Source organism: Bacillus stercoris (genome assembly GCF_029772985.1).
Taxonomy (GTDB): Bacteria; Bacillota; Bacilli; order Bacillales; family Bacillaceae; genus Bacillus; species Bacillus stercoris.
Genome location: NZ_CP121861.1, coordinates 2,122,160 through 2,178,422, shown reverse-complemented (window position 1 = coordinate 2,178,422; position 56,263 = coordinate 2,122,160). Strand labels below are relative to the sequence as shown.

Here is a 56,263-nt window from a genome sequence, read left to right as displayed (position 1 = left end):
CATCATGAATTGACACAAGCTCAGTATCATGTTGTCCACGTTTTTTGTAGGGAACCTTTTCTTTAGAAAGTAAGAATGCTCTCATCATTTGATCTTTTTCTTCACTGCTTCCAACCCTAATGGCAGCGTTAATTAAGGGGTTAATAAAGAATTGTGTATTCTGTATGTTCTTGTCACCCTTGGTTGAAAACTCTTGCTTCTTAAATAGCTTCTTTAATAATGGATTCTTAATTTTCTTCAAGCCTTCATTCATAAAATACCTGGTTTCAAGGTTTCTTGAATCAGCCGAATCTGCAATGTTACCAATAGATACAAGGTCTAAGAATTGTTCAGCTTCACTTTTATTTAGCTTTTCATCTACTTCTTGGCAAAATTTATAGGCCATTCCTGCACCTGTCAGAGTTTTATTCGAATAATTAGGCGAAAGTTGATTATTTACTACGATCGCATGTTCAGACACTCGTTCACATTCATGGTGATCAATAACAATTATTTCTGTGCCTCTCTTATTAAGAGCCTCATGTTCCTCAAATTGACTTGAACCTGCATCCGGGATTATGACTAAGTCAACATCATCAGGAATTGTATCAATAAAAATCCCATGCTCTTTCCCATCTTGAATTCTGTAATGTATATTAGCTTTCGGACAAATCTTCTTTATGTAATTTATAATGATTGAGCTGGATGTGTATCCATCAACATCACTGTCTACCTGAACAAACAATTTATTTTTATTATTTAAATGCTTGATAAGACAATCTGCAGCTTTATCAATATTATTAAGCTTTGAATAATGAATAACTGAACTGTGATCAACATTAACAAATAACTTTGGATCTTCTATGCCTCTATTTTTTAAGATAGTAGCTAAAGGATCGAAATTATAATCATTGTCGCCAATTAGCCTATACTCCATTAATTTCCCCCTTCATCTGTGCCAATCTCAATTTTCCTTCTCATTAGCTCCTCTAGAGTTTCCTTTCCCTTGTCCGCTGGGCAGTCCTTATAATCCAGTAAGCCTTCATAATCCCACAAAACATATACACGAACATAAGGAGTAAATTTTGCTGCGAGCTTTAGAATTTTCTTCTGATATTCAACCAGTTTTTCTTGATATTTCTCCTCTGTTTCATGTTCTTTTGGTGGTCGATATTTATCAAGAGCAATAAAAACTTCTTCAACACCAAGAGACAATAAAATGTCCCGGTGAAAATTAGATATATTACTTGAACAAACAGCACAGGTAAAGTTTGATTCACCGTAAAAATCTTGGCATTTTAATACTGATTTTTCTGATTCGAAAATCAATACTTTCTTGAACCTTTCTATCGAATTTTTTGTTTTATGTAATCCATATAGATTCATCATTGTTTGATGGTTATATAAGATATTGCCAACTTTTAAAGGCATATATTTATAGCCTGCATCAACTTCTTCTTTAATCATTGAGCGCCTACGTATACCAATCAACCTATTATTTAAATCTCGATGGGGAATGGTAATCCCTTCTGTATGTGGTCTAAAATAGTACCCAATCTCAAACTCTTTTAATGTCTTATGACTTATTCCCTCACCTAGCCACAATTGGTGAGGATAAGGCACAAACACATCTAGAACAGTTTCATTAAAGCTGGGGAGCTCAATATGTATTTTTTTCTTCTTTTTGAACTTCCCCATCCATTCCCAGTCATCAATCAAATCATTGTTTATGTATGTCTCTTTATTCCCAAATCCAAATGTTCTTCCTGATATTTTGGCAACATATTCGATAGCCTGATTAAAAGAGATATTAATTCCTTTTTGGCTTTTTGCTCTTATAACAAGTTCGAATACATCAAAATTATCCCCACACTCTGTATAACAGTGAAACTGTTTTGCTTCATGATAGTAATACAGCTTATAGCTTCCACCAGAAGCATTGTGACAAACGGTTCTGTAAATTGGATTTCCTTGTTGATCCCACAGATTGTTCTCACTACCTAAATCTTTTAAAATCTTATGTATATCCTCAATGGTTAGGCTTTCTTTTACTCTGTCTTTATCATACTTCAAAGGGCGCTACACCCCTCATCCTGCTTTTATATTCAATTTCTCAACTGTGATTAGTTCATTGTCAAGATTTGTTGTGAAACAGTCCTTTATCCGCATGTTGCCCATATTGATATAAGAGAAGACTTTAACTTTGTCATACTCATTTCCCCTATTTTTAAATACATGTGTAACAAAATTTGGCTCTGGATAAAATCCTTCTTTTAAAATTGGATCAATTGCATCCTTCTCTTTTTTACTTAAAGGAAGAATAATCATTGCAGCATCTGTTTTATCTGCGATAGCCTTACTTCCTCTCAAATAAGAAGCATCTATTACTTGTCCTTTTAACCATGCTTCTTTCCAATCACCATTCAACTGAGTTGCGCTCATCATATAGACATCATATTTATTACATAAGCCCTTTAACTTATCCGACATAAGCAAAAGAATTTGGTCTTCCCTTAAATTGACCCCACTTTTTTTGCTCATCTCTGAAAAAATGGTTACTGATGAGTGTATATAATCGAAATAAACGTACTCTACATTGTTTTTAATGACGTTCTTTTCAATGGTTCTTTCAATCTCCTGAACATTAAAATCAGGCAGATGTTCAAACCATATGTTAGACTCCTGAAGAACTTTAGCAGCCTTACGCACAAGTTGTTTTTCTTGTTCATTGATTGTGTTTCTAAGGATTTTTTTCTCTTCTACACCACTAATGTAGGCAAGTGCTAAGCTTTGCAATTCTTCGGCCATCATTTCTGTTGAAATAACCGTAGAACTTTCACTCCATGGGTTTGATACCCATTCCTTCTTTTTAGGATCATAAAGTTCGGTTGCACTTAAGCGACAAGCGTCAGCGACCATGTTTCTTGTTTTACCGCCACCTGTAATACTTGAGCGCAGATAGAACTTTTTCTTCCGTGATCCACGAAATATTGAGGTGAGCATTTCGCTATTTAATGGAACTCCAATATCCGGGGACTCTTCGAATGAATCCAATAATTCATTAATACCTTCTCCGCCCTGGATTCCCACACTTTCAGATGAAGTTCTGAATTTTTCTTTTATGTCTACAATCTTCATTTCATAAGCTGCTAAAATCTCATCAATCGACTTCTTATCAAACTGTTCTTGCATCTTTTCTTGTTCTTTTGGGTCAATCAGAGATTCATCATATATTTCCTTAATATCGAATCCCAAGCCATCCATTTCTCTAAGCAGACTAAACTTTTTTAATCTTTTATAGTGGTAATCAAAGTTTTCGACAACTGCCAACTCTTGAATTCTTTCTATATATTCAAGACCGTTATTATCATGGAAAATTTTATATTGAATATCGTAATCCTTTAGATATCCATCTATTTCAACCTCATTCAATACTTCAGTTCCTTGATGAAATAGGTTGCTCATGGCAAAAAACAATATTGAATGAAACCTTGAAGGAAAATCATCCGAAGTTATCTTATATTTATTGCTCTCTGACAAGATTGTGGGATCTTTTAGAATGCTCCCTAAAACTTGAATTATTGCCTGTTTGTCTTGTAGCAAATGGACTCTCCTTCCTATAGCGTTGAGATATCAACTAGCCCTCTTTTCTTTCTCATTCCTTTTTTTACGACTAACGTAATTTCTTCTCTTTTATGATTCTTTGGGTCTTCAGCTGATTTTCGGATGGCCTTTTGTCTAATGTAATGCCGCTTTGCTTCATCATAAACAAATGGAACGATTCCAATGCCATCTCCTTCTCTGGGTTGATTATCCAGAGTTTCATAAAAGTATTTAAGTGCTAGCTCAATGCCTTTAAGCTTATATCCGTATTCCTCTTGATACTCTTTAATTTGTTTTAACATCATGCCAGTTGGAGATATAAGACCATATAAATTGCATATGTATTGAATTAACTCTTTTCTGTGATCTGATTCTTGCTTCCAGGTATTAAAACACTTTTCATGGTAATATCTTTTTTTATAAGGAATGGCTGAGTCTTTGTCTAACTTGGTCTCGCAATAAGGACATTTAACTTGTCTCCCCAAATAATCACTCCTAATAAGGAGGAGAGAATTATCCCTCCTCTTTTATTCTGCTAGAAGGTCTTTTAGATCATCTAGAATTACAGACATGACACCTACTTGCTTACGGCTGCACTCAGTAACTTTTACACCCTTACCTAAATGTTTCTCTGTAATCTCATTAACTTCTTCTAAACGGCCTTCTTCATTAAGCTTCATGCCAATTTCTTTAATTTGATCCATTAATGAGTTAAAATCAAGTTCTTCTGAAGCGTTGTTTTGTTTTTGCTCTTCGTATGTAACAGCAACAATTCCTTCTGCTTGCTCCTGTCTCTCGACTGCTTCAATAATTGCTTTTTCTAAGTTTTCTGCAGTAAATTCAGGTAAGTATGTGTCAATGTAATCAAATCGGCTACGAGCAAAATGCTCTTCAGTTTCAGCTAACCAAGCACTTGATTTGATTACTTTTCTATCTTCATCAACACCATTAGAACTTAGATAGAGAACAATATCACTATTATCAATTACTGGAGCTAAAACTCGTTTATCCCCCTTAGGATATACTTTACCTTTTTTGTCTTCAGCAGCATGAGCAATAAAGATAACAGTAAATCCTACACCAATTAATTTATTGATTTCTTCCCATACTTCAGTTTCATACTCTTTCCAAAGGCCAAACCCATCATTACCATCTTTAATCCGTTCTACATCATATTGCTCACATACGTATCTAGTTGCATATTTAGCAAAAGCGTCTACTTCATCAACAATGATTGTCTGATACATTTCTTTGGCCTTTTCAGCATTTTTAGTTAACTGTTTGTTTACCTTTTTAAAATCAGCCCAACTATTGATAGGCATGAATTGTACGCCTGCGATTGCATTTAATCCTTTTTCGAATGGCAGATACAAAGGTTTCTTCATCCGAGTGCTTTGCTTAGTTTTACCTAAGTTGTTAGAACCGTAGATTGTGATAACTTTTCCTTCTAATCCTTTTGCTACTACAGAAACTTGAGGGTTGAAAATATCGATTGCCATTAGAACTCTCCTTTAATTTTGGAATTTGTTGGGTGAGTCGAAGCTCACCCCAGTTATGTATTAGAATAACGATTTATTTGTTTTTAAAAAGGTAGATCATCATCTGAAATTTCAACCGGCTTTGAAGGCTTGTTATTAGGAGCACTTCCACCAAAACCAGATTTTTTATTGTTTTCATTGCTGCTTTCGTTCTTAAGTCCTTCTAGATAAGTCTCCCTTTCAGTCAATGCTTTTTTAATTACTTCTGGATTAAAAGCATTTTTACTATCTTCATCATAAGGATCGTTACCCCCTGTAACTAGATACTCTCTTTTTGTAATTGAAGTGATTTCTTTTTTGTCTTCTCCAAATGCAGCAGTTTTGGTTGTTACTTTTTGTTCTTTATAATTAATGATCTTCCCAAAAACGTTAACCGTAGATCCTTTTTCATAATTGTTTTCAACATATTGAGAACCTTCCTTAGTCACTACAAATGTAAAAGGAATGACTTTCCCGCCATACAAAGGGATATAACCATTTAAATTAACTCTCCCTGTTTCTTCACCTTTAACTTTTTCTTCAGTCACATTTTTAACAAACAGTTCAACATCAAATTCAGCTTTAGGATTAAATTCTTCATTAGCATCTAGTCTGTTTACAAAGTTGGTGGTTAACTGTGGGTACGCCTTTAAAATCCCTTGAGAGTAATATTCGTTTAATCCAATCTTCCCTTGGGTGATTCTCACTTTATCAGCTTGTTCTCTCCCATGTTCTGCAATGGACTTATAATCACTTATGATAGTTTGATACCCTTTTGCAATAGCATTATCTGTGCCATCAGCTTTCTTATATTTCGAAAATCCTTTCACTGTATGTACTTCGTTTGGCGCAACTTCAATGTCTAATTCAATATTTAATCCATTTCCATTTTTCCATTCAGTGTGTCGTACTTCAGCTAAAGTTCCTTCAATTGTTACAATGTTATCTGCTTCGCGTAATACCGTTTTGTTTTCTGCCATGTAAATAATCAGCCTCTTTCATTTATTAATTTTATTTTTATTCTTATTATTTCTATAATTAGACTTGCTGCTAAACTTACAATCTCTAATACCAAGTAGTTTGTTTAGCTCTATGTATCTCTTTTTAGGAAAATTCCAAGGCTCTGGATCGCCTTTAATGTTTCTTACTTTAATGATCGTATTATGTCTTACAGTGATCTTTAGATTTCCATATGAATATGTCTTTGAAATAAAACCTTTCTTAATTCCTTCGGGCCTAAATTCCTTTACCAACATTACATTCCTTGTTAATTTTCTTCTAGCCTGGTCTTCTTCGATGTCATAATTCCTTTTAACATCATTTCTATAGGCTTCAATTGCAGCTGGTTTAATTTTTAATATCTTCAATTCCTTTTTCACTTTACGACCTCCTTTCTCTCTGTGGGATATTCTTATCTTACATCACCCTCACATTATCGTCAATAGTAATTTTATTTTTACTCTAAATAATTTTTAAGAGAAGTTCCGTTCAGAACGGAACACCTGGGCAAAGCTATTCATATTTCTTTTTAAGCTCTTTAAAGGTTACTTTCTTCAAATCGTAATCATCCATTGCAGATGAAGTAGCATTGTCGGTATCCAAAGCCTCTTGTTTATAAGTCTCAAGACTTCCCTTTGGTTCAATAGCCAAATCAGACAATTGCTTTACGTTTTTATATATCTCGAGCAGATAATCATAATTATCATCGAATTCAGAAGGATGATTCTTCATCAATTTAATCTGCTTTTCAATTGTCTCTTGAGTATCTTCTAAATCAGAAATCTTACCTTCATCTTCATAACCTGCGTAAAGCTGAACTAATGCATCATTAAAATCGCTAACATATGTTCCATTTACTTTATGTAGGTCATTAAAAATAACATCATGCCAAGTTGTCTCAACTTCGTTAATTATTTCTTCTGAACTTGCACCTAAAGAAGTCATATCAGTGACAAGACTTTCTTCTTTCTTAGAATACGCTTCTAGCTGCTCAAGTTTTTTGTTCTTTTTGTAAACTTGATAGCCATAGATTCCTCCAATTATAAGTGCAACCACCGCACAAACTGAAACAATCCAAATAACTTTTTTAGTCTTCTTTGGCTTTTCTAAAGGTAACTCCCCTGTAGCCTCATGATCCATGTTGTTTATCCCCCTATAGTAAAAAAGAATCATTAATTCAATAACATATTACCATGAGGGGAAAAACTTAACAATTCCTTTTGAAATTAAAATAAAATGATAATTTTATCAACTTGTCTTTGACATAAAACCAATTAACATAAAATACCATATTTACAAAAGTGACCAAAGAGGTGGATTTATGTATAACAATTTTTATGGCTATACTAGTCCCTATTACTTTAATGCTCCCAATTATGGTTATCTAAACACCCACTGTAGTAAACAAATAAATAGGCTGAAAATGCCTCACCGAGATTTCGTTTGGAGTTTAGATTACATTAATGCATATTATAATTGTTTAAAAAATAACAGCAAAGATGTTTGTTATTATGCATTAGATATTCCTATAGGCACACCAGCCCCTTCCCCTCCAATTGTTCAGAACCCACAACTTAATATTGAAGATGTGGAAACATTTGAAGGGAATGGTAAACGCTATGTATGTAAATGGGTATACTGTTGTTCGCCAATCGAATCAGCTAGTCCTTTTCCTAGATGTCAAAGTCCAACAGAAAATGATTCTGTACAGGATGTTGTTTTCTTTGAAGAGAAGTCAATGCCAGAATTTAAAGCTGAAGGTTGTGATAGTCCTTTTGGTTTCTGCCTTTATTCGCGAAAATCTATCTTTAGAATAATAGCAAGAGTCATTTATCCAAAAAACTTAGAAGATCTCGTTAGAAATGAAGTTGAAAAGTGTTTTCAGCAAGCTACTCAACAAGCTGTTATATCAGTTACGCCTTTAATTGCAGCTATGGTGGCCGCTCCTGAAACAATTCCTGCAGCATTGCCTATAGCAATTCAAACTGCTTTTGAAAATGGCATTGCAAGTTTTAAAAATTGCATTTACCGTAATGATTTGTTGACTAATCTTTATAACAGTGGCAGATTAAAATACTGTATATTTCACTCTCAAGAGAGAGGCAATGGTGATTGGAGACCTCTTTCTGCAAATGACATTTTAAACATCCTAGAACGTTTGTCGTTTTATCAGATTGCAGGGCCACTAGCCTTTATACCAGGTATAGGTTCGTTTGAAGACCTTTCTAGAGCAATAGGTATTGATTCAAATACGTTTTCAAACAATATCAAAAACGGTTTGTCCTCTTTCGGATCGAAAGGACAGCAAATATTAAATCAATTAACTTCAGCTGGTACTATTAATATTTCCAATGCTACACAAGGTCTTTCAACAATCGGACAACAGGTCACTGAAGGAATTGGTAATATTGTCAAAGACCCTGTTAAAGCTCTTAGAAAGGGACTGCCAAAACTATAATATTTAAACAATCTCACTCCATAACCACGTATCCATTGTTTGTAATGTAAAGCCGTCTGGCAGCTGCTTCATTTTCACATTTACATTGTATCTTCTCGGTTGTTTTATGTACAATAGCTAGCTCTTCTCCATTAAAGAAACGTACAATGGCCTCGTCAAATTCAATTGGTTGATTAACCACGTAACCCTCTTTTAATGCTCTGATAAACAAATAAGGGTCATTTTTATAAAGCTCATAAAGGACGTTCGCATATTGTTCGTTCTTGTCTCTAAGTAATTCAAAATTAATCAACGGTATGTATAAGTCTCTGTCTGATAAATTTAATTTGTTTCTAAAGTATTTAATTGCTTCATCTTGTTCTTTAGAAATAATGTTTGGCATGCATTTTCCCCTTTTCTGGTGAAAATAACTGGGCTAATCTTTAACTAGCCCAGCCTTTTCTTTTTAGCTTTATAGACTACAGTCTTTAGCTCTTTCAGTAATTAACATATATTCTGTAAAAAGACGCTCTTTAATTTCTCTTCTGTTTAAACATCAAAGTTAATTCAAACACCATCCCATTATTAAAATTCTTAGAATCCGGCTAGAAAAGTAACTGTCCCTCATCTCCAAAAAACGTCTTTATTATATTCTTCTAAATATCGGATTGTCCCTTCTCTTCCTGACTGTATTAATTCATTTTGTTTTTCTTTCGTAATTTCAAAATCAATGGTCGATACGTCTAATGTATCGATATACACAGTTCTTTTACTGTCATTACTCGTTAAATAAACATTATTTTGTGTTTCCATTAGAGTTGCGACAAGGCTCCAGGTGAAATCAAACAACGATTCAATTTTATGCTCTTTAGGTAAAGCTTGTCCTGAATAAATACTGATATTGCTTTTGGGATCAAGTCTAAATCCTAAAGTCTCCAAATTAAATATGTAATCATCATGTCGATAATTTTCTGATTCATTAAACTGATTGTATAATTGTATCTCACTTGAATATTGCTCAACGTACTTTTTGCGATCAAATAGCCTTACTGGATAATTAGACAGTAACCCTCCATCAACATAAAAACAGTTATTCATTTTCACTGCAGCAAATAGCAATGGAATTGACATAGAAATTCGGACTGCATCTTTTATTTTCATTTCTCTACATTCAGGATGTTGCGGAGAAAAAGTTTCAACTCTATATGTTGACAAATTAGTTCCCTGAAAAAATAAATCTTTTATAGAATATTCTTTAATTTCACCAAATGTAATGTCTTTATCAAAACCTTTTTCTTCAATACGGTCTTCAATCCAATTTAATATTTTTTCCCCCTTGCACCATCCATGCCCATCAGACACGATTCTATAATAGTCCCTAAAAACTCCTTTATCTGAATCCAAAAATGATTTTAGGTCTACTTCCTTTAGTCTTTGTTCAATCTCTCCGGAAGTGTAACCTAGCCCCACTAACAAGGCAACAATTGCCCCTGCTGAAGTACCCCCAACTCTTGTTATGCTTTTTAAGATTTTTTTCTCTTCTAGAACTTCAAGAGCACCTACATATGCTATACCTTTGACACCGCCTCCTTCAAAAACAAGGTTTCTAAAAGGATATTCCATAACAAAAGACCTCCATATTAAAAATTTATATAGATATCCTTTCCTTTTTGTTTTTCTTCTATGTCTTTCTTATTTATTAAAGTCATCACAGTTAAAATAAAAAATTACTTTTAACTGATTTGTCTTAATTGTTCACTCATATAATCAACCCATTCAATAAAAGCGTCTATTAAAGGCTGTGTATTGCCCGAATCTGCCCACCCCGCAAAACCAATGAAACCATCTGGATTAAAGCTAATTGCTTCTCTTTGTGTAAAATAGTGACTGTTTATGTGTAGATAGCAACTTTTTAAAGTACCATTTGTTTTGTATTTGCTTTTTATTTTCTGACTCATTCTTATTGTATCAACAGACATTGTATGTGCTTTAACTGCCTGTTTAACATGCTTATTCAACAGCATAACTAAAACACAAACATCTCCCTCCGTAATGTCTTCATAACTAAGTCCCTTTTGTATAAAATAATCTCTTGCTTCTTCTGAGTTCATTTAAACATCTCCCTGTCTGGATAAAATATCGTTTTTATCTAAATTTCTGCTTACTTGCTTCTTCTAATTTTATTTTTATCGAACAAATCAATAATGTAAGTCTCATACATGTCATCCCAATAAGGATCTGTTCTCGCTATGTATTTCTTTGTTTTTCCGTTCTCCTCAATCTTAAAGGTTTGACCTTTTTGAATATCAGTGAACTTTTTCTTTGTCCAGATTCCCCTGATCAACACTTCAACTTCTTTAACCTCTACTGTTTGCTGCATCACATTCCTCCTTTTTGATTTTCGTGTATCAAGCCTGTACAATATTCAAAAACCCTAAAGGATGATGAACATGTGTGGCAGGTTCACTTTATTTTCTGAGTTTGATGACATCATTGAGCAATTCAACATAGATCAATTCTTACCTGAAGGTGAGTATCACCCTAGCTATAATGTCGCTCCTTCACAAAACATCCTGACAATCATCAACGATGGATCCAATAACCGTCTGGGCAAACTTAAATGGGGTCCTTATCCCTTCATGGGCTAAAGATGAAAAGATCGGATACAAGATGATTAATGCTCGTGCCGAAACACTGGCCGAGAAACCAAGCTTTCGAAAGCCACTTGTCAGCAAACGTTGTATCATACCCGCTGACAGTTTTTATGAATGGAAACGCCTCGATCCAAAGACTAAGATTCCAATGCGGATTAAACTTAAATCATCCAATCTCTTTGCTTTTGCTGGTTTATATGAGAAGTGGAATACGCCTGAAGACAATCCTTTATACACTTGTACAATCATCACGACAAAGCCTAATGAACTTATGGAAGACATTCATGATCGGATCGGTTATCCTTACTGATGAGAACGAAAAGGAATGGCTTAACCCTAAAAATACTGATCCTGATTATCTGCAAAGCTTACTGCTGCCTTATGATGCTGATGATATGGAAGCATATCAGGTTTCATCATTAGTGAATTCACCTAAAAACAATTCACCTGAGCTGATTGAATCCCATTAAGTACCACTACCATATCGCTTTATATATCACCTTCGCTTAGCTAATATGTTATAAGTAGGAGGTGATATTTTGTTTGTATCGCCAATGCTATTGCATTCAATAAAAGAGCCTTTTGACGACGAGAACTATATCACTGAGCTCAAATTTGATGGAATTAGACTCATCCTATCTAAATTTGATAATCAGATTAAGCTATACACTCGTCACAACAACGAAGTAACAAGCAAGTTTCCAGAACTCTTGGACTTAGATATTCCAGATGGAACAGTACTCGATGGTGAAATCATTGTAGCTGCCCCAGGTGGTTCTCCTGACTTTGAGGCTGCTATGGAACGTTTTATGTCCAAAAAATCAGCCCATAAGATTGTGTACTGTGTCTTCGATGTTATTTACAAAGAAGGTCAGTCAATAGCAACTAAGCCGCTCACTGATCGTAAGATAACTCTAAACTCACTTGAACTGAACCATCCTAATGTCTTTGTAATCGAAGGAATTCAAGGTAACGGACTCGCTTACTTTAACCTGGCCAAAGAAAAGAATTTAGAGGGAATCGTACTCAAGAAAGCTGACTCCCCTTATGAGATCAATAAACGTTCACATAATTGGCTGAAAGTGATCAATTACGATTACACCGAAGTTCTTATTACCGGCTACACCAAAAAGGATATAAAATTTCTTCTGTCTTATCCCGATGGAACTGCAGCTGGATTTATGGAATTTATGCCCAATGCAGAACGTGGTAAATTTCATTCTATGAAACAAGTAAAGTCTGAATCTGATGAATATGTATTTATTGAACCTATATTATGTAAGGTTAAGCACAGATTTAAGACTAAGCACGGCAAACTCCGCATACCTTCCTTCGATTCCTGGAGAGTATAATCTCTCCGTTACATATCTCCTTAGAGCCTAGCTTTTAAAATCCCATTGAAAATTTAGTACATGGATCAATTAGTTATTACCGAATAAGAACTTTAGTGAATTAATTGCTCATGCCTTTTATAAATTCAAATTGCCCTTTTTTATCTAATTCTAAAAACAAATCAATCCGATTTTGTGAACTACTTCTTCCTCTAACTTCACTCATTTTTGCTTGAAACATTTCTTCTGCAGATACTTCATGAGCTTTAGCGATCCAATAAATATCTTTTAAAAGTTTTTGTGCATTATTATATGACCAGATTGTATATGGGAACCGAGTTGGAATTACTGCAGTTTCATCATCTTGAGTTGCTACCGTATATGGCAATGACCTGTCAAAGATCTCAGTGTGATAGTCATACCACAACCAGAGCATGTCAGCAGTATTATGTATGCAATATCCTAAGTACTCTCGTTGAAAGTTCATCTGTTCACTCACTCCTTTTTAATAAAGTAAATATTTTATTCTGATTTTTAATCACCAATAAGCAGCTTTGTTCACTTCAAATGCTTCTATTTATTTCTATTGCATGAGATAATTACTACAACCATGTACTAAGAAAGGAAGTTATGAATATGAAACTAAACCACGAAGTTGTCAGAAACGTCTTATTGACTGTTGAAGAGCATATTGGTGATAGACAAAAAGTAGATGTTAATGATCTAGCTAAATTCCCTTCACTTGAAAAATATGAAATCCAGGACATAAAGTACACTGTACGCAAGTTAAAAGAAGCCCGATTTTTAAATGTTCATATTACAGGAACTAAAGATATGGAATGGATTGAAATCGAAAGCCTTACATATCAAGGTCATGAATTCTTGGACAACATTAGAGAGTCAGGCATTTGGTCTGAAACTAAAAGCCTTGCATCAAAGGTTGGTAGTGCTTCATTAACAATCCTCTCTGAGGTTGCTGCTGGCGTTATTAAAGCGAAATTAGGTCTCAGCTAATCCAGTCAGTCCAATATCGAACCCTAACACACGATCGCTATTGCTTATCTATTTATGCAAAGGCGATCTTCTTCTTTGAATAAAAACTATCTTTTATTCAATCTCTATATTCAACCCAGTTGCTCCCACTTTAATTTCCTTCATCTCTCCAATCTGTGGCATATATAAATGTTTCTTTTCATTCACCGAAACAATTTCACCCTTCCAACAACCGTTTTGCACAAAGAATTTTGTCCCAATTGGTAAAGTTCGAAGATCTGCGTTCTCTATGTATTCTCCTTCCTCTCTATACACCTCTCCTTGTTCAGAAACCCTCCTTTTAGAAACTTTAATATCGATTTTGTATAGTGAATTTTCATCTACAAGCATTAATTTATGTAACCAATCAGTTACTTTTGATTGCCCATCAATAACGTTAACCGTATCGAAAATCTTCCTGTGCATGTCATTCCTCTTCTCTTGAAAAATACTTATCTACCACTTGTTTTTCTAAGTAAACGACACCGTCTATTAATATGCCTCTATGTACATCTACATCTTCAACAGTAACGGTTCCGCCTTTCCAGAAGTTATTTAGGCAATCTTCTTTAACAGTTAATGTTTGACCCTTATAATAATCATTCGAATCTTCTTTATTACTATTCAATTCAAGAATCTGGTCATTAAATTGAATTGTTACACCATCAGCAATTATCTTATCTCGCCCAACTTTACTTAGCGAATCCGCTAAAATAACAATCTCCTGATTATATTCTCCTCCATTAACATCTACTGAAATTGAGTATTGATTTCTTTTATTCATTGATTTCCCTTCCGACTCCATCAGCTTGTCTAATAGTATCTAACAACTCTTGCTTCTTGAAATATGTCTTTTCCAAACGATCTACTTCCTTTTGCAATTCAGTAGCAGCATCATACTTCAGAATCCATTCTCCTACTCCACATACTTCTCTTTGTTCTTTCTCAAACGTTTTTATGTGATGGCCTTCGAACCAAACTCTTACTCTTGTACCGTTTCCAAATTCATTATTAAAAGCAGCTGCTTTCTCAGTTCCCGCATAAATGCATTTATATTTACTGTTGTCGACTACGTATGTATTCATTTTGCCACTCCCTTGTAGATTCTATTGACTGTCTTTAATTGAATCCCAATCAAACGTTTCAAGTATGTTAAGCAGCCGCTCAACTTTAGGAGCTCTCCAAGCTGTCATTGCATACGTGTGAACCTTTTTCGTATAGTGGTAATGATTTTGTTTGATGTGCTGTTTTGCCTCCGCTTTAGTTAGAAACATTGTATTCTGACAAATGTAATGAACCTCTATTTCTGGAATCAGATTAGCGCCACTGTCTACATATTCATGTATCCAATCTAATGCAGAAACTTCACACTCTATATCTTTCATCGCTTCTAACGCTTCTGAAGACAATTCATCATTCTCCTTGATGTCCTTAAGATAACTTTCCAGTTCATAAGATTCGCCATCTTCAGGGATGTAAACAGAAAAGCGTTCCGCATTATCCTCTGAAGTCCGAATCCATTTATAATCCCCTACCGACCAAAATCGGGGTGCAGCTTGAGAGTCATGATCCTGTGTTTTCAATTCATTTTGAAGCTCTTTTAAAAACTGAATATCTTGATTCATACGTTTCCCCCTAATCACGGTTCATCATCACTATCTGATGATCTTAAGTTTCTTCTCTGTAGATAAGCAACGCTGTATTATGAGTTCGACCAGTATTAAAGGAATTGTATTTTATATCAACAACTTCAATTGACTCTGATCTTATGAAACCATTTATTAACCTATCAATTTCAACCCATTCTCCATTACAATACTCATCTTCGAATAGTCTTGTTTTAATCATTATTTAATCCCTTTCTTTCAACAATTTCATAACTTACTCTTATCGGCTTCATTTAGACTAATGTTTTTTCTTGCTGTCTTACGACCAACTTTCGTGATATTTTTTGAATTCTTATTCTGCGTTTCTCCTCAAGTATCTCTCTTTCGTTGGCTTCTAACATCTTCTTCAAGCACAAATTCTTTCTAATCAGCTCTTTCATTCTGTCCAATTTCTTATCCCCCTTTATGCAAGATATTTCTTTCTATGCGGTCTTTTATGTATGAAATCGAATGCTAAGTCAACTTTCTCCGGTTCCCTTTCCTCTGTTACTCGCTGCGTAACAACAATTAATTGACCATTTTCTTGGCGATCAATACTCTGAACTGAATATCCTTTAGCAGCGTAATATTCTCCGATAATCTCATCAACGTGGTTACTTAGCAGATTCCTCTTTATCACCAACACAACCTCCACTTATTTTATTTTTATTCTTTATCTGTTTATATGTATTCCATCCGCAGCTGTCAAATATGCTTATGTCCGCTCCAAGGTGGCATTTATACCAAACTAAGTTAAACCAAGCTGTTTCGATTATGTATCTGATGTATCCTATCCCTTTGTCCTCCATTCTGCATAAAGTAATCCTTTTATTGTGATTCTGTAGCCCTAATTAAAAATCTCATTCTTTCCTTCTTTGTTTTGGTCAAATCGTTACTTTCTTTCAAGATGTCCTGAAACCTGTGAAATGGGATAGGTTTTAAACCAAGGTTTCTCACTTGATTACAATAACCCCCATAGTATTCTTGCTCATATCCTCTCTGTTCGGATCTGTAGTTAAAAGGATTCAATGCTTTATTACCTCCCGCTGGGTTATTAAGGTGTATATGATATATCTAATTCAAAATCACATTTTGGATGCAGTCTCCAAATTTGATGTCCTAAATATGTTTTCCTAGCGTAATTCAGACAGTTCCTTGTACCACTTTTAGTTCCATCATAAACAGCTACTATTGCTTCACTGTGATCAATCATGTATTCATTTCGCTTTTGCATCTTAATCGGCGAAAACTCTCCTGGTTTATCTCCACTAACTTTATATTTATCTAATTCTTCAACATTAATAATCTCATCTGCTACATCAAGCATACGTTTGTACCACATTTTTTGGTCTGCAGACCAAACTTTATCTTGTTCCTTGAAAGGTGTTGCAATTATGTTTTTGATATGAGGGTATTTCTTCTTTAGAATATGTACACACCAGCAAGCAGCCTGGTCAGTTCCTAATGCTCCTCCAGTTATAAACCTAGACTTCTCTTCTTTTATGATTAACTCCTCAATCACTTCAAGCAGCTTATCTTTGAGTTTGAGCATTGTGGGATTTTTCATATCATACCCACCCAATTTATTTGGTCTATGACCGGTAAAGCAAACTGTCTTTTTTCTCTGTGTTTCTTGTTCTTCTAATTGCCGCTCACGTTCTTTTCTTTCATCAGCCCACTGCTTTTTCCATTCTGGATCATTTAGCTTTGCAAAATCAATAGCCATAGTTCAGCTCCTTTCTCTTTAAAACAGTCTTTTTATTCAACCATTATTAACAGACCTATTCATACTCAACAATGACTTCATGGTTATCTACAAATAGATCATTCCCATTTGATAAGTGTACCCAGAAAGCTTCTTCTGGTTCTTCTCTATAGTCATAAATAGCAATTACCTTTGTATTTGATTCATCATTTATCGGTTTTCCTACAGTTATTTTTGTGTTTTCTTCAGGTAAAATAATCGATTTAATCAATTACATCAATCCAATCCAGGTTTGTTTTACACTGTTGCCCCAAGACTTTCAATAACAAGATTCAATATTTTTCGTTAATACACTTGGTCCCAACTGTTGAGTTCTAGAATTAGAAAGACGTACTTGAACTTTAACATTCTTTATTTCGGCTGTAATTAAGTCAAATCTTCCCGCCCAACTAGGGCTCTCTTCCTCAGGAGTAGGATAAAGTTTAAACCGCCAACTAATCTCACCTGGTTTAGTAGCAAAGCCTTCGTAACTGTCGTAATTTCCAAAAGAAGATGGTGCAGGAAGATGGACAGCAAGAATGCTTATATTGGTTCTTGGAGCACTAGGCGGGTTTAATTGCACCTTATAAATTAATGCCACACCTTTTGCATTTCTAAGGCTTTGATCAACAGGTTCCATTATTACACTACAAGGCATTGCACTTGCATTTACTTGAGTTGGATAAGCAACAACAGCAACCAATAAGGATAAAACTAAAATAAATCGTTTCATCGAAAGTTCCTCACAATTTTTTAGTTAATTTCCCTTATTTCTGGATTGATTATTCATATGTATTTCATTTAAAACTTCAATTTTAATTAAATTCCGACTAATACGTCTTCCACGTCTCTCAACTTTGCAAAGAATTCAGTAGTAGCTTGCTCAAGTAACGCCTCCGCAAATATAGCCGGTAGCTCTGCTATATGCCCTCTCGAAGCATTTTTTACAGTGGTTAGCTCACCTGCAAGGTACACTGTTCTTACATCAAGCTTTTGCTTCAAGTACTGCTGAATATCAGAAACATGGTTATCCTTGAATCCAATCATTTTCCGAGTCGGACTTGTTTTACTGCCTTCATCATAAAGTGTTTGGATGGCATTAATAATAATTTCTACACCTTTGTCAACCTCTTTGTTAAATTCTTCTGCCTTTCTTTCAAGTAGCTTTTGTTCTAATTTTGTAATATTCATGATTTCTCTCCTGTTCTAATTAAAATTTTACTTTTAATCTAATTCCCTCATGTCCTCCCGCTGCTCAATATAACTTTTAAAATGCTCCCACTCTCTATCAATTTCCTTAACATTTCTAGCAATATAGGTTTCTGCAATTTCTGGATCAACCAACTTTTGAAGAGAAAGTTGGTACATAAGCTCAATCTTTGTTACTGTCTCTAAAAATGATCGAGCGCAACTTTTAGCACTATTTAAACGATATTGGCTCAATCCATGTTTTGATTCCATTATTATTCTCACTCCCTTTTAATCACGTTAAAATGCATCTTTTATCAATTCTTTGCAGCATAGCTCTCAAAGAATTCTTCAACTGATCTTAGATAACGGTATTTATTTGGATCTTCTGGGTTTCTGAATCTCTTCGATAACACCAATGACCAATTAAACATCAACGGGGAAAACCTCGCCCATTTGCTAAAGCTTATCTGTAGGCCTTTCCATTCTCTACCCGCTAGTTCTGCTAATTCTAGAATTTGGTCTTCTTTTATGTTCACTTCTTCTTCAAACATCACTTGAATTTCTTCGTATGGTTTATGCCCAAAACAACAGTAGCGTGTTTTTAATCCAATCTTGAAATTTAAAATATCAATTAAATTGATCAATTGTGTATCAAGCTCATCATATGGGATACCTTTTGCAAGGAACTTTTCTCTTTGATTTGATTTCACATTATCCTCCGATAGCAGATTAGAATTCTCACTCACTCCACGCCCTCCTTCTGACAGTCAGGACATAGAGTTTCAAAACCGTTCCCCTTTTCAGTGAATGTGTAATCGTGGTACAAAGCACCATTCATATGACCCTCCCACGTTAACGGCTCACCTGTGTTTAAAACCTTCTCCTTGCCGCACTTATCGCAAATAACAACCGTTTTATATATAGTCTCAATCACTTCTTTGTGAAATGCCATTATTCCGCGCCCTCCTTCTTTTCGTAAACATCACCAATGATTCTGATATTCTCTCCGTAGTCACCCCGTACATTGTGGATTCCTCCTGATGTTTCGATTGTTTTGGTCAATCTCACCATTTTAGAAGGGATGGAAAAACCCTCTACATAGAATTCGATCTCATTGCCGGGATAAATCATTTTTCCAGTTTCGTCCTTTAACCCTGTTCCCCACATGAGAGAAGTATTTTTTTGAGCACTAGACGCAATACAGATGGGATAAAGAGCTCCAACGATATTGCGACACAGCCTCCATTCTCCACCCGAGATAATAAGACTCAGCTCACCATCATCCCAATAATGCATCTTCTCGCCGTCCCAAACTCTGTATGCTGTGTTCATAATATCCGCTGCTCCTTTGGATTTTTATCACACATTTCCTTTAACACAACCACAAACTCTTTTTCACTCATATTCAGCGGCGTGTACCACTTTATAACTTCGTGAAACGGCTTGAGATAATTCGTCAGTGTGTCTTCAGCATCTTCCCTTCCTTTTGTTGTCCCAGTAAAATTATTCAAATAGTCTTCACGCGTCATATTTATGTGCGTCGGACAGTCTACCACTGAACTAAATCGGCAGTACCGTCCATTCGGCTGCTTAGCGATTAATGCACCCATGTTATTCCTCCTTATCTGAATCTCGATAAAACTTACATTTTATTTTGATTCTTAATGATTTCATTCTTTCTCTCTTCATTTGTAAAAACAATATCCTTTAAAATAAACTGTATTTCTTCGAGGTTGTCCTTAACAAAGTCCAAATCACCAATGGTCTTTCTTATTTCATCCTTATTCAAGTTATGTAAAGCTCTGTTGCATGAAGCAAAAACCTTTAAAAACTTTTTCATGACCATGTTTTTTATTTCTTTATTCTGCGGATCATTAATCAAATAAAAGCGACATCTCCTTTCTTTAGTATCTTTATGATTTGAATTATACAGTTCATGGGATCATATGTAAATAGTAATTTTATTTTTATTCTTAATTTGGTTAAAAACAAGCTTTACTTACATAGTAAAGCCACTGTTTAATACTGTTTTAGCATCGTCCAATTTCCACAGAGTTTCATTAATTTTATCTCTAAGATCCAACAGTGCAGCCCTGTCAATCCTCAACGTTAACTTATTGCCTTTATTCTGAAAGTCAATTTCTATGTAATATTCTCCACTTGATATGTTATCAGATCCAACGTTAAAGATGATTGCTGCTAAGTTATCTCTCATATCAATTTCAATGTCCAGTTTCATTTTTAAACTCCAGTCTGACTATAAAGCCATCAATTTTTTATCTCTCATGATGACTGACAAGATGTGTGAATTTCACTTTGCTGTAAACAATTCTGAGTTCTTGTATTCTTCGAGTGATTCATCAAACATTTCATCGATCTCTTCAACATAAGAAGCACTAATTTCAGCATCTTCCGTTGAATTTATATCAACATCAAATAAATGATTGTAATTTGTTTGTCCTCTCTCTAAAAACCCAATTTTCCCGCTTTTATTTCTCAGTTTTTTTGTTAATACAGCAATAACTAAATTCATAGCTTGTTCTTCATTCTCTGCTTTGATTCGTCCATGATAAGAAATACTAAAATCCCCTTGTACAATGAACTCCTTCATTAATTTCCCTCTCTCTGGTAGTAATTGACCAAACATACGTTCCCTTTTTGATTAAATTAATTATACCCTTTTGCCTATTAGTCTGCAATTCTTTTTTGATCATTTAAAAATCAGGTAAGAATTGATATAGTATGATAAGGAGCATACATAAAATCAGGAGGTTGTCCGATGCTAGAAGTAGAATTCGGACAATGTTTGATTCCAGATCTCCTTCAAAAAAGAGGGCTTTCATTAGGTCAGCTTTCGCGTATCACCGGCATCAGTACCCAAAGGCTAAGTGATTACGCTAATGGCGTTAGACCTTCTATGAACATTCGAACAGCCAAACTTATAGCTGTAGCACTAAATTGCACCCTCGAAGACCTCTATGAATGGAAAATCAAACATTGAAAATCGCTAGGAATTTCGCCCTAGCGAACCTCCCTGTACCCTTTTTAGGGTATAGTCTGATTTTACCACAAATTACCCCTATTGTCTTTGTCTACTTTTGTCGAATTCTGAAAATACGAACAAAATCCTACCATCTAATATTTAAATGTCACGATTTAGCTCATATTATTGTTAGTTATTTTATTTTTATTCTTTTTGTTATGTAAGATTAATCCCTATCAAGGGATTAATTAATCGACAATCTTTTCAGATTGAATGCAATACTTTTCTATGTTCTCCATATTGATAACTTTTCTTAATGATTGAGAAGCGAATTTAGCGTTCTCATTCAAAAAACCATATTGAGCAGTTATCTTTTTATAATCTGGTACAGTTAGTTCTTTCTTTTCCTTATAAATCTTATACGCCATATTCAACTTTCCTGAGTTAGCTAAGTTCTTAGGAGTAAAATAAGGCTCTTCAAGTATCTTCTGAAACGTTTTAAAAGACCTGTGTACCAAGAACTTATCCGCTTGCATACTTTGGTCTGGACTTTTATATTTCAATCTAAAAATGTGTTCATTTCGTACTAAATTAGCAAACCTCAGTTTACCTGACGCTGATCCATTATTTAAATGGTAAGTGTTTTGCTCATATGCTAACCTAAGCAGCTCATGACATTTTTCGCTGACTTCAATTATTCGTTCGCCATGTTTATCATCTTGAAGTCTTACCTTATTGTCATCAAGTAAATCATTTATTGTTAAGTTAATTAACTCAGAATGCTGATATCCGTCTATGCCCTCATATACAGCTTGAACCATTGCTTTATCCTGGTTATTGAATAAATAGCTAACGTATTCCTCTACTTCCTTATTCGTAAACAATGTCTTTTTGTTCTTATCTATAAACTGTTTTAAATCCTCGTCCTTTATTTCGTATACTTTATTGATGTTACTATATGCTAGGCCATGTTCCATTGCCCATGTAGTGTATTGACCAATAACAGCACGTGCACCCCTTAATGATTCAAGTGACTTGCTATCTAAGTCAAAAAATAAAGTGCGTAGTTCCTCTAGAGAGAAATTAAATATGTCTTTATCCAAAATCCTTTCTGTAAAAGAAAAATCTCTGAGTTTTAATCGGTAAAGCTCTTTTGTTGCTTCACTTTCATATCTTTCTAAGAACTTTTCTTTAATTTCAGCATTGTATAGTTCACTCATATCTATTTCTCCTTTAGCCTAACGAACATCAATTTCATCATAGAAAACTTTTTTCAGTTTTTTCTTCATAGCAGCATTTAATTGTTCTTCATAATTTCTGCTGCTTAACTCCTTAAATGTCTTACCTTTATCAAAATCAACCTGCTGTAGTATCGTTGCTAGTTTAGCTAGTGGTGTGCCATTCTCTTGCATTTTTTTGGCCAAATAAATGTATCCATAAAATACAGCATTATAGTTAATGTATGATCTGTTTCTTGACTCGCTAAGATCATCTTCAAGGAAATCATCTGGAAAAGCATAAAAAAGCTCAGCAAAGAAGTCCCTTAAATACTTGGACAATTGAATAGCGTCTCTCCGTGAATTGATCTCAAAAGCATCGTCAATTGCTTCAGAAAGTGTATAATAAGTAACCAAGAATGGACTACTCATACCAATTTCACTTTGTACACTAATTTTGTCTTTGAGTTCACTATTATATTTAAGTTGCTCAACAATAGTGGAAGAATAGCGTTTTTGACCAAGTTCTTCAATCCTTGATTTCTCAACAGGATTTATTGTATTCATTTGGGCAAAATGACGTTTTGCTTTTTCTTCAGTATAATTTAAGATATTCAAAATAAAGGTTTGATCTAATTCAGGAGCTTCAGTAATAGCTTTAACAACTCCAGATATTCTATGGTAACCATCTAGAACATCAACTAATGTACCCTTAGTAACAGTTAAGCTTAGGTCGCTTGGATTGTACTCAATTTCTTCATCCTCATCTGATGTGCCAAACCGTGCATTAAATGTAAACATAGACACGATTAAGTCGCCCTTTTTAAAAAGTTCTTTAATCTCTTCAACTGATTTAGGATTAGTCTTTGGCACAGGTATTAAGCTTCCCTTAATGAATCTGCCTTCCCGTTGAGTATTATAGTTGTATTGTAGTATTGAGCTATTATATAGTTCACTTAATTCTTTCGCAGTAATTGAAGTCACATAATTATCTTCATTTATTTTTATTACGTTTTTAAATGTATAAGGAAGTGTTAGAACCTCTTCACCGGCAAAAATTCTTCCGCCCTCTAACTCCTTAGCCAGCCTTGGTGGAAAATAACTCAAAGGGTCTAAAGCGGCTACGCCAGTAAGTTTGTGTAGTTCTTTAGAGAAAATATAAACTTCCTTTTCATTCAAGCGTTGAATGTTATTATCATTGTTATTCAAAATTTCTTGTACATAACCAGGCAGCGTTTTATACTGCGCTCCCATGATTGCTTTTAATTCCTTTACTTTTCTGGAATCATGTTTAATATCAGATGCAACTTCTTCTATTTTATTTTTAAGCTTTAAAAGCTTATCTGTTGTCAACAGATCCTGAACCACAGTATCACCTCACACATAATCATATTAAATTTATCATTACATTAACATACAAGTAAAGCATTTATATGATTATTTATATCACTTTTATTTTAATTCTAAAAATTTTTTGAGCTTTTTTAGAGTGGAAACATCACAATCTAAAAAGAACTGTCTAAACTGGTCTAATGTAACAGTATCCAGGAAATCAATATCTATATCTTGATCAATTATAACACCAGGATCTTGAGAATAATCTCTTTCCTTATTGAGATAATGATCATTTAGCACATTGATGTTTTTATGTCCTGAAAATGCTGCCACCTTTTTAATGTCTCCGCTTACATTATAAGAAAAATTAGTGGCTGTATTACGTAAACTGTGTGGCCTAAGATTTCTTTCCTGTGGAATATTTAACACTCTGCAAACTCTGTGCCACATATCATTAATTGAGTCTACAGTTAATTTATGAAAGATCAGCTCATGCTCACCATACTCATTCTTGAGTGTTAACAACTCCTCATAAAAGGAGCTAGAAATACCTACTGGTCTCGCTTTCTTCTGTTTAGTCTTCTTGAAATTGACTAAGTAACAATCGTGCTTCGATGAATACGTTATGTCTTCCCATTTTACTCGTAAGACTTCTGATTTTCTTGCTCCTGTGCGTACACTAAATAAAATAAAGAGCTTTTTCATTAACCTGTTCTGTCTCTCATGGATAAATGCAGCTTCTGCAAACTCTTCAGCTTCAGGAATCCCCTCAAATGAACCAGCTGGATTCTTCTCTGTCGGCAATGGTCTAAAATTAAAAACGCTTGATTCACAGTCGTGTTCTGACTCCAAGGATTTAATTAAACTTTTCAGTGCTGCGATTTTATTATTAATCGTAGCATTTGTATTATTTTTATTTTTAGCCAAATAAGTCCTATAATCCATTAAATCATTCTTTTTAATTATTACATCTTCTCCAGTTAAATATTCAATATCCTTACCAACTTGATAATTAAAGAATTCTCTAATATGCCTTTCATAGGTGGTTCTAGTATTAGACTTTTCAATAAATGCTGATTTGTCATCCCTATTTCTCAAATCTAATTCATCAAACCATCTATTTATGTCATTAAAAATGGAGTAATCCCTAACAGATGGTGTTTGCTTTTTCACTTCCAAGGTTTCCACCTCATTTAATTTTATCCATTAAATAATTATCTAACTCATACCACAATTTTAACCAATCAGTATCTTGCTTAAAGCTTCTTAGTAGCATAATATTTGCATTGCAGATTTCTATTTGCTTCATTAAGTCATAACCGTCTAGCAACTTAATCAAAATAGATAAATTCAATAAAACACCTACTTTAAGTATATACTTGCTCAATGAACAGCTGAGTATTGTTTTGTCGCCTTAATCTTGTCCCCTACATTTATCACAGGTTTACCAGTCAGTTCCTCAAAAAACTCATTTTCAAACCCTATCCATTCATCATTATGAATTTCTTCCTGCAAGTAATTAAGATATGCTTCTGATATTCCTGGTTGCTCTAAGAATTTCAAAACAATCATATGCTTTTTCCAGACTTTCTTTTTATTTTCCTCAGTATAATATTTATTGTTAGTCATTTTATTTTTATTCTCCTTATATGCATTTAATTGTATTATTTTGATCCTTAATAAGCATATGCTCTTTATGATTTCTTCTCATTGTAGTAACATTATTAGGTGTAAACACATCTGGATCTTCCATATGAAGATTAACACGAGTAAAGCTCTTAAGTTGTTTTATGTATTGATACTGTCTTAATGAAGTAACCTTATACTCTTCGTTTTTATTTGATTCTTCCATAGTCCCATCTCCTAACAACGTTATCTTATGTATCTTCATTATATCCGTTGCCAACAGATTATGCAATAATTAATTTTATTTTTATTCTAGACAAATAAACACATGTGCTCGATGTGTTTAAAATGTCTATTTTATTTAGTTTCAATATGCTCATGAAGCCAGGGTTTTATGCCGTAATCTAACCATTTCCGCTTCATTCTCAAGGTGATTATCTTCTTGTGCAATTATTGAATTAATTGCAGCCATTTCTTCGTAGCCCTTAGCCATTGCTTCATAAGAAATTGTTTGTCCTAATTGTTTTTTCATTCTAATTTCCCCCATGTTCTCATTTTTCAGTTTTAGAATTCCTGGAACTTTCTCTTAAAATTAGAAAAGACGCCTGATCCAATGGACCAAACGTCTTAAAATATGTATTAAATTTTCTAATTATGCTCCTCGACTTGGAGACGCAACTTTAATTGGTTGATCTACTGAAGCTGTTTCCATTGATTTTTGCCCACCTACAAAGCCAACTGCCAAAGCAATGACAATAATTAAACTATACAATACTTTTTTCATTTTATTCACCTCCTTTCAAGGTGAAAGAAGTTAAATAAGGATTAACTCAAGCAGATTCTCATCGCATCCCATTTTCCTGAGCTCTCCTAAGGGAAGGTTAATAAACATTTTGTCCCCTGACTTTTTCAATTTTGCTGTACTTTCATAAAAATAAGACTTTTCTTGATAAATCAACCCCTTTATATAATCTAAAATTCCCGCATCATAAAGATATAAATTCGTTTTTTCAAGGCTCCTTATAACTGAAATTGCTTTATCGTATTGCTTTTTGTTTGTATAATAATACGCTACCTCAATTTGGTCAGCTACTAGATTAGAGTTGAAATCAACCCATTGATTTTCCTTATTCCACACATTATTTAAAAAACACAGTGCTAAACGAAGCTTGTAGTCATGATGTTTATTCCTCTTTGCAAAAGTGCGACCTAATTCGTAGCTTTCTTTTGCCTTATCATAGCTTTCAAATATTAATGTATTACCATAAGTTAAATATCCAAAGACCTTTAAACGTTCGATATCAGTCTTTGTTATTACCTCTTTTGAATAATACCTAGATTTCTCAAGATCATTATCATTCAGGTAGATATTTGCCTTTAATAAAGCAACCCTTGACGCATACGAGTCTTTTATAAAGCCATCTGGCAATGCATCAAAATCGAGCAGTTTTGCGGTGCTCTTCATTAACCCAAATTCACCAATGTTTAGATATTCATACATAAGCATTGCATTTGAAAAGAAAAGCATTTCAGGGGTCTTTATCTTACATTTACCAGTTTCTCTAATTGCATCATTTAAACCTAGTTCACTTTTGTTCAATTTCCTATTTATGCTGTAGACATTGCCCCATTCTTGGCTGGTTGCATTTTTAGAACTGCATAAATTTAAAATGATTTTGTCTGTTAGTGAATCCCACTGATTTATATCTGAGTATTCAACCGACTGCCTTGCACACTTTTTATTAGGATCTAGCTGTAAAAAGTATTCGCTCAGAAGCTGTTCTTCTTTTTCTGAAAATAAGCTCTTAACAATCTTAATAAGACCACTCAAATTTTCCATTTCTTTTTCAGGGGTATTAACAAACTTATAAAAACCATTAACCTTTTCATAACCAGCCAATTTAGCTAGCCGTGTTGCAAGCTGATTATCTTTTTCGCATTCGTTCTTAATCATCTGCTTTAATTTCATGCTTATCCCCCTTTTATCTACTTATCACTTCCCTTAGTTATAATATACCTTACACTCAATATAATTACAATAGTTATTTTATTTTTATTCTAATTTTTTGATCCTTGTTGAATTCTTTAGTCTCATTCTACTAATGATTTAAATTATATGCTGCTATCTCGGCTAGAATTATGTCATTTAACCCAAATAAATGTAAACTTTTTATTTTTATGTATTAAAGGAAATGTTATAATGCCGATTATAAATAAGAGATTAATATGACAGGAGAGATCAGGTTGGGCATCATTGTTGAAAAATTAGAAAAAACATATAAAGCTTCTAATGGAGTTAATCTGACTTATTTAGAAGATCCTTATCCAGTAAAGAACGTAACTGGAGAACGAAAATTACTGGTTATATTCCAACCTGTTGGTACAGAAGGAAAAGAAGACCGCTACAAATTCCCCTATTCCCTTATAGATGGATTGCGCTTTTATAACTGCAGAAAGATTTATATAAAAGATAATTTTGGTGAATTGGGTAGCTTTTATATAGGATTAAACGGAAGCACGGATATTTACAGTGCTGTGCAAGAGTTCCTAAAGAAAAAGATTAGCGAATATAAAATCTTGAAGAAAGACGTTACCTTCTATGGTGGTTCAAAGGGTGGCTATGCCTCTCTTGCTCACGGATTTGATTTAGGAATCGGAAACATCGTAAGTGCTATTCCTCAATTTAAATTGTTTGATTACATTGCACGCTGGAAACCAATAATGTTTGATGTATTCCCAACTGCTGTTAATGATTCAATCAAAGACTATTACAACAACTTCTTAAAAACAAAAATAGTTAAGGGTTATAACAAACCAAATGTCTTCATTGTCACATCCAGGAAGGATGAGTTATTTGAAGATCATATAGTCCCTCTAATTGAGACTCTTAGAGAAAGTGGCTGCAGGCCTCATGTTTGGGAAAATAATGAGGAGTATGTGTTACGGCATAATAAAGTTGTTGAAAACTCACTGAATGAGATTCTAACAATGATCTCGATGTGTTTATCTGATGAAAAAATAAGAGACTTTTTTAAATAAAAAATTCCCCATCTTCTTCTAAGGTGGGGGTTTCTTTATAAAATTCTTATTTTATTCAGTTATTGAGTACAGTATAAAACCGTACTCAACCGTTATATAGAACATAAATCAACTAAAAATAACATAAGCCTTATTTTTCTTTTCTTGTGTTAAATTATTGATTCTATAAAGTATGTTATCCATCATCATTATCATTTTCAATGAAATTTCTTCTTTAGCATACATAGTCGGCTTAGCTCCCCCGTGTAGAATCGCATGGCGACTAACTTCTGAAAGAATTTCTTGTCCATGTTGAAAATGTTCCAATATAAAATTTAAATAAAACTTTCCAATGATATTATCAAAGTTGAACGGATTTTCATCATCTTTACTATCATCTTCATCCTCAATATTAAATAAAATTTTTAAAAGCTTTTTAAATTTCGAGCCGGTTACTCGCTGTTTAATATCAAAGCCATCTATTACTATACCTTCCATTTGTGACAGAATAGAGGGGACGGATATAGCAAACATTCCGAGATTATGTGCATTTAACGATTGTCTTAATAAAGGCAGTCTTTCTTTCAAAAGACTATAATTTTCCCAATGCCTTTTAATTCCATCAATTCTTTGAGCATTGTAATGGTCTTTCATGATGTCATCTATAATATTTTTTAAATTAGATTCACCGTTTTCTACATATTCACGACCTATTTGTCTCATTAAAAGAATATCTGTACTTTCACTAGGTGGATACCCCAGAAGAAATATCACCTTTTTATAATTTTTAATGTCCTCTTTTGTTTCGATAAATCCTTCTGCTATTCTAGTCAATGATTCTTGTATTTCTGGGCGTTTCAAGTGTTCTCTAATACTTATAGATAGGTTAACCAGTGGCTGTATTGTTTTTGATATTGCAGTATGTATAGTTTCTGCTGATTCCTCTATGCTTTTAACCCCTTGAATAAAACCGCTCATGTCAATATTATTATTTTTCATTTTCAGAACTCTCCGTTTTTTATTATTTAAAGATTTCACTTGCTGACACCCAGTATAATTCTTTGTGTGCGTTTAAATATTCATATACCCAATCTTCTATTATGAATGCATATTTTGCTTCTTCATAAGGATACTCACTTATTTGACGAATTAATTGCATGCTCTCTAGTTTTTTAACTGATCCATTTGCATTATGTAAGGGGAGCCATTTAGACTTATTCCAAATAAACTCCCCAAGTATACTCTTTTCTTCTTTAGTTAAATTATGAAGGTAGTATATCTGATTTTCTTTCTCCTTCTTTTCTTTTTTATTTGCTATAAGTTTGTTTAAATAATTTATCCCAAGAACAGAAATTAACATACTAAATGCGCCTAAGCACAACAATATTAAAATTAATGAAGGTTCACTAACCTTCATATCCCTAATTGTATCAAAATGAAACACTATGATTCCTAACAGGCTAAAAATAATATAACCTACTAATTGTTGGGTTCCCCCTTTTAAAAGATCTGCAATTTCTTTGACAACCAATTAATTTTCCTCCTTAATTATTTTCTTTAAAAGGATTCTTTTATCTCAATGGATCTCCTGAAGCTATATGCCAATGCAGATGCTTTGAGTCCTGATAATCTCCTAAGTTTGTAAGCACTCTGCAAGAACCACTTTCTTTTGTCACCTTCGCTGCAACCTTTTTAATCACACCCATCAACTCGAGTAAAAGTTCATTGTCGTCTTCTTCCAAAGTGATTAAAGAAGAGATATGTTTTTTAGGAATAGCAACAATATGCACCGGCCAAAAAGGTCTTGTATGATGATACGCCAATACATTCTCGGTTTCTAAAACTTTATTTATTTTTGTTTTTCCGCTTAATACTTCATCGCAATAAAAGTCTTCTGTCATCATTAATCCCCCCTTACTTTTTAGCTTTGGATCATCATAATCAATATACAGATTAACCCAATGCTCTGCTTTATATTTCACCTTTATCATTAAAATAAGAGAACCACAATAAACTAATGAACCCAGCAGCTCCTATAATTGTAGATATAATGTAAGTCCAATTAAGTAAATCCATAAGCTTACTCCTTTAAGAAATAAAGTCTAAATAAAATGATTATTTTATTACAATTATACTACAATTTTCTATATTCACACTAAACAAAAAGCAGTCTATTCAGATCTGCTCTTTTGTGTTTTCTTCTTTTAACTTTTTGTTTAGTTGGAACCCCATTAAGATATTGACAATAGCTGCTGGAAGATATAAAACTCCTGCACCAATTATTCCCAGCGTAGTACTTGAACCCACTATAAATGCCTGCATTTCTGTGTTTCTTGACTTCAGGCTAAGTAATACTAGGATACCGGCTAAAACCCCTATAAACCGTGCAATACCTGAGATAAAGAAATCTGTTAGGACTCCAAATAATTGCCCTATAATTGATAGCGTAATCCCCAAAAAGCTGGAGAATAAAACTAAATTTTTAATGTCGTTTCACCTCTTTTTAAAGCCGCTTCCATTCAACATACTCAAACCGCTTCTGATACAAGTCTTCAAGTATAGCAGCCCATTCAATCCAACCTTCTGCAACAATGTTTTTCTTTTCTCCATTTTCAATCCACTCTATCCAATACACCTGAACACTCCTAACGCTTTACGACTTGGATTTCCCTTACCTCACATTGCACATTGCACTTTGTTTTGAGTTCACTAGCTACCTCAATGACTTCATACATTGTTTGCAATTTAGAAGCGCCGTGGAGGTCGCTAGATGTTAAATAACCGTCCTCATCTAAATTAAATGATTTGAAGTATTCCTTATTTTCAAACTGCAGTACATAAAAATAATCAATCAAAGGCATAAATCAACCTCTTTTAAATAATTTTATAATCCTCATTGCTAATGGCAGCAAACCAATTAACATGAAAAAGCAATAACGTTAAGCTTATTTTTGAAAAACAGACTGGCCAAATTCCTTTCCATGCCCGCTGCTGTTTCTTTATCCATGAGTTCTTTAAACTCCTCATCATAGACCTGATCAACAAAAATAAACTTAATGCTAATCAACAATCCAACTCCTAGCCAGATAATTAAAAAATAAGCTAATCCAATCATTTGTTCCCTCCCTATATCGAACGAAATTTGGTATTGTTGAGTTTATTGAATAAATTATGTAGGTGATCTTGTGGAAGAGAAATACGAAACAAACGGGTATGATACTTCAATCGTTTATGATTACAAAGAGTATCCTGATGTAAAATACGGTCGCTGCGACAACTGCGATTACACATTGTTCAAAAGCTCAGTAAAAAGTGGAATATTTTTGCGTGAATGCCGTAGGTGTGGTATGAAGAAGAGCATTTAACTGCTCCTTTTTATTTATTTCACAGGAATCATGTAGCAACATAACACGTAATATCGTTCCGCTTTTGCATTCTAATTTCCCTATCAACTTGTTGTAACACTATACCTTTATTTAATGTGATCGCGTTATAAAACATTTTCACCTTGAAATTTTAATTATTGATACTTCAAACAGAGGAGATTCTGATGTTCAAACCAGATGAGATTAGTAAGATCAAAGAAGCTTTTAATGATCTAAAAAACCCTGAAAATATTCCTTTCCCATTTTTAGATGAACAGCTAAATGAAATACGAACAACAGATGTTGATAAATGTCAAACATTCAGTACAGACGTTGATTCCCCTTATTATTATAATGCAGTTATCGGTTGGGAAGGACAGTCATTTCGGTACGGATATAAGGAAGGATTTTTTAAGATTGCGCATATGGCAATAGTTCCTTCCGAACAACAATCGGATATAATGGTTTATCCAATTATTTTTAATTATAGGCACTACTTAGAGCTAGTACTAAAAGAGAATATATTTAGATTTCAAGTTCTATTCCGACTACCATTATCAAATAAAGTAGACCATAACCTTGATACACTATTAAAAGACTTTGTTAATATTCTAGAAGTGAATAAGCTTGATTTTTTAATTAGTTCTAAACAAAGAAAGGTGATTCAGGATTTCCATAACATCGATAGTAAAAACGATGCTTTTCGATATATTTATGACAAAAAAGGGAATTTAAATCATCAATACGATCACAAAATGTTTAATCTTCTGAGATTGCACTATATAATGAATGAAGTATACAATGATTTTAATGCAATTGATTATCTTTTTGAATTTGGCTCTTTCTTCGATGACAAATATTTGACTCCAGATTATGAAGGATTAATTATGGCATTAAACTCTTTTTTTACGGACAGAAGCAATAGAAAAGGTATTAATTCACCCACCAAACTTCTTAGTTTAGTATTAAGATTTGAACACGAATTTTGTAAAGGGACTACATTTAAATTTGAAGAAAACACCTTTGCACAAGTAACTGAAACTACATACGAAGCAGGAAACAAAGATTTTGATTTAACAATAATTATCTCTGTAAAAGACAAAAAAATTGAAGCAATAAGCATAAAATGAACCATCGTATGGTGGTTCATTTTGCATTTTAATAAATAAACCACTAAATCTCTATCCTAAAAACAAATTTTCCTTAAATTTGTTTAAAACCGTAATTTTATTTAATTTTCATCATTCAATTCAGCCAAATAATCATTATTTTCCTCATCACGTATTGCCTCAACATCTGGATCTTCTAAGGAATAAAATTCAAATCTTGCATCTTCTATTAATTCACTTAATCCAGAAATATGTTCTGAGAAAAACCGAATTGTATATTCATAACATTCTTTCAGCTTCTCAACTAATGCTTTAAATTCACCTTCATTAAGCTCTATTTCATAATGCATTATTTGGTTTCTTTTTTGTTTTAAATAATGAAGTCCTTTCTTTAAATATGTGCAGACTTTAATATCACATAATAATTCCAATCTTCGAATAGCTTCAGAAAAACCAATGGTTTGTAATCCAGATTTAATTTCAAATACATTATTCTTCCCTTTAGCATTCATTTCTTCTTTGGCATTCATATAAGCTTCAATATCAACAAATACCAAACACTCAATTCGCTGCTTAAGTAACAATTTAAACAGAATTTCATTAGCATGATTTAATGAGAGTATTGCGTCTTTAATTCTGTGCTCTCCCCCAACAAGTAAATACTCTATATCATCGAGAGAATTATAAGTAGCTTTTAACGAGTCTACTCCATTATCAAGTAAGCTTAATTTCATTTTATTTAACTCCCTGCTTTAAATAAAAGTACGATTTTATTGAAACTTGGTTTCTTCATTATCCCTAACAAACTCTTGCAGCGCTTTAATAACACGCTTAGCTTGCTCTACATTTAAATGAGGAGGGAAATACTTATCTGGATGACTACTTACATCGTTATTTCCTAGAATGAAAACGCAATCCTCTTCAGCTAAAGAGCTTTTTTGAACTTTAACAATTGTTTGTTGAGTGTCTCTAAACTCTTCATATATGGCAAAGCCTCTTTCACTATAATTTTTTGGCATATTTTAAACCATCCTCTTAAATAATATGTAAATGTTTCCTATCTCTGCAACTTTAGTATATCATTTTCACCTTTAGTCATCGATATGGTTATGACCTTTTTCGAATATCAGTAATTCCTGCAGTTCGATGTTTAGATACATACAGACTTTATCTAACAGCTCTCTTGGATACCGCTCCATTTCGTCATGATAAAGCTTTCTGACAGTCGGATATTCATGATCAATATCTCTGGATAACTGCCTAATACTGATCTTCCTTTCGTCTAATATGGGCTTTAAATTTGATTTAATCAATCATCCTCACCTCTGGTTACTTTTGATCACTTAAAAGGATCATTAAACTTATACTTAAGGCCAAGGCTATTCACTCCCCTTGGCCCAGTAGAATATTAAAAGGATAGCCATCTGGCTCTCATGGTCAAATTATAGGTGGTATATAAGGAGTCTTTCGTCCCTTAAGATTGGATTGTGAGCACTTACTTTACTTAATTGCTGTCTTCGCCTTATTTTGCACAAAAACTGAGTCCCAAACCCAAAAGATTAGAGCAAATGTGATACTAAATAAATAAATTTCGTATCCCATTAGAAAGTCTATGGTGGTCTTTGGGTCAGTGGATACAGCAAAGATTAACCAAACTAAGAAGGAAAAGAATATGTATATAAGTAAATATTTTAGGCTAAACCTTTTTGGATTGCGATTCAAGAAATATTGAACAGGTGCAGCAAAGATTAAATAGAAGATAAAGAGAATAACACTTATTAAGAAGTATGGAATGTAGCCATCATAATCAATGCCCAAAACATAAACAACAGCAGCTGATAACGCAGACAAGACATGAACAATAAAGATCCTTAAAACTTGCATGTTAATAACCCCTTTCATGTTAAAAGGTTCTTCAACATTGTCTAGACCCCTTCTTAAAATCACTTTAAAATCCATGTTTTATTTAGATTTAGTTTTCTCTAAAGGTGAGTTTTCTTTTACACTGAACACACTAAATTCACCTTTAAAACCACATTCTTTAATTTTATTCTTAAATAATTCTCCAGTTTCTTCGTAATTAAAATCATTTAAAAACCATGTAATATTCTCTGTATCTAACCTTTTGCAAATTTCTCTAATGTATGGAAGGTCAACATCTGAAAAAGAAAAACCGTATGAGTATACTTTTTCTATATCACCGGACAGTAATTCATAGAATTCTTCTTGTGCACGTTCTATTATTTCTTTTGTATTTTTTCTTAATGCTGAATGAATTTGGGACAATGAATATTCAGATCCGACAAATGAATTTATTATTTCTTTATCATCTTCCCCGTGTCCAATTATTATTTCATTGTTTTGTTGCCCATGTATTGGGTATACGTCATAGGCTTCATATACCTCTTCTAACACTGGCGTGTAATTAAAAGTTAAAAAAGTGTCTTCTAACGAGTTTATCAGAGATTCAAAAGAATCTAATGGTTCTACATCAGAGACATCAATAGTATTAACCCATTCCGAAAACAAGTCTTTTATTTTTAAACTTGCCAAGTAAAAGTTGGCGGCAGCATCTTCATTTCTATAAGCCATTCTAAAAAGAGAAGAATCATCATTTTCATCTTCAAATAAAGATTCCATAACGTATAAGTCGTTATCAAAATTTAGTCTACCTAAGCTAGATTCAAAGTCATTCCAGTCTTCTCCACTAACTTCTGAGATGACATTGATAAGAAAAGCAACAAGTTCATCTGTGTTAAACTCCTCTGAACCATCAGGCATCTGGATCGTTTGAATACCAAATGAAGGATCTAAGCCTTCTGCATCAGGATATGTCTTCAATAAATAATTGTAGAAATCTTTATACCTTGTCGGTAAACCATGTGCTAAGTCAAAACCATTGCCTATAATAAATAAACTACTCATTTTTTCGCTCCAATTAAGTTTTATTAAAAATCTTCCAATGCTAGGGGAATGTCCTCTCTATTCTTCAAAGTGATAAGAACAATAAACTGAGTTGCTATCTTCATCAATAAAATATGTATTCTGGATTAAGAAATTTGTAAAGCCAGCTGTTTTGAGTATCGCTTTACTCATCAGGAGCATATCCATCTGGATATCATAATTAGTTAGAAGATCCAAATTAGTAGTAAACGCTGCATGTAATTCAAAGAAAGAATTATCAAATTTAAAGCTTAAGATTTTCATGACAATCCCCCACCTTACCGTTTCCTTTATTATACAGTGAGATCTTATTTAATTAAAACTGCTGTTTTATTTAAATCCCTTTCTGTGGTGAAATTGTCACCTTGTAAATTAACCTTCTAACGTGTTAAGTATAAATTCCTTAATCTCCATAGGGTTGCCGTCCAAGTCTTCAACTAATAATTCGATTTGCTCTTCAGTTTCTTCCGGTAAAGCTTCAGTTATATAATTTCTTAATTCGCCTTTATCGTTTTTTAAATCATTAACCAATAAATCAAGCTGTTCTTCTGTCATTTTATATTCTCCTATCTGATTAAAATTGTTGTTTTATACAGAACTCACAAGTTCACCATATGATTTTAGATCACTCATTTTTTCTCTTGTGTTTTTAAACAGTTGAATTTCACTTTCTGTTGCTTCACGCTGAATTGAATCTTTAACCCATTCATTCGTATACAGATCACACACTTGACCATCTTTGATATACAATGTTTCCGTACATACAAAGACATTTAGAATATTAGGTTTGTTTGGTAAGATTTTAATTATATTTACTTCTGTGCTTCCTTCTTCTGTGCTTTCGAGAGCATAATATTGTCCTACCTTAATCTCCATATCTTTTTCTCTCCATTCTGTTTAAATTAAGAAAGTCCTAACTTCTTCAAACACACTTTGCAAGCCCAATCTTTATTTGCCATCAGCTTAGATTCTTCTATACCAGTTTCAAAGTAATCTGTACTTTGACCATACTTTCCACAAACAGACTTGTTATCAATAAAAGCGTGATATTTCGCCTTTGGATGTACCCAAGCATGATCTTTTAGATTACTTTGGATTACGGGCAACTGCCAGACTATATTATTATTTGTCATCTTCACGTCACCTTTTTAACTCATGTTGTATATTGAACTGATTTCACCTATTAAATTTTCCTCATGATCATAAACTTTTCTTGTCTCGATAGAGATAACTACATCACCTGTAGGACTAGAGAAAACAATCTTTTCACCATCATTAAACATAAATTCTAACCCATCCAATTTAAAGACTGTTTCAAGGTATTGTTTCACTGTACTCTCATTCATTCGATTCACTCCATTCTATTCAAGGATTATAGCTTGATGTCATGCCCTAACAATGAAGCAATAGTGACAAGTTGATTTTCGGTAAGACGATAGTCATCTACAATGCTGTCCTCTTCATCAATTAAATCAATAACACAGTCAGGCTCACCTTTATTTTCTTTAAATTCATTTTTTATTCGATCAAATACTTCTCTAGCTTTTTTCTCTGTTCCCAAGTTCAATGCAATTAATTGTTTAAATTTATCTTTTTCAAGATCAACCTTTACAAAAGCTAATCCCCAAGTGTTTTTGTTTTGTTCCGTCATTTCAATCTCTCCATTCTGTTTAAACGTTGTTTTATTCGGAGTCTTTTAGAGCTAAAGTCATCTGTTCGATTGCTCTTTGATAGGCTGTTAGCTTATTTAAGTACGAATCTAGGTAAACTCCACTAGACTGCAATCCATCTTGATCATAAAGCGTTTCATTATTCTCTATTTTTCTTTCAAGATTCGCAATTGTATTTTTAATTGTTTCAATTTGACTTACTAATCTTGATTTTGCTTGATCTCTTTCAGCTTCTAAGATCATCAGATTTGTATTTTTCAATTTCAACCTCTCCATTCTGTTTAAAATATGCATTTTATTTGAATTCAGGAATGTTATGATGTAAGCATGAGAAGCTTTGATGTATCAATGATGTAATAGGATCTGTTATTTAGCGTTTCGCTGTATGATTGCTCGCCCTCAAAATCATTTATCACATCTTTTTCTTCTGTAGTCATATCTTGATACTTAACCTTCCCATATGATGGAGGAAGCCAGTTTTTCTTTTGACTGCCAAAAATATTAAACTTCTTAAGTATTTCCTCATCTTTAAACTCGATGTGACATGTCCCTTTTTTATAGAAAGTTACATAGAAGTACTTTAACTCTATTTTTTTCGTCTCCCCATAATGCTCAGCTAATTTTAAAGCTTCATCAATATTTATGTCTTCTGTCAATCCATTGTCAAGATAATTGAAAACTTTTTCGATATCTTTCAACTTTTCTAAGACCTTATAGTCTGTTGGATTATACCGACCATCTAGCCAGCTATAAACGTTCAATGGGATAATCACTTTTTTGTTAATCTTGTATGATTTATTTGTTTTCCACCCATTATATAAATGAACATTTTTTGATGATTCATCATAGTAATGCTTGTGGCTAAATTCTTCAAAAAGATTAAGTATTGTGTCTTCTACTCCCTGCGTCATCTCTTTGCTCATTTGAATTCTCAATGTATAGATATTAAATAAAGAAAAGTCATAGTCTTTTAATTCCTCAACATGCTGCAAATATTTTTGCTTCAGATTGCTTGTAAAGAGCCCCATAAATTGATCATTATTAAATAACGTATTCCAATACTTCGCCCTGATTTGTTTTATATACGCATTCTCTATATCATTTTCTTCTTTATTCTTATCAATTTGCAGCTTCAATATTGGAGTACTGTCATCATTGAAGCTATGCAGCATTAAGGGTTTTAAACTGTTGTATTCATTGATTAATTTTAAACCCGCTTTGATTTCATAATTGAATTGTTCTACTATCCCTTTTATAAAGTCTGCATTCACTAACTGTGTTGCTTTATAATCCTCATTAATTCTATGAGACTCATCTTTTTTTAAGTCTTCTATTAGGACACTGCTATATTCTTGTTTTTCAATGCTTATGTATATTAGTGCCGTTTCAACTTCTGTGCTTCGCTCTGAGTTCGAAAAAGCGTTTTGAATGTATTCAACTTCTGCATTTATCTCCTCTAGCTTACGAATCAAAAATTTCCTGTCATTTGAATACGGATTTTTTAATGTTTCGGCATTTAGTACGCAAACAATTTGACCAGGTCTTTGTTGCTTCTCTATTAATTCAATCGCCTTTAATAAGTGTTTAGCACCGTTGCTAAAAGGTGGATTCATAAAAATCAAATCGTACCTCTTGTATGTGTTAAATGTCAGAAAATTATCTGCTATCACTCTATAACTTTTCCCCTTAAGTATGTGCTGTAAGTTTTCATCTTGCTCAATTGTATCCACGTCATACTTTGAATTCCTTCTGTAGTTCTTAGTGTTTTTAAATTGAGTGTAAATGGCTTCTACTAAGTTTCCTTTACCTGCTGACGGCTCCAGAACGGAGTTAATATGCTTCCATTCTATTCTTGATGTCATTTTTCTAATTAATTGCGTTGGTGTTGGATAAAAATCCGGATTATCTTTAAACATTTTAATTTCCCCTTTTGTGAGGGAATGAGAAGTTTACCCATCCCCTCTTTATAGACTAGGCTTATAAGTATTGATTAAAGGTTTGAAGCTTTTTTTATTTAAGTAACCTAAAACCTCATCAAATTGTCTTTTGTCACAAGAGTGGTACTTACTATGAATTATTTTCATTCCATCTGGTTTAACCTCTACATTATTCAATACTGTTTCGGGCATCGAGTGCCACCCTTTGAATATCAATAATTCTGAATAGAAGTGACGGTAATATAATTTTCTTTTATTTTCAGGCTGGTATGTCAACTTGACTGCATTATCATATTGGGCATATTTAGTTGGGCTGTAACTGTCATAGGTTATTCTTTCAGTAATTAAAGATCCAAAATCAGATATGTAAAACAGAGTATATTTTTCACCTTTTTCAAGATCAGCATTTTTAAATTGTTCTTGAATGCTGTCAACTTCATGGAGGATTCTGTATAAAGAATTTTTCAATTCTTCAATTTCTACTTGCTGGATAATATTTTTATTCAACCTGAAATTATTTAACCTTAGATTTTCTTTTAATGAAGCTTTATATTTGTTCCAGTCTTCCTTTTTCCAAGTCTCAAACATATTCAATTCTTCAATGACCGAAGTTGAAATGTCTTCTAACTTATCTGCTTGATATTTTAACTCCTGTACTTCTCCTTCATTTAACGCTTGCTTATGAGAAATCGACTTTTTAATTTTTGCATTATCTACTAAACCGACATATCTTGCATAAGAGTAGCCTTGAGCATCTGCAATAAATTTTAATTTGCCATTGTAGTACACACCTACACCGTACAAATTCCATTGAACCGTTCTCTTTTCTAGATCGTCCATATTGTAATAATCAATCATTGAATTGATTCTATGGTCTTCCGTAAAGCTCCCACCTGTTTCAGCTAAGAAATCAAATTCATTTAGTAGCATGTTAGAGAAGTTGTTTAGAGCTTCTTCGGTATTAAAATGCACTTCTTTTGTAATTTTTACATTTTCGAGAGTAAAATCTCCTTTGGTAACCTCATCTTTATACTGATCAAGTGTGCTATTTTTATTTAAGTTTGCGAACTGTGAATCAATAACAAAATACTGTTGTTCTTCGTTCAATTGTTTTACTACAATGTTGCTATAGATATTTTCAATTTGTTTCTTTTCTTCTTGTTGCTGTCTCTTATATTCAGCATTTTTGAGCTCTTGCTCTTTTAAATATTCCTGAAATTCTTTTTCTTTTTTCTCTTTCTCGGCTTCTTGAAATTCTTCCATCTTTGAATCAAACAGTGCCATTTCTTCTTTAATTTCCTCTGTCTGTTCTGTTTCCTTGTATTCCCAGTCTAATGAAACATGACCATAAAAGTTGTAACTACCTGCGTAATCAGTGTACGGATCTGCTGGGCTGTAGCAATGGCGATAATTGTTTAAAAGACTGTTGCAATAATCATAAATCGCAGTCAAATAAGCTGAGCCTTTTTCATAAGGACTTGATTTGATTTTTATGTTAATAGTGCTATGTAAATAGCTTCCCCCAGTAGTAACAGAGAATTTACATTGTGGGAAACGTTGTCTTACATGCTTTCTTATTTCCTTTGCCATTTCTTTCACTTCTTGTTCCTTATTTACTTCTAACTCATTCCATTGTGTTGCATCCCACAGACCCAATTTTTCAATTTTAGTTTTCTTTTTAGGCTTAGTGGTCGTAGCATATGTAATTTCTTGTTTTGTAAGACTGTTAGCAATTCGCATAGATTTTTCATTACGTTTGTTCCACCAACATTTTTTGAATCCAGAGTATCGAAAACCGTTTGATTTAAGATGAGTTAAAACCTCTTGTTCTGGTTTACTATCAAAATAAAGTTCAATTCCGTTTAACTCTTCATTAATTCTTAAAACAGCTGTCATTTTCAACCTCTCCATTCATCATAGTAATATTATTTTTATTCTAATTTTATGTAATAATTTCTTATCCCCTTAACTTGTTTTAAGTATAACATGATCACTATAAATTATCAATGGTTATTTTATTTTTATTCTAATAGATTTATATAAGTTTTCGTTCAGCTTGCTGAACAAAACCGGACGTAAAGCGCCCTTCTTTACGGACGTATGTACTTAAAATGTTCTCCTTTTTTAAAATTTATTTTTATACCCTTTCCCTAAAGACTTAGGCTCTGAAACCCTTGATATGACTGACTTTTTTTCAAAGTTTAAGAGGTTTGTTCTATTAACCTATTCATTTAACCATTCTAAAAGCAGCTTCCTCATTCTTAAAGATGGAATGAATAATGTTATTTCTTTTCCATCTCTTATACCTGATCTCCATATCCACTGTACTAATTCAGATAAAGCAAACAAATCCTGATCAATTGTGATATTATATTTATTCTTAAAGTAACTATAAAGGATTGTATTAACGTATCTGTTTATTGTATAAGCTAAATGTTTCTTATGTTTAAATTCATTTGTAGCACGTGCATTACAGGAAACAAAACCTTTTGTATATCCATTACCTTTTATTTTATTCTTATGTTCTGAATAGGTCGTCCACATTGCTTCATCACTTGATGACTTAACAATGTTGTTAAAGTAATTGAATACATTGTTCTTTACCTTCTTGATTGTATAAGGTGACTTATCTTTGTACCAGGTTGATGATAATGAATAATCTAACTGGCCTACAGCATTCAAGTTACCTTCATAAATTTTAATCTTATTACGGATCATTTTCTTAACGTTGTTTTCAAAGTCTTTATTGTATTGAGTAAACCGGTATTCCCCATCTACATAGGATGAGACATACTTTTCATAAGCAATATCATTTACATCATAATAATATCTTTGTATCTGAGCATCAAACATGTAAGTTAATATGTAAACCTCTTTAAACAATTTGAATACCTCAGCTGGAAAGTTCCAAATTAATATACTGTCTTTAAAATAAACAAGATTGTTATTTAAAGCCATGTCCCTAATGTCATTGTAACGTGTCTCATAATCCCTTTTATCTTCATTCCATTTAACAATACCATCTTCAACATAAATTAGTTTTGAATCAAAAAGGGTTGTAAGATCATGTGTTTTCACTTGTAGCTGCTCAACTACTTCCATAACCTCGTCTAATATTAAAGTGTAGTTACCTGAAAGGATCAGCTCTTTTGTTTCATCGTTTGCATTCTTAAATAAGTTATGAGTTGCAACAATGTTTTTATTCTGTGATAAGAGTTCATGAAGTGATTCAAATTTGTATTGAGTCTTATCCCCTTTTGTTCTTACTTTAGGTTCATACATTTGTCTGTTAACTACGCTTTTCTTTATCCGCTCAACCTCATTAAGATAAGGTGTGACAAATATAAAGTTATCTTCTGGGTTAGCGTTGTTCATGTAGTTAATAGCTGCTGATGTCTTACCAGATCCCATTATGGAATCAACTACTTTAACTATATTCATTCAGCATCTCCTTTTCATTTAATTAAAACAAAGGAACGATAAATGTTTACCGCTCCTTATTTACAGTTTGATATTTAACTGGTGTGTTCAAGGCTCATGTTGTTTAACTTTGCTTATCTCTTCTCTGTACTCTAAAAGGTCTGAATTAATTCTGTCAGTTGTATTCTTGATGGAGTCAATATCTTTCTTGAGCATTTCTAATTCCTTTGTGAGTTGCCGAATAGCATCCAGGAATTTTTTCTCCACTCATCTCACCTCAATGATTTAATTATACCATGAGGCCTATATGATTAGCGTGACTTGGTTCTTAGTTTAAGAAAAGCAAAATAGATGATCCATAACAATATGGCAATGATACATGTGACAACAAAAATTGTGGTGATTAGCGTCTGTCCTTCGCTGCTGAAGTAATCTTTGATGAGTTGAAACATCAAGAATAATCCAATGAATGTGATATGGGTAAACCATAGTGAGAATCGCTTCATGTTTACAATGTGCTTGATCATGTTATAATATGGGTAGGAACTAAAGGAGAAGTTCATTCCCCTTTAGCTTAGCTCTCATCTGCGTATACGTTTGCGTTGTCTCTTTGGTCGGAGCCGCTTGCGTATACGCTTTTTCTTTTTGCTTGTCCCATTCTTTAGGTTTCTTATCTTCTCAACTATTGTTAGACTGTTGATTGTAAGAACCGTTAAAGATATGAGGAAAGCAACTATGATACCCACTTTCTCAAGCACTATGTACACCTCCTTTCCTATGACTCTATTATAACATAGTTAACCGATAAAGTCATTTTATTTTTATTCTAATTATTTATATTTTGTTGGTGAATGTAATGATATTTTAATTGGTCTGTATGATGATTTAGCTGTTGGGATAGCAATGATATTGGGATGAATATAGGATGGCGTAGATAGGTGTTATATTGATTCTGAGAGCGTGTGTGAAGAGTAAATAACGAAGAGCATATGATTATATAAGGTATGGTTATGTATAGTGTTGAGGATAAAAATAAATATGTCTTCGATTCCCTCGGATTCGTTATAAATACGATTATCTTTAATGAACGGTTATTCATTTTTGTATTGCCGACCAATTTATTTTTTAAAATTTATTCTTGTGTTCGGCCTGGAATTATGTTAGAGCTGTGTTGAATAAACAGGATTAAAGAATTCCCTACATAAGGTATATTATATGGGGTTTCCACTGCCAGTATATGGGGGTATATTTACATCTAATGGTAAAAATAAGGGAACAAATGTGCCCATAGCACTTCCATTTCCACACCCTATCCAAATTTACATTTTCCCAATTCCACATTAAATCGTCCTTTTTCACATCGTAATCGTTATCGTAAAAATCTATATTATCAATGTTTTTCACTCTTCAAATTTCTCCTTTTCATCAATTTCTCCTTAAAACGACTTCTTTCCCCTACTCTCACTTACGTTTTACGATCGTTTGCCCCCTATTCACTAATTAAAGTATCAAATATCCTTATGTTTACTGTCTTTTTTAGCCCTTTATAAATTTTTACGATAAGCATGTTTTTCGTGCAAATAACATTACGATATGCAAACCAAATCCAAAATAAAAAAGGTGATCTTAATTCATCACCACCTTTTCTTGTGTCTATCCCCACTTTTCATCATCTGATATCCATTTATTTGCCCGTAAATCCAATGATTTATAATGATCATGAATAACAAAGTATGAAGGCAAGTTCATTTTATGACCTTGAGCTGCTTTCCAACACTCATAAAACCACTCTGTGAATGCTTTATGTTCTTCCCTTTCTATTTCAATATCGTTGTTTTCATAAAACTCATCAAATTCCTTTTTATTCTCCCTAGATAGTTGAAAATATTTAATATCAGGTATAACTTAAGTGCTCCCTGAAAAAATTGTTTTGTCTTCTCCTTCATAAAACACTTCACTTGCCTCTTTATCCATTGAAAACATTCTTATTGATATTTCAAATCTTGTTGGATCAATAAAGGCCATGTAGTCCACTAAATCAATATCAATATAAAAATTGTAGTTGATTGTTTTTTGATTTCCCTTGTTAATAAAGCTGTGTGTTGGCCGAGATTTTGCTTAACTGTTTTGATATAGTCTTCCAGTGAGAACATTTAATTACCCCTTTTTCTTATTTGTTTGCTTAATAAAGTAGTAAACCACCCATCCAATTATGATGACAGACAGCCCCCAATACTTTTGCTCAGTTGGAAGCATGTAAGATATTAAAATAGCTAAGACTAGTGACGGCAACATAATCATGTAGTATTTCTTTCTATTTTTCATAATCTTCTTCCCCTTTTTATTAATAAACTTAATACGCTTATATCGCCTATTAGTTTCGATAATACATCTCGAAATTAAAAATTTTTGAAATTAATGTTTACAAGAATAAAAATAAAATATATAATCAAGTCACCTGCTAAACACAGGAATTTTTATTAGTTTTATTTAGAATAAAAATAATATTGCTTATGGAGGTGATTAAATGAAAAAACAGTATATGTTTAGTAACTTAATTGGTTTTCTTGAAACTAAAGTTATTAATGAAACAGCAACACCAGAAGAAGAAAACCTTTATCAAGACTATTTGTGGTACGGAACAGTTAATAAAAAAAGTCATACATACAGAAATTTAGTGTCTCAATATTTAAATAGTAGTTATTAAGGATAAAAATAAAATAGTTTATTAATTTACAAGGGGAGAATTTATTGAAAGGAAAAAAAGACGGTCTAAATAAGCAAGTACATATTTACAGTATTGATACTTCTGCTTTTTATAATGATCAAGAAAACAAATTACATAACAAGATTTTAAAATCCATTAGGTACAGAGATCATCTTAAAAAACTCGAAAATATTGATAAAAAACATAAGAAGTACATAACGCAAAGGATTATTTCCTTAAAAGAAAATCTTTATAGCGCCTTTAACAATCATAATCAAATAAGAACCCTTAGAACAGATTCCCTGAAAGATAATAATGTGATTGCATTATTTGATTCAGTCTTAACACGGACATTGGGAATCAAAGAAAACACACTCTCTGAAGAGATTATTGTCGTCCAAACTTATCATTTTCAAATTTTAAGGGACATTATAGATAAAGGATTCATACATAACAATGAGAAATACGTTTATTTCACTAGCAGTGCCGGTCAAATACGAACCAAAAAGTCTTGTTTTATCAAGCAAAGCACCTTAGATAAGTATCATAATGCTTTAACTTGTGGTCTTAGTGTGGAGCATATCAATACTCAAGGTGGAAGCAGCATAAACAAATGGAATAGCTACATGGCCTTATCGAATAGCGCCAGCAGTCCATGGGAAATTGATATTGATAAAGCAATTGTCGTAAATGACTTAGAAACAAACGTTTCCAGCCTGGTTGATTATATTGACCGTGATACATATGAAATCACTCGTAAAGTTATGAATATTCCTATAGAACATACAGATGGTTGCGGAATGATGCTTCCCAGTTTGAGCCAGAAAAGCTTTATGGTCAGATTACCTTGGGTTAAGGGTCTGCTAGTTCCATTTGATTTTAGAAAGTTTGCTGAAAAACACAGTTCATTTATAGTTAAGGACGTCTACGGTAAAGAATGGGACATTATTAAAGAGGATATCCAAATAATTTTTACGAAAAGCCAGTTTAAGATGTGGAAGTACTATGATTCTTGGGATGATTACCGCTTTAAATTTAAAAAGTATGGATGTTTAGGAGCTAAATTAAATGAAGAAGATCCGTCTGTTGAGGGAAAACTGACTTACCAGATGCTACAAACACTCACGGATATCACAGATGAGGAATTGAAACAAATCAGCTCAAAGACTGTTAGTGAGATTACTCAATTAGGCACTGATAAAGAAACAATGATGAAAGTTTTAGGGGCTAGCGAGAAAAATAAACATAAGACAAGCCTTCAAGAAGCTCTACTAATATATCCTGAGCTGCTAAATGATGATCACACCAAAGAAATCATTAAGAATAAGAAGAAGAGTATGATTAAGGACGCCAAATCAGGAAAATTACTTGTCAGTGATGCTAGGTATACGTATTTATGCCCAGATCTATATGCTTTTTGTGAAAGATTGTTTCTTGGAATTGAGAATCCGAAAGGACTACTTTCAGGAAGCGATGTCCATTGTTCTTTATATGATGAAGGGTATATTGATATCCTCCGCTCCCCTCACCTATTCAGAGAGCATGGTGTTAGGTGGAACAAGAAAGATGAGGAATATGAAAAGTGGTTCATTACCCCAGGTGTTTATACCAGCATTCATGATCCGATATCCAAGCTGCTGCAGTTTGACAATGACGGGGATAAGGCCTTAATTATTTCTGATGAGCTAATCGTCAATATTGCCAAGCGTAATATGGAGAACATCGTTCCTTTGTATTATGAAATGTCTGTAGCCCAGAAACAAGAGATTAATAGCAGAAACATCTATGAAGCACTAACTCTTGCTTATGGAATCAATATCGGGGAGTACAGTAACAACATCACTAAGATATGGAACAGTGACAATATAAACCTGGACGTGATCAAATGGTTATGCATGGAGAATAACTTTACTATCGATTTTGCAAAAACCTTATTCATGCCCACCCGCCCTGATCACGTTGATGAGAAAATCAAAGATTACATAAAAAATAAAGTGCCCCACTTCTTCATCAATGCAAAGGATAAAGAAGAACATAGCGTAGAATCGATTAATGAAAGTACAGTAAATAAGTTAGACTCCATTATCCCTTCTGACCGAATCAACTTTGCTGCAGTTGCAGGAAAATTTGATTACCGCTTCTTACTCAAAAACAAAGAGATTAAACTTAATGAAGCCGTAATTAATGAATATAAACGTCTTGATCGAAACAAAAAATGGCTTATGAATGATGAAGAAGCTAAACCAGGACAAAAACTTTATGTCTATAAGATTATCAAACAAAAACTATTGGAAATACATAATGATGACGGATTTATTACAGATGTATTGGTAAAACATCTATATAAGAAAAAAAGTAAATTCAAGTCGACACTGTGGGAGTGCTTTGGCGATATTGTACTGGAGAACATTAAGCATAATTTAAAGACCTTTAAAGGATGCTGTATTTGTGGAAAAGCTTTTAAGCCAACATCTAACAAAGCGAAGTACTGTCAGTCTTGTGGAAAGAAAAAAGAACGTGACAAATACAAAAAATATAACAAAAAGAGAATTAACCACCGTTAGAAAGTGCCTTGAGCCTTACTCCCCCAAGGTGTACAGCGATTTTACCGAAAAAAACTTCAACAAAAAAGTGTCTTTATCCCTTGGTGCTACTGGGTTGAGAGCACTTTTGGAGATAATCGTCATAAGGGAGACAGAAAGCTAATTTCCACATAAAAGGGCTAGTACGTTTCCCCCCGTCTATATAAAAGACAATCTTTATTGTTCATTTAGAATAAATTTAAAAATACTTAGGAGGAAATTGATTATGAAAAAAACAGAACTAATCGCTAAAGTGGCAGAAAAACAAGGGGTATCTAAAAAAGAAGGAGCTCCCAGTGTCGAAAAAGTCTTTGACACTATTTCAGAGGCATTAAAAAGTGGAGAAAAAGTAAGTATTCCTGGTTTCGGAACATTTGAAGTTCGTGAACGCGCAGCTCGTAAAGGGAGAAATCCCCAGACAGGAGAGGAAATTGATATTCCGGCTACAAAAGCACCTGCATTTAAGCCGGCAAAAGCACTTAAAGACGCAGTCAAAGCTAAATAATCAGTTAATGAGGACGACAGGAAAGGCTACCTGCACGCTTTGTCACAAAGAGCTTATGCTCCTAAAAGTGGCAGAGTTGGAAGTTATGGAGGAAATTGTCGACCTCCCCTCTTTTCGCTTTTCATCTTCAACTCCGGGTTAATTAATTATAGTTATTTATTTATGGCATGGGGGTGCCGTCAATAATTAGTTGATTACTGATATTTGGGATATCAGTTCTCGACTAATGTTCATTTATGAAGGTAAAGACTAATCTAAATGAATATTAGTGGAGATTCCTCTCCAGTGCGGACTAGCTTTTCTTGATTAAACAATATCTACTCCCTTCTTTTCTGTATCATTCTGACACAAAACTGCGGCTGGTCATTGCAGTTAGTCGGATAATAGTCATTTATGAGGGTGCGAAGTTAACTCGGATGTCTGTATCTTCAGGAGACAGATAAATGGCTATTATCGGGCTAAACATGTCGGTAAGACCTTTGCTACTCAAGTTTTTCATGTAGGGTGAATCCCATCACAGTCTTACTATGGGTGACATGTAGCCTGAATATTAATTGCGGTGTATTGCTTCGGCTTGCACTTAGGGAAGGTAGATGCGTCTCCCTTCCCTTTAAATAATGCCCTTGTAAGCTTTGATGCTTATTATGCGGTCAACAAAATTTTTCCGGGTAAACGAGTCTTCTATACTCGTAAAATAAGTGGAATAGTGTTTGGGCGATTGATTACCGCTCCTATTTCACAGAAAAGGATTATTTTCGGTCTTGTCTTTTCAATTTCACTAGAAAACATATTCATTATTTTATTCGCTATTTCTTCTTCAAGTTTCTGAATGGAGACTTACCTTTCCCATGCACATACCTCCTTACACGGGTCAGAGAAAACTGTGCAAAATAAATGGCGAGCGTTTGAGACGCTTTGTTTCTCAATAAGGCGTGTAACCCGACAAGAGAGACTGAAAATGCCATTGAGAAGGCTTATATTGGGTCTTTCCTTCTCAAATTATTTTTCCCTTGGTTCCCAGACTCTAAGGGATGAGCAGTTGGCAAGCAACATAAAAACTTGATATATAAGATGCAATGATAATAGGAACTTTAAACACATTTCAGAAAGGGTGTATTTTTGTTGTCATAATTCATCTGCCATGTGCAGAAGTCGAATCAGGTTTTCGCACAGCGATTACCGTTTTATATGCTCATGTACCATGATGTACAAGGAGTTCCTGAAGACGTTATTATGGCGTCTTTTGATATTTCGACTTACTTATAGTTTGTCGACTGCAAAGGTTTCAGTCGCTGAACCCGTAATCAGCGTAATCCTGTCGATCTGAAGGCTTGCGTCCCAACGTGAGCTACTGACGTAGGTGAAACGGGGTTAGAATGTAATCAGAACAAGGTCATCTAAATCGTTAGAAGGCCTTTTTGTGCTTGCGTTTTACTTTACCGATCAGCCGGAATGTGCTTACGATCCTTCCGGTACGCAAGTTATCAATAATCTCCTTCGGGCGTTTCCCCAACGCCTATCCGACTTATCTTTTCATCTCCTTTATATCCCCTTTTCGGACGTTACCGATGCTTCGGATCATCGGGCTTCCGAAGGAGCTTATTGTACGTAAATAAAACACATATTGGAGGAATTTAATTTGGCTAAGAAAGTTCATACAGTAAATTTAAAAGGTAACTATACTTACATTGATGGGATTATTGAAGAAGAAACAAAAACAGACATCGAGCGTTATGATCTGAATTCAATTTTAAAATCATTTGATGGTCGGAAAGTGAAAATTTCTATTACCGAGGAAGACGAACTTCCACAAATCAATGAGTAGGTGGTGACTGAATGACAGCTATTTTAGATACTGTTTTACAACGAGAAAAAGACGAATCATTTACTGATTATCATATTAGACTTTTCAAAAACAAAGACACTTATCACATTGACACAAAAACAATTGCTGCTCTTTTAAATAAGGATCAGGGAACCAACTATGATGAAAGCAAATGGCGCAAAGACTTTAAACAATATGAGCGCTGGCACGATTACTTTATCTCAAAGAATGTTGATAAAGAAATCCTTGATAAATATGAAACTATACGTATTGAATCTGAGAAAGAAAAAATCAGAAAGCAAGACCAAAACAGAGAGTTCAAAAAGAAGATTTCAAATCAAGCACGATTTGAAAAAATTAGAGATGATGTTGTTCAAGCTATTGCTTCTCTAGAGTCAAAAAGACCCCTTCGCTTCACCTTCCCATCACCTGCTATTGCTGAAAAACATGGACTCGCTCTATTCAGTGATTGGCACTTCGGAATGGAAATCGACAACCGTATTAATAAATTCAATAAAGAAATCTTTAATGAACGTGTAGAACATCTCACCAACAAAGTGATTGAGTATGGTAAGCAGAATCACGTTTCCACACTACATGTAGCAAATCTCGGTGATCTAATTGGAGGGCTTATTCATGTGTCTACAAGAGTTCAGGCCAATGAAGATGCTGTAGAACAAATTAAATATGTATCAGAAACGCTCGCTGAGGTTTTAGCGATGTTGGCAAGTGAGTTTCAAGAAGTTAAGTTCTACAACGTAGCAGGCAATCACGGTCGCCTCTCCCCTTCTAAAAATGATGTAGGGATTAAAGAAAACTTTGAATACCTCATTAATTGGTACCTCGAAGCCAGATTGAAGAACATAAAGAACATCTCCATTGAACCCGAGCAAGACGGTTTCATCCCCGCTAAAATCAACAATCATAAAGTCGTGTTTGTCCACGGTCACTATGATCGTGTTGATCAATGCGTAACCCGCCTACCTCAATTACTTGGCTATATCCCTTCTTACATATTTGGTGGTCATATTCATCACAACTATGAAAAAGAATATGGCAGCACAACAGTTGTTGTAAACGGAGCGCTTGTTGGCGCTGATGATTATGCTATGCAGGGTCGCTTTGGTACGAAACCGTCTCAAAAGTTTATGGTCTTTAATGATGACGGTGTTGAGGCTACATACATTATTCGTTTTAAAAATGAAAACTAAAGGAGGAACCTGCTTGGATTTAGCAATGCATGAAGTGTATAACCTTCACTTATATGATAGAAAAACTGAGGAATCTTTAGTTGATTTAACAACACTTCAAGATGTTGAAATTTTTTATAGTGATGAACATGAAACGTATTTGATTTTTGCAAAGAATGCTCTGCTAAATTTTGAGACACTTAAATTTTTAGGTGATTATAAAGCCCCTACCTCCTTTGAATCAAAGTTGGGAAAGAAACAATATATTTCTGTTTTAACTGAGACACCTAAGCATGAATTCAAACTGTTGGCTGAAACTGTCGGTTCTCGCCCTGAGTCATCAGAGGCCCATAGAGTTACCTTAGAATTTAACAATGTAGAAATTATTTCTAGGGCTGAATTAAAAGGTGTTAACGGAGAAGTATCGGGCTTAGACTTGATTTTTAAAGTGAACCCAGTTGATAAAGAATTTTTTAAAATTCACTATTGATAAAACTTTAATTTTATCCAAATAAGCACCTTTTTAGAACGCCCAGCGATGATTGCGGTACTCCCCTTCCACTCTATTACTGGGCGTTTCATAAAATGTGTTTACATCAACTTTATGGAGGTGAAATGGTGGGTCGGAAACCTAAAGAAAAAGAAAAACTGTTATGTGCTGCATGTCAAAAGGAAAAAGACAAAGATTCTGGCTTTTATAATTCCCGTAGCAAGCTTTACGAAAAAATAGGAAAAGTACCAATTTGTAAATCTTGTCTCAAGAAAAATATAGATTACAACAACATGGACACTGTATACACTGTCTTACAGCAAATCGATGTCAAATTTGATCCTTTATACTGGGAGCAAGCAGTTCAAAGAAAAACTGACACATTTAGTGCATATATGACAATGGCAAATTCTCTAAAGCAGTTTAATGGAACTGGTTGGAAGGACAGTATTCTAGAACAACAAGAAAAAGCTATTGCTGCCGAAACTCAGCGTGATTCAGTAGAACAAGTCTCAGATGAAATAATTGATAAATGGGGAATTGGTTATACACCCGATGAATACCACCAGTTTGAAAGGAAGTACAACAAACTCATTCGAAATTATGGAGAAAAAACCGCTCTCCATACTGAGGGATTACTCTCCTATATTCGCTTTCGTGTCAAAGAGGAATTAGCTACAGCTAAGGGTGAAGTAAAGGAAGCTAAAGAGTGGGGTCAAATGGCTTCAAAAGCAGCTACTGACGCAAAGATCAACGTTTCTCAGTTAAGCAAAAGCGATATTAGTGGCGGTGTGGATGTGCTCTCACAACTCTTCGAAGCAGTTGAAACTGAATTAGGCATCATCCCTCTCCTTCCCCGCCTAACCGCTCAACCTTACGATGATGCTGATTTAATCATTTGGGCCATAATCAATTATTACAGAAGACTAGAGGATAAAGAAAAAGTAGCTTATAAAGACATATATCATTTTTACGATGAGATGCTCGAAGAAGATTTCAAATCAAAAGGTCTAACTACAGAAGAAATTGAAAACTTGAAAAAAGCACGAAACAACGTTTTCCGTGACTTAGAAGATGTGTATAAAGAGCCACTTTACGATACTGGGGATGAAGAATAATGGCAAGCTACAAAAACTTCACCTCTAAGAACAATAAACATACGAAAAATCGAACAGATATTTATGAATCTTCATTTGAAACTCCAGTAAATCCTAATGATAGCTCTAACTTAATACAGAAAAACATTTCAAAATGGGCAGAATTCACCTCCTTTATCCGTTTTTATCCTGATATTTTTTATGACATGTTAAAGCCCGAAGTTGGTGGAATTGAACTTGATTTATACCAAAGAGTTATGATGAGAACCCTAAGTCGCTTCCCTCAAAATTATTTCTGTATTCCTCGCGGCGGATCAAAAACCCTCACTCAAATCATGGTTGCGTACCATACAGCAATCTGCTTCCCAAATGTCACATTAGCAATAACCGCTTCAACCAAAGAATCTGCGGTTAAAATTTGGAAAGAAAAACATGATGAAATTTTAAGGTTCTATCCTTCTATTGCAGATGAAATCAAAAGCGAAAGTTTTTCCAAAGATACTGGAAGAGTTGAATTTCAAAATGGCGCAATTATCGATAACCTAGCCAATGCCCAATCTTCAAAGGGATTACGTAGAAGACGTGGCTCTCTTGAAGAATCTGCATTAATCGATAAAGATCTCTATGATGATGCCATTGAACCAATATTCAATATTCCACGAACTACAATGACTGGTGAAATTGATCCTGCAGAATTAAATGGTCAAATAAACCGTTTTTCAACATCAGGATACAAAAACTCTGATGAATACGAAAAGATTCTTACTATGGTTAAAGAAACTGGTGACTTGAAAGGCTCCTTTGTGTTTGGATCTGATTGGAGAATTCCTATCCACTTTGGTCGTCAAAAAATGTCCACGATTAATAAAGCCAGACAAGGAAACGTTACCCGCTTTCGACAAAACTACCTTTGTGATTGGATTGGTGCAAGTGACGGAGCTTTAATCAACATTAGTAAATTAATTAAAGCCAGAACTATTACACAACCAGAGCTATCTTGTCCTCGGGATAAAAACAAAAACTTTTTGCTTAATGAGTATGTTATTGGTGTAGACGTTGCACGTTCTGCAGCTGAGTCAAACAACAAAACGGCTATTATTGTTTTAAAAATTATTAGGAATAGTAACAACCATATTAGACAAGTTCAAGTAGTTAATATCATTGAACCACCTAATGGATTAAGCTTTAAGGAACAGTCCATCATGGTGAAAAGAGTTTTTAAAAATTATGGCGGAAACCAAGACCTCTCACTCTCTAGAGTAAAAGCTGTTGTTGTTGATGGTAATGGAGTCGGCGGTGGATTAATCGACCGATTATTAGAAGATGTTACTGATCCTGAAACAAATGAAGAGCTTGGATGTTGGGCTACAATTAACACTGATCAAAAACCAGACGTGCCTAATTCACCTGAAGTCGTTTACAATCTAAAATCACAAGGTATAAACCAGGATATTATCACCCAGTTTTTAGACTATGTTGAATCGGGGAAGTTAAAGTTACTCAAAGCTTTCGAAGATATCAAAAACCAAAAAGACATTGCAGACGATGTTATGGTTGAAGCAGCATGTATTCAAACTCAGTTGTTTATTGACGAAGTGGCCAACCTACGGATCAAGAAAAACCAAAATTCTTTTACTGTAGAACAGGTTGTAAAACGTATCGATAAAGACAGATACAGTGCGATTGCTTACGCCTTATATTACATTGCTCAATTTTTAGAGAAAGAGGAATCCGATGAAGAATATTCATTTGGGTTCTTTTTTAATTGAATTTTTTAATCAGGAGGTGAAAAATGGATACCCAAAAAGAGCCGTCCTATGAATATAATACTGATTTATCAAACCTGGATTCGCTATTCTTCAATACCTCAAATACTTCAGTTTCATATGATCGAGTGAAAATTTGGCTTAATAATCACAATCTTTATAACAAACAAATTCGAAATGCCTCAAAATTTCTTTATAATTCAAATGGTATTTACAGGAATGTAATTGACTACATGGTTTCTCTCCCTACCCTAGACAGAGTTGTCTACGGGAACTCAAATGATCATAGTCAATTAAAATTGGACAAACGAACTTATGGAATCGCATTAAGAAAAATAAATGACAAAAATATTGTTCGAGATTCACTTAGAAAATTAAGTCTTTACGGCACATCTTTCCATTATTTTGAATCAGTTGCAGCTGACAACTTTCCTAAAACACTTAGTGATTATGAAGTTGATTCAATATCTGAAATCAACGATACAAAAGAGTTCAATTGTTCTATCCTCCCTCTCCCTATCGATTACTGCAAAATTGTCGGGAGAAAAAATTCTTCATATTTGGTGGCTTTTGATGTATCCTACTTTGATCAATTCACAAGCAAAGGGAGATCTTTAAAACTTAAAAGGTGGCCAAAGGAATTTAGACAAGGTTATGTTGAGTACAAAAAAGATCTCAATAAACGTTGGCTCGTATTAGACAACAATAAGACGATCACCGTTAAAGGTAGCGCTGATTTGGAAGACCAATGGGGACGACCGATTGGACTAGCTGCATTTGTTGATATGGTTTATGACGATTATTTTGTTGATACAAAAAGAAACATTCTTGATGATTTGAACAGTACATTAATTTATCAAACATTACCTGAAGGTGAAAAGAAAGGTGTATCTTCTTTAACACAAAAGCAACAAGAACAACAGCACAACAGTATCAAAAATGCCTTAGTTTCTAAAGGCGCTGTCAAAGGGATAAAATTCTTCTCTTTGGCCTCAGGTACTAAGCTAGACAAGCTTGAGACTAATGTTGATTTCCTTAAAGTCAAAGGTGAAGATGAATTAATAAAACGAATATCAACTAACTTAGGTTTTGCAGGTTCAGCGTTAAATGGTCAAGACGGAAATTATTCCTCTCAATCTACAAACATTGAAATGGTGTCCTCACAAATTTTCTCCTGGTTAGAACAGATATCTAGTGAGTTTAACAAAGTCATTAATGCAAATATCATTAAAAATCCCAATTCTTATGTTGAAGTTTACTATCTCCCCCTTACCCACGTTAACCGAAAAGAAAAAGTCCAAAATATGAAGGACTTGTACACGAGTGGTCGAGGAAGTTTAACTGC

At 33.7% G+C, this 56,263-nt stretch carries 77 protein-coding genes and 4 pseudogenes (2 of these 81 cut by a window edge); 18 read left to right on the top strand and 63 right to left on the bottom strand.

Annotated features, from left to right (window positions below; genetic code table 11):
• The 8 genes from recJ to QA442_RS11630 form a co-directional block, all read right to left on the bottom strand.
• On the bottom strand, positions 1-916 hold the 5' portion of the coding sequence (gene recJ, locus QA442_RS11665; RefSeq protein WP_279473013.1) for a single-stranded-DNA-specific exonuclease RecJ. The gene continues 815 nt to the left of window position 1, outside the view; the window shows 916 of its 1,731 coding nt (coding positions 1-916); its start codon is at positions 914-916; its stop codon lies beyond the left edge, outside the window.
• Complete coding sequence (locus QA442_RS11660; RefSeq protein ID WP_279473012.1) at positions 916-2,052, bottom strand: hypothetical protein; 1,137 nt, start codon at positions 2,050-2,052, stop codon at positions 916-918. The genes recJ and QA442_RS11660 overlap by 1 nt, the downstream gene beginning before the upstream one ends.
• A gap of 15 nt (positions 2,053-2,067) precedes the next feature.
• Complete coding sequence (locus tag QA442_RS11655; protein WP_128751181.1) at positions 2,068-3,582, bottom strand: replicative DNA helicase; 1,515 nt, start codon at positions 3,580-3,582, stop codon at positions 2,068-2,070.
• 14 nt (positions 3,583-3,596) lie between these two features.
• Positions 3,597-4,067, bottom strand: a complete 471-nt coding sequence (locus QA442_RS11650; protein ID WP_279473011.1) for a hypothetical protein — start codon at positions 4,065-4,067, stop codon at positions 3,597-3,599.
• 42 nt (positions 4,068-4,109) lie between these two features.
• Complete coding sequence (locus tag QA442_RS11645) at positions 4,110-5,081, bottom strand: ATP-binding protein (RefSeq protein ID WP_004399537.1); 972 nt, start codon at positions 5,079-5,081, stop codon at positions 4,110-4,112.
• Positions 5,082-5,164: 83 nt separating this feature from the next.
• The gene (locus QA442_RS11640) at positions 5,165-6,079 is read right to left on the bottom strand and encodes a hypothetical protein (RefSeq protein ID WP_041338504.1); all 915 of its coding nucleotides are present in this window, start codon (positions 6,077-6,079) and stop codon (positions 5,165-5,167) included.
• 18 nt (positions 6,080-6,097) lie between these two features.
• Complete coding sequence (locus QA442_RS11635) at positions 6,098-6,478, bottom strand: hypothetical protein (RefSeq protein ID WP_242304298.1); 381 nt, start codon at positions 6,476-6,478, stop codon at positions 6,098-6,100.
• Positions 6,479-6,611: 133 nt separating this feature from the next.
• Entirely contained in the window at positions 6,612-7,238 is a 627-nt protein-coding gene (locus tag QA442_RS11630; RefSeq protein WP_229762343.1) for an ETRAMP family protein, read from the bottom strand.
• Positions 7,239-7,419: 181 nt separating this feature from the next.
• Here QA442_RS11630 and QA442_RS11625 point away from each other — a divergent pair, with 181 nt between their 5' ends.
• On the top strand, positions 7,420-8,556 hold the full coding sequence (locus tag QA442_RS11625; RefSeq protein ID WP_279473009.1) for a hypothetical protein: 1,137 nt from the start codon (positions 7,420-7,422) through the stop codon (positions 8,554-8,556).
• A gap of 3 nt (positions 8,557-8,559) precedes the next feature.
• On the opposite strand, the pseudogene QA442_RS11620 reads toward QA442_RS11625, so the two are convergent.
• From QA442_RS11620 to QA442_RS11605, 4 genes and pseudogenes are all read right to left on the bottom strand, one after another.
• Positions 8,560-8,938, bottom strand: a pseudogene (locus QA442_RS11620) (hypothetical protein).
• Positions 8,939-9,159: 221 nt separating this feature from the next.
• Positions 9,160-10,158 (bottom strand): patatin-like phospholipase family protein, encoded by a 999-nt coding sequence (locus QA442_RS11615; protein WP_279473008.1) that lies wholly within the window; start codon positions 10,156-10,158, stop codon positions 9,160-9,162.
• 110 nt (positions 10,159-10,268) lie between these two features.
• A complete protein-coding gene (locus QA442_RS11610; protein WP_279473007.1) occupies positions 10,269-10,646 on the bottom strand; it encodes a hypothetical protein in 378 nt (125 codons plus the stop codon).
• 50 nt (positions 10,647-10,696) lie between these two features.
• Positions 10,697-10,918: a hypothetical protein gene (locus tag QA442_RS11605; RefSeq protein WP_279473006.1), complete on the bottom strand. Its 222-nt coding sequence runs from the start codon at positions 10,916-10,918 to the stop codon at positions 10,697-10,699.
• Positions 10,919-10,985: 67 nt separating this feature from the next.
• Between QA442_RS11605 and QA442_RS11600 the strand changes: the two are divergent.
• Both QA442_RS11600 and QA442_RS11595 read left to right on the top strand, forming a co-directional pair.
• Positions 10,986-11,659, top strand: a pseudogene (locus QA442_RS11600) (SOS response-associated peptidase).
• 69 nt (positions 11,660-11,728) lie between these two features.
• Complete coding sequence (locus QA442_RS11595; RefSeq protein WP_279473005.1) at positions 11,729-12,541, top strand: ATP-dependent DNA ligase; 813 nt, start codon at positions 11,729-11,731, stop codon at positions 12,539-12,541.
• 100 nt (positions 12,542-12,641) lie between these two features.
• Here QA442_RS11595 and QA442_RS11590 read toward each other — a convergent pair whose 3' ends face one another.
• On the bottom strand, positions 12,642-13,007 hold the full coding sequence (locus QA442_RS11590; RefSeq protein ID WP_279473004.1) for a hypothetical protein: 366 nt from the start codon (positions 13,005-13,007) through the stop codon (positions 12,642-12,644).
• 149 nt (positions 13,008-13,156) lie between these two features.
• On the opposite strand from QA442_RS11590, the gene QA442_RS11585 reads away from it, so the two are divergent.
• A complete protein-coding gene (locus tag QA442_RS11585; protein WP_161986107.1) occupies positions 13,157-13,534 on the top strand; it encodes a DUF2513 domain-containing protein in 378 nt (125 codons plus the stop codon).
• A gap of 93 nt (positions 13,535-13,627) precedes the next feature.
• On the opposite strand, the gene QA442_RS11580 is transcribed toward QA442_RS11585, so the two are convergent.
• From QA442_RS11580 to QA442_RS11495, 18 genes are all read right to left on the bottom strand, one after another.
• Positions 13,628-13,978 (bottom strand): hypothetical protein, encoded by a 351-nt coding sequence (locus tag QA442_RS11580; RefSeq protein ID WP_279473002.1) that lies wholly within the window; start codon positions 13,976-13,978, stop codon positions 13,628-13,630.
• A 1-nt stretch (position 13,979) separates the two neighbouring features.
• Complete coding sequence (locus tag QA442_RS11575; RefSeq protein ID WP_279473001.1) at positions 13,980-14,336, bottom strand: hypothetical protein; 357 nt, start codon at positions 14,334-14,336, stop codon at positions 13,980-13,982.
• Complete coding sequence (locus QA442_RS11570; protein WP_279473000.1) at positions 14,329-14,637, bottom strand: hypothetical protein; 309 nt, start codon at positions 14,635-14,637, stop codon at positions 14,329-14,331. Before QA442_RS11570 ends, QA442_RS11575 begins: the two co-directional genes overlap by 8 nt.
• Before the next feature lie 21 nt (positions 14,638-14,658).
• Positions 14,659-15,177 (bottom strand): hypothetical protein, encoded by a 519-nt coding sequence (locus tag QA442_RS11565; protein WP_279472999.1) that lies wholly within the window; start codon positions 15,175-15,177, stop codon positions 14,659-14,661.
• A 275-nt stretch (positions 15,178-15,452) separates the two neighbouring features.
• Positions 15,453-15,608, bottom strand: a complete 156-nt coding sequence (locus QA442_RS11560; protein WP_279472998.1) for a hypothetical protein — start codon at positions 15,606-15,608, stop codon at positions 15,453-15,455.
• Positions 15,609-15,622: 14 nt separating this feature from the next.
• Positions 15,623-15,841, bottom strand: coding sequence for a hypothetical protein (locus QA442_RS11555; protein ID WP_268310928.1), 219 nt, complete (start codon positions 15,839-15,841; stop codon positions 15,623-15,625).
• A 411-nt stretch (positions 15,842-16,252) separates the two neighbouring features.
• Positions 16,253-16,765 (bottom strand): SLOG family protein, encoded by a 513-nt coding sequence (locus QA442_RS11550; RefSeq protein ID WP_279474499.1) that lies wholly within the window; start codon positions 16,763-16,765, stop codon positions 16,253-16,255.
• 214 nt (positions 16,766-16,979) lie between these two features.
• A complete protein-coding gene (locus QA442_RS11545; protein ID WP_004399432.1) occupies positions 16,980-17,174 on the bottom strand; it encodes a hypothetical protein in 195 nt (64 codons plus the stop codon).
• A 48-nt stretch (positions 17,175-17,222) separates the two neighbouring features.
• Positions 17,223-17,675 (bottom strand): YoqH family protein, encoded by a 453-nt coding sequence (locus tag QA442_RS11540; protein ID WP_279472996.1) that lies wholly within the window; start codon positions 17,673-17,675, stop codon positions 17,223-17,225.
• A gap of 86 nt (positions 17,676-17,761) precedes the next feature.
• On the bottom strand, positions 17,762-18,133 hold the full coding sequence (locus QA442_RS11535; RefSeq protein WP_279472995.1) for a hypothetical protein: 372 nt from the start codon (positions 18,131-18,133) through the stop codon (positions 17,762-17,764).
• Positions 18,134-18,166: 33 nt separating this feature from the next.
• The gene (locus QA442_RS11530) at positions 18,167-18,403 is read right to left on the bottom strand and encodes a hypothetical protein (RefSeq protein ID WP_144453804.1); all 237 of its coding nucleotides are present in this window, start codon (positions 18,401-18,403) and stop codon (positions 18,167-18,169) included.
• A 44-nt stretch (positions 18,404-18,447) separates the two neighbouring features.
• Positions 18,448-18,861 (bottom strand): hypothetical protein, encoded by a 414-nt coding sequence (locus tag QA442_RS11525; protein WP_279474498.1) that lies wholly within the window; start codon positions 18,859-18,861, stop codon positions 18,448-18,450.
• Between the two features lie 14 nt (positions 18,862-18,875).
• Complete coding sequence (locus tag QA442_RS11520; protein ID WP_071581184.1) at positions 18,876-19,085, bottom strand: hypothetical protein; 210 nt, start codon at positions 19,083-19,085, stop codon at positions 18,876-18,878.
• Positions 19,085-19,465: a YopX family protein gene (locus QA442_RS11515; RefSeq protein ID WP_213413117.1), complete on the bottom strand. Its 381-nt coding sequence runs from the start codon at positions 19,463-19,465 to the stop codon at positions 19,085-19,087. Before QA442_RS11515 ends, QA442_RS11520 begins: the two co-directional genes overlap by 1 nt.
• The gene (locus QA442_RS11510; protein WP_279472993.1) at positions 19,462-19,743 is read right to left on the bottom strand and encodes a hypothetical protein; all 282 of its coding nucleotides are present in this window, start codon (positions 19,741-19,743) and stop codon (positions 19,462-19,464) included. The genes QA442_RS11515 and QA442_RS11510 overlap by 4 nt, the downstream gene beginning before the upstream one ends.
• A 32-nt stretch (positions 19,744-19,775) precedes the next feature.
• Complete coding sequence (locus QA442_RS11505; protein ID WP_041338559.1) at positions 19,776-20,015, bottom strand: hypothetical protein; 240 nt, start codon at positions 20,013-20,015, stop codon at positions 19,776-19,778.
• Between the two features lie 117 nt (positions 20,016-20,132).
• The gene (locus QA442_RS11500; RefSeq protein ID WP_099043105.1) at positions 20,133-20,372 is read right to left on the bottom strand and encodes a hypothetical protein; all 240 of its coding nucleotides are present in this window, start codon (positions 20,370-20,372) and stop codon (positions 20,133-20,135) included.
• A gap of 72 nt (positions 20,373-20,444) precedes the next feature.
• On the bottom strand, positions 20,445-20,780 hold the full coding sequence (locus QA442_RS11495; RefSeq protein ID WP_279472991.1) for a hypothetical protein: 336 nt from the start codon (positions 20,778-20,780) through the stop codon (positions 20,445-20,447).
• Positions 20,781-20,912: 132 nt separating this feature from the next.
• On the opposite strand from QA442_RS11495, the gene QA442_RS11490 reads away from it, so the two are divergent.
• Positions 20,913-21,134, top strand: coding sequence for a helix-turn-helix domain-containing protein (locus tag QA442_RS11490; protein WP_041338568.1), 222 nt, complete (start codon positions 20,913-20,915; stop codon positions 21,132-21,134).
• Positions 21,135-21,364: 230 nt separating this feature from the next.
• Here the strand turns inward: QA442_RS11490 and QA442_RS11485 are convergent, their stop codons facing one another.
• The 8 genes from QA442_RS11485 to QA442_RS11450 form a co-directional block, all read right to left on the bottom strand.
• Entirely contained in the window at positions 21,365-22,336 is a 972-nt protein-coding gene (locus tag QA442_RS11485) for a phage lytic cycle repressor MrpR family protein (RefSeq protein ID WP_279472990.1), read from the bottom strand.
• 18 nt (positions 22,337-22,354) lie between these two features.
• Positions 22,355-23,701 carry a DNA sulfur modification protein DndB gene (locus tag QA442_RS11480; protein ID WP_041338574.1) on the bottom strand — a complete coding sequence of 449 codons (1,347 nt, stop codon included), beginning with the start codon at positions 23,699-23,701 and terminating at the stop codon, positions 22,355-22,357.
• An 84-nt stretch (positions 23,702-23,785) separates the two neighbouring features.
• Positions 23,786-24,841, bottom strand: coding sequence for a tyrosine-type recombinase/integrase (locus QA442_RS11475; RefSeq protein ID WP_279474497.1), 1,056 nt, complete (start codon positions 24,839-24,841; stop codon positions 23,786-23,788).
• A gap of 210 nt (positions 24,842-25,051) precedes the next feature.
• Positions 25,052-25,297: a hypothetical protein gene (locus tag QA442_RS11470; protein WP_061187761.1), complete on the bottom strand. Its 246-nt coding sequence runs from the start codon at positions 25,295-25,297 to the stop codon at positions 25,052-25,054.
• Between the two features lie 16 nt (positions 25,298-25,313).
• Entirely contained in the window at positions 25,314-25,520 is a 207-nt protein-coding gene (locus QA442_RS11465) for a hypothetical protein (protein ID WP_041338583.1), read from the bottom strand.
• A gap of 150 nt (positions 25,521-25,670) precedes the next feature.
• Entirely contained in the window at positions 25,671-25,826 is a 156-nt protein-coding gene (locus QA442_RS11460) for a hypothetical protein (protein ID WP_175535168.1), read from the bottom strand.
• A gap of 120 nt (positions 25,827-25,946) precedes the next feature.
• The gene (locus QA442_RS11455; RefSeq protein WP_142350264.1) at positions 25,947-26,078 is read right to left on the bottom strand and encodes a lysogeny pheromone AimP family peptide; all 132 of its coding nucleotides are present in this window, start codon (positions 26,076-26,078) and stop codon (positions 25,947-25,949) included.
• Between the two features lie 30 nt (positions 26,079-26,108).
• Complete coding sequence (locus QA442_RS11450; RefSeq protein WP_279472988.1) at positions 26,109-27,263, bottom strand: AimR family lysis-lysogeny pheromone receptor; 1,155 nt, start codon at positions 27,261-27,263, stop codon at positions 26,109-26,111.
• Between the two features lie 275 nt (positions 27,264-27,538).
• Here QA442_RS11450 and QA442_RS11445 point away from each other — a divergent pair, with 275 nt between their 5' ends.
• Positions 27,539-28,333 carry a hypothetical protein gene (locus QA442_RS11445; protein WP_279472987.1) on the top strand — a complete coding sequence of 265 codons (795 nt, stop codon included), beginning with the start codon at positions 27,539-27,541 and terminating at the stop codon, positions 28,331-28,333.
• A 108-nt stretch (positions 28,334-28,441) separates the two neighbouring features.
• Here the strand turns inward: QA442_RS11445 and QA442_RS11440 are convergent, their stop codons facing one another.
• The 6 genes and pseudogenes from QA442_RS11440 to QA442_RS11410 form a co-directional block, all read right to left on the bottom strand.
• Positions 28,442-29,311: a hypothetical protein gene (locus QA442_RS11440; RefSeq protein WP_279472986.1), complete on the bottom strand. Its 870-nt coding sequence runs from the start codon at positions 29,309-29,311 to the stop codon at positions 28,442-28,444.
• Between the two features lie 22 nt (positions 29,312-29,333).
• Entirely contained in the window at positions 29,334-29,843 is a 510-nt protein-coding gene (locus QA442_RS11435; protein ID WP_279472985.1) for a super-infection exclusion protein B, read from the bottom strand.
• A gap of 40 nt (positions 29,844-29,883) precedes the next feature.
• Complete coding sequence (locus tag QA442_RS11430) at positions 29,884-30,216, bottom strand: HIT domain-containing protein (protein WP_279472984.1); 333 nt, start codon at positions 30,214-30,216, stop codon at positions 29,884-29,886.
• A gap of 599 nt (positions 30,217-30,815) precedes the next feature.
• Entirely contained in the window at positions 30,816-30,947 is a 132-nt protein-coding gene (locus QA442_RS11420) for a hypothetical protein (protein WP_004399255.1), read from the bottom strand.
• A gap of 10 nt (positions 30,948-30,957) precedes the next feature.
• Positions 30,958-31,173, bottom strand: a complete 216-nt coding sequence (locus QA442_RS11415; protein WP_071582325.1) for a hypothetical protein — start codon at positions 31,171-31,173, stop codon at positions 30,958-30,960.
• Between the two features lie 3 nt (positions 31,174-31,176).
• Positions 31,177-31,427, bottom strand: a pseudogene (locus QA442_RS11410) (hypothetical protein).
• 70 nt (positions 31,428-31,497) lie between these two features.
• Between QA442_RS11410 and QA442_RS11405 the strand changes: the two are divergent.
• Together QA442_RS11405 and QA442_RS11400 are read left to right on the top strand one after the other, a co-directional pair.
• On the top strand, positions 31,498-31,677 hold the full coding sequence (locus QA442_RS11405; RefSeq protein ID WP_003231000.1) for a DUF8096 family protein: 180 nt from the start codon (positions 31,498-31,500) through the stop codon (positions 31,675-31,677).
• A 185-nt stretch (positions 31,678-31,862) separates the two neighbouring features.
• Positions 31,863-32,807: a hypothetical protein gene (locus QA442_RS11400; protein ID WP_279472977.1), complete on the top strand. Its 945-nt coding sequence runs from the start codon at positions 31,863-31,865 to the stop codon at positions 32,805-32,807.
• A gap of 101 nt (positions 32,808-32,908) precedes the next feature.
• On the opposite strand, the gene QA442_RS11395 is transcribed toward QA442_RS11400, so the two are convergent.
• From QA442_RS11395 to yonT, 18 genes are all read right to left on the bottom strand, one after another.
• A complete protein-coding gene (locus QA442_RS11395; RefSeq protein ID WP_071582327.1) occupies positions 32,909-33,520 on the bottom strand; it encodes a hypothetical protein in 612 nt (203 codons plus the stop codon).
• A 36-nt stretch (positions 33,521-33,556) separates the two neighbouring features.
• A complete protein-coding gene (locus tag QA442_RS11390; protein WP_071582328.1) occupies positions 33,557-33,805 on the bottom strand; it encodes a hypothetical protein in 249 nt (82 codons plus the stop codon).
• Between the two features lie 72 nt (positions 33,806-33,877).
• The gene (locus QA442_RS11385; RefSeq protein WP_071582329.1) at positions 33,878-34,099 is read right to left on the bottom strand and encodes a helix-turn-helix domain-containing protein; all 222 of its coding nucleotides are present in this window, start codon (positions 34,097-34,099) and stop codon (positions 33,878-33,880) included.
• 187 nt (positions 34,100-34,286) lie between these two features.
• Positions 34,287-34,670 (bottom strand): UPF0715 family protein, encoded by a 384-nt coding sequence (locus QA442_RS11380; protein ID WP_071582336.1) that lies wholly within the window; start codon positions 34,668-34,670, stop codon positions 34,287-34,289.
• Between the two features lie 78 nt (positions 34,671-34,748).
• Complete coding sequence (locus QA442_RS11375) at positions 34,749-35,711, bottom strand: bacteriophage abortive infection AbiH family protein (RefSeq protein ID WP_279472976.1); 963 nt, start codon at positions 35,709-35,711, stop codon at positions 34,749-34,751.
• 57 nt (positions 35,712-35,768) lie between these two features.
• Positions 35,769-35,993: a hypothetical protein gene (locus QA442_RS11370; protein ID WP_279472975.1), complete on the bottom strand. Its 225-nt coding sequence runs from the start codon at positions 35,991-35,993 to the stop codon at positions 35,769-35,771.
• Positions 35,994-36,101: 108 nt separating this feature from the next.
• The gene (locus tag QA442_RS11365) at positions 36,102-36,284 is read right to left on the bottom strand and encodes a hypothetical protein (RefSeq protein WP_263463307.1); all 183 of its coding nucleotides are present in this window, start codon (positions 36,282-36,284) and stop codon (positions 36,102-36,104) included.
• Between the two features lie 33 nt (positions 36,285-36,317).
• Positions 36,318-36,605, bottom strand: a complete 288-nt coding sequence (locus tag QA442_RS11360) for a hypothetical protein (RefSeq protein WP_279472974.1) — start codon at positions 36,603-36,605, stop codon at positions 36,318-36,320.
• A gap of 26 nt (positions 36,606-36,631) precedes the next feature.
• Positions 36,632-36,862, bottom strand: a complete 231-nt coding sequence (locus QA442_RS11355; protein WP_279472973.1) for a hypothetical protein — start codon at positions 36,860-36,862, stop codon at positions 36,632-36,634.
• Positions 36,863-36,877: 15 nt separating this feature from the next.
• Positions 36,878-37,075 carry a hypothetical protein gene (locus QA442_RS11350; RefSeq protein WP_279472972.1) on the bottom strand — a complete coding sequence of 66 codons (198 nt, stop codon included), beginning with the start codon at positions 37,073-37,075 and terminating at the stop codon, positions 36,878-36,880.
• A gap of 26 nt (positions 37,076-37,101) precedes the next feature.
• The gene (locus QA442_RS11345; protein ID WP_279474470.1) at positions 37,102-37,380 is read right to left on the bottom strand and encodes a hypothetical protein; all 279 of its coding nucleotides are present in this window, start codon (positions 37,378-37,380) and stop codon (positions 37,102-37,104) included.
• A 31-nt stretch (positions 37,381-37,411) separates the two neighbouring features.
• A complete protein-coding gene (locus tag QA442_RS11340) occupies positions 37,412-37,660 on the bottom strand; it encodes a hypothetical protein (protein ID WP_279474469.1) in 249 nt (82 codons plus the stop codon).
• Positions 37,661-37,713: 53 nt separating this feature from the next.
• Positions 37,714-39,315: a DUF4942 domain-containing protein gene (locus tag QA442_RS11335; RefSeq protein ID WP_279474468.1), complete on the bottom strand. Its 1,602-nt coding sequence runs from the start codon at positions 39,313-39,315 to the stop codon at positions 37,714-37,716.
• A gap of 48 nt (positions 39,316-39,363) precedes the next feature.
• Positions 39,364-41,232, bottom strand: a complete 1,869-nt coding sequence (locus QA442_RS11330) for an LPD29 domain-containing protein (protein WP_279474467.1) — start codon at positions 41,230-41,232, stop codon at positions 39,364-39,366.
• Between the two features lie 327 nt (positions 41,233-41,559).
• Positions 41,560-42,777 (bottom strand): hypothetical protein, encoded by a 1,218-nt coding sequence (locus QA442_RS11325; RefSeq protein ID WP_279474466.1) that lies wholly within the window; start codon positions 42,775-42,777, stop codon positions 41,560-41,562.
• Positions 42,778-42,864: 87 nt separating this feature from the next.
• Positions 42,865-43,023, bottom strand: a complete 159-nt coding sequence (locus tag QA442_RS11320; protein WP_243572767.1) for a hypothetical protein — start codon at positions 43,021-43,023, stop codon at positions 42,865-42,867.
• Positions 43,024-43,067: 44 nt separating this feature from the next.
• Positions 43,068-43,319 (bottom strand): hypothetical protein, encoded by a 252-nt coding sequence (locus QA442_RS11315; protein ID WP_279474464.1) that lies wholly within the window; start codon positions 43,317-43,319, stop codon positions 43,068-43,070.
• Positions 43,320-43,337: 18 nt separating this feature from the next.
• A complete protein-coding gene (gene yonT, locus QA442_RS11310; protein ID WP_071579314.1) occupies positions 43,338-43,514 on the bottom strand; it encodes a type I TA system toxin YonT in 177 nt (58 codons plus the stop codon).
• Positions 43,515-45,283: 1,769 nt separating this feature from the next.
• On the opposite strand from yonT, the gene QA442_RS11305 reads away from it, so the two are divergent.
• The 10 genes and pseudogenes from QA442_RS11305 to QA442_RS11260 form a co-directional block, all read left to right on the top strand.
• A complete protein-coding gene (locus QA442_RS11305) occupies positions 45,284-45,463 on the top strand; it encodes a hypothetical protein (RefSeq protein ID WP_064814709.1) in 180 nt (59 codons plus the stop codon).
• A 44-nt stretch (positions 45,464-45,507) separates the two neighbouring features.
• Entirely contained in the window at positions 45,508-48,027 is a 2,520-nt protein-coding gene (yonO, locus tag QA442_RS11300; protein WP_279474461.1) for a DNA-directed RNA polymerase YonO, read from the top strand.
• Between the two features lie 244 nt (positions 48,028-48,271).
• Positions 48,272-48,550, top strand: a complete 279-nt coding sequence (gene hupN, locus QA442_RS11295) for an HU-related DNA-binding protein HupN (protein WP_279474460.1) — start codon at positions 48,272-48,274, stop codon at positions 48,548-48,550.
• Positions 48,551-49,109: 559 nt separating this feature from the next.
• Positions 49,110-49,265, top strand: a pseudogene (locus tag QA442_RS11290) (hypothetical protein); the annotation flags it as partial.
• A gap of 924 nt (positions 49,266-50,189) precedes the next feature.
• Complete coding sequence (locus tag QA442_RS11285; RefSeq protein WP_019712268.1) at positions 50,190-50,375, top strand: YonK family protein; 186 nt, start codon at positions 50,190-50,192, stop codon at positions 50,373-50,375.
• An 11-nt stretch (positions 50,376-50,386) separates the two neighbouring features.
• Positions 50,387-51,586, top strand: a complete 1,200-nt coding sequence (locus QA442_RS11280; RefSeq protein ID WP_279474457.1) for a metallophosphoesterase family protein — start codon at positions 50,387-50,389, stop codon at positions 51,584-51,586.
• 13 nt (positions 51,587-51,599) lie between these two features.
• Complete coding sequence (locus tag QA442_RS11275; protein ID WP_192857828.1) at positions 51,600-52,055, top strand: hypothetical protein; 456 nt, start codon at positions 51,600-51,602, stop codon at positions 52,053-52,055.
• A 128-nt stretch (positions 52,056-52,183) separates the two neighbouring features.
• The gene (locus tag QA442_RS11270; protein WP_279474456.1) at positions 52,184-53,173 is read left to right on the top strand and encodes a hypothetical protein; all 990 of its coding nucleotides are present in this window, start codon (positions 52,184-52,186) and stop codon (positions 53,171-53,173) included.
• Complete coding sequence (locus QA442_RS11265; protein WP_279474455.1) at positions 53,173-54,921, top strand: terminase large subunit; 1,749 nt, start codon at positions 53,173-53,175, stop codon at positions 54,919-54,921. Before QA442_RS11270 ends, QA442_RS11265 begins: the two co-directional genes overlap by 1 nt.
• A 23-nt stretch (positions 54,922-54,944) precedes the next feature.
• Positions 54,945-56,263, top strand: the 5' portion of a protein-coding gene (locus tag QA442_RS11260) for a hypothetical protein (RefSeq protein ID WP_279474454.1). 220 nt of this gene lie beyond the right edge of the window; 1,319 of the gene's 1,539 nt are visible here — the first part of the coding sequence; the start codon lies at positions 54,945-54,947; its stop codon lies beyond the right edge, outside the window.

Coding starts and splice junctions, on each gene's coding strand:
- QA442_RS11645 (WP_004399537.1), bottom strand. CDS start 5,081: ATGGCAATCGATATTTTCAACCCTCAAGTTTCTGTAGTAGCAAAAGGA.
- QA442_RS11640 (WP_041338504.1), bottom strand. CDS start 6,079: ATGGCAGAAAACAAAACGGTATTACGCGAAGCAGATAACATTGTAACA.
- QA442_RS11630 (WP_229762343.1), bottom strand. CDS start 7,238: ATGGATCATGAGGCTACAGGGGAGTTACCTTTAGAAAAGCCAAAGAAG.
- QA442_RS11625 (WP_279473009.1), top strand. CDS start 7,420: ATGTATAACAATTTTTATGGCTATACTAGTCCCTATTACTTTAATGCT.
- QA442_RS11615 (WP_279473008.1), bottom strand. CDS start 10,158: ATGGAATATCCTTTTAGAAACCTTGTTTTTGAAGGAGGCGGTGTCAAA.
- QA442_RS11610 (WP_279473007.1), bottom strand. CDS start 10,646: ATGAACTCAGAAGAAGCAAGAGATTATTTTATACAAAAGGGACTTAGT.
- QA442_RS11590 (WP_279473004.1), bottom strand. CDS start 13,007: ATGAACTTTCAACGAGAGTACTTAGGATATTGCATACATAATACTGCT.
- QA442_RS11585 (WP_161986107.1), top strand. CDS start 13,157: ATGAAACTAAACCACGAAGTTGTCAGAAACGTCTTATTGACTGTTGAA.
- QA442_RS11580 (WP_279473002.1), bottom strand. CDS start 13,978: ATGCACAGGAAGATTTTCGATACGGTTAACGTTATTGATGGGCAATCA.
- QA442_RS11575 (WP_279473001.1), bottom strand. CDS start 14,336: ATGAATAAAAGAAATCAATACTCAATTTCAGTAGATGTTAATGGAGGA.
- QA442_RS11570 (WP_279473000.1), bottom strand. CDS start 14,637: ATGAATACATACGTAGTCGACAACAGTAAATATAAATGCATTTATGCG.
- QA442_RS11565 (WP_279472999.1), bottom strand. CDS start 15,177: ATGAATCAAGATATTCAGTTTTTAAAAGAGCTTCAAAATGAATTGAAA.
- QA442_RS11550 (WP_279474499.1), bottom strand. CDS start 16,765: ATGAAAAATCCCACAATGCTCAAACTCAAAGATAAGCTGCTTGAAGTG.
- QA442_RS11540 (WP_279472996.1), bottom strand. CDS start 17,675: ATGAAACGATTTATTTTAGTTTTATCCTTATTGGTTGCTGTTGTTGCT.
- QA442_RS11535 (WP_279472995.1), bottom strand. CDS start 18,133: ATGAATATTACAAAATTAGAACAAAAGCTACTTGAAAGAAAGGCAGAA.
- QA442_RS11530 (WP_144453804.1), bottom strand. CDS start 18,403: ATGGAATCAAAACATGGATTGAGCCAATATCGTTTAAATAGTGCTAAA.
- QA442_RS11520 (WP_071581184.1), bottom strand. CDS start 19,085: ATGGCATTTCACAAAGAAGTGATTGAGACTATATATAAAACGGTTGTT.
- QA442_RS11515 (WP_213413117.1), bottom strand. CDS start 19,465: ATGAACACAGCATACAGAGTTTGGGACGGCGAGAAGATGCATTATTGG.
- QA442_RS11510 (WP_279472993.1), bottom strand. CDS start 19,743: ATGGGTGCATTAATCGCTAAGCAGCCGAATGGACGGTACTGCCGATTT.
- QA442_RS11500 (WP_099043105.1), bottom strand. CDS start 20,372: ATGAAACTGGACATTGAAATTGATATGAGAGATAACTTAGCAGCAATC.
- QA442_RS11495 (WP_279472991.1), bottom strand. CDS start 20,780: ATGTTTGGTCAATTACTACCAGAGAGAGGGAAATTAATGAAGGAGTTC.
- QA442_RS11490 (WP_041338568.1), top strand. CDS start 20,913: ATGCTAGAAGTAGAATTCGGACAATGTTTGATTCCAGATCTCCTTCAA.
- QA442_RS11485 (WP_279472990.1), bottom strand. CDS start 22,336: ATGAGTGAACTATACAATGCTGAAATTAAAGAAAAGTTCTTAGAAAGA.
- QA442_RS11470 (WP_061187761.1), bottom strand. CDS start 25,297: ATGACTAACAATAAATATTATACTGAGGAAAATAAAAAGAAAGTCTGG.
- QA442_RS11465 (WP_041338583.1), bottom strand. CDS start 25,520: ATGGAAGAATCAAATAAAAACGAAGAGTATAAGGTTACTTCATTAAGA.
- QA442_RS11460 (WP_175535168.1), bottom strand. CDS start 25,826: ATGAAAAAACAATTAGGACAAACAATTTCTTATGAAGCAATGGCTAAG.
- QA442_RS11455 (WP_142350264.1), bottom strand. CDS start 26,078: ATGAAAAAAGTATTGTATAGTTTAATTATTGTCATTGCTTTGGCAGTT.
- QA442_RS11450 (WP_279472988.1), bottom strand. CDS start 27,263: ATGAAATTAAAGCAGATGATTAAGAACGAATGCGAAAAAGATAATCAG.
- QA442_RS11440 (WP_279472986.1), bottom strand. CDS start 29,311: ATGAAAAATAATAATATTGACATGAGCGGTTTTATTCAAGGGGTTAAA.
- QA442_RS11430 (WP_279472984.1), bottom strand. CDS start 30,216: ATGATGACAGAAGACTTTTATTGCGATGAAGTATTAAGCGGAAAAACA.
- QA442_RS11415 (WP_071582325.1), bottom strand. CDS start 31,173: ATGCCTTTGATTGATTATTTTTATGTACTGCAGTTTGAAAATAAGGAA.
- QA442_RS11400 (WP_279472977.1), top strand. CDS start 31,863: ATGTTCAAACCAGATGAGATTAGTAAGATCAAAGAAGCTTTTAATGAT.
- QA442_RS11395 (WP_071582327.1), bottom strand. CDS start 33,520: ATGAAATTAAGCTTACTTGATAATGGAGTAGACTCGTTAAAAGCTACT.
- QA442_RS11390 (WP_071582328.1), bottom strand. CDS start 33,805: ATGCCAAAAAATTATAGTGAAAGAGGCTTTGCCATATATGAAGAGTTT.
- QA442_RS11380 (WP_071582336.1), bottom strand. CDS start 34,670: ATGCAAGTTTTAAGGATCTTTATTGTTCATGTCTTGTCTGCGTTATCA.
- QA442_RS11375 (WP_279472976.1), bottom strand. CDS start 35,711: ATGAGTAGTTTATTTATTATAGGCAATGGTTTTGACTTAGCACATGGT.
- QA442_RS11370 (WP_279472975.1), bottom strand. CDS start 35,993: ATGAAAATCTTAAGCTTTAAATTTGATAATTCTTTCTTTGAATTACAT.
- QA442_RS11365 (WP_263463307.1), bottom strand. CDS start 36,284: ATGACAGAAGAACAGCTTGATTTATTGGTTAATGATTTAAAAAACGAT.
- QA442_RS11360 (WP_279472974.1), bottom strand. CDS start 36,605: ATGGAGATTAAGGTAGGACAATATTATGCTCTCGAAAGCACAGAAGAA.
- QA442_RS11355 (WP_279472973.1), bottom strand. CDS start 36,862: ATGACAAATAATAATATAGTCTGGCAGTTGCCCGTAATCCAAAGTAAT.
- QA442_RS11350 (WP_279472972.1), bottom strand. CDS start 37,075: ATGAATGAGAGTACAGTGAAACAATACCTTGAAACAGTCTTTAAATTG.
- QA442_RS11345 (WP_279474470.1), bottom strand. CDS start 37,380: ATGACGGAACAAAACAAAAACACTTGGGGATTAGCTTTTGTAAAGGTT.
- QA442_RS11335 (WP_279474468.1), bottom strand. CDS start 39,315: ATGTTTAAAGATAATCCGGATTTTTATCCAACACCAACGCAATTAATT.
- QA442_RS11330 (WP_279474467.1), bottom strand. CDS start 41,232: ATGACAGCTGTTTTAAGAATTAATGAAGAGTTAAACGGAATTGAACTT.
- QA442_RS11325 (WP_279474466.1), bottom strand. CDS start 42,777: ATGAATATAGTTAAAGTAGTTGATTCCATAATGGGATCTGGTAAGACA.
- QA442_RS11315 (WP_279474464.1), bottom strand. CDS start 43,319: ATGAACTTCTCCTTTAGTTCCTACCCATATTATAACATGATCAAGCAC.
- QA442_RS11305 (WP_064814709.1), top strand. CDS start 45,284: ATGAAAAAACAGTATATGTTTAGTAACTTAATTGGTTTTCTTGAAACT.
- hupN (WP_279474460.1), top strand. CDS start 48,272: ATGAAAAAAACAGAACTAATCGCTAAAGTGGCAGAAAAACAAGGGGTA.
- QA442_RS11280 (WP_279474457.1), top strand. CDS start 50,387: ATGACAGCTATTTTAGATACTGTTTTACAACGAGAAAAAGACGAATCA.
- QA442_RS11265 (WP_279474455.1), top strand. CDS start 53,173: ATGGCAAGCTACAAAAACTTCACCTCTAAGAACAATAAACATACGAAA.